Annotated in this window: 54 protein-coding genes and 1 pseudogene (2 of these 55 cut by a window edge); 26 read left to right on the top strand and 29 right to left on the bottom strand. The window is 55.9% G+C overall.

Annotated elements, in window-relative coordinates:
- Window positions 1–792: the start of a beta-D-galactosidase gene (lacZ, locus tag VW41_11395; GenBank protein AJZ89593.1), read on the bottom strand. The gene continues 2,280 nt to the left of window position 1, outside the view; only the first 792 of its 3,072 coding nucleotides appear in the window; it begins with the start codon at window positions 790–792; the stop codon falls past the left edge of the window.
- A 109-nt stretch (window positions 793–901) separates the two neighbouring features.
- Window positions 902–1,981, bottom strand: coding sequence for a lac repressor (gene lacI / locus VW41_11390; protein ID AJZ89592.1), 1,080 nt, complete (start codon window positions 1,979–1,981; stop codon window positions 902–904).
- A 71-nt stretch (window positions 1,982–2,052) separates the two neighbouring features.
- Here lacI and VW41_11385 point away from each other — a divergent pair, with 71 nt between their 5' ends.
- Both VW41_11385 and VW41_11380 read left to right on the top strand, forming a co-directional pair.
- Window positions 2,053–2,670: a hypothetical protein gene (locus VW41_11385; GenBank protein AJZ89591.1), complete on the top strand. Its 618-nt coding sequence runs from the start codon at window positions 2,053–2,055 to the stop codon at window positions 2,668–2,670.
- A gap of 75 nt (window positions 2,671–2,745) precedes the next feature.
- Complete coding sequence (locus VW41_11380) at window positions 2,746–3,558, top strand: N-hydroxyarylamine O-acetyltransferase (GenBank protein ID AJZ89590.1); 813 nt, start codon at window positions 2,746–2,748, stop codon at window positions 3,556–3,558.
- Window positions 3,559–3,975: 417 nt separating this feature from the next.
- Here VW41_11380 and VW41_11375 read toward each other — a convergent pair whose 3' ends face one another.
- The gene (locus tag VW41_11375; GenBank protein ID AJZ89589.1) at window positions 3,976–4,617 is read right to left on the bottom strand and encodes a phosphohydrolase; all 642 of its coding nucleotides are present in this window, start codon (window positions 4,615–4,617) and stop codon (window positions 3,976–3,978) included.
- A 112-nt stretch (window positions 4,618–4,729) separates the two neighbouring features.
- Here VW41_11375 and VW41_11370 point away from each other — a divergent pair, with 112 nt between their 5' ends.
- Window positions 4,730–5,683, top strand: a complete 954-nt coding sequence (locus VW41_11370) for an AraC family transcriptional regulator (protein ID AJZ89588.1) — start codon at window positions 4,730–4,732, stop codon at window positions 5,681–5,683.
- Between the two features lie 3 nt (window positions 5,684–5,686).
- Here the strand turns inward: VW41_11370 and VW41_11365 are convergent, their stop codons facing one another.
- Window positions 5,687–7,729 (bottom strand): choline transporter, encoded by a 2,043-nt coding sequence (locus VW41_11365; GenBank protein ID AJZ89587.1) that lies wholly within the window; start codon window positions 7,727–7,729, stop codon window positions 5,687–5,689.
- Between the two features lie 291 nt (window positions 7,730–8,020).
- On the opposite strand from VW41_11365, the gene VW41_11360 reads away from it, so the two are divergent.
- The 4 genes from VW41_11360 (at window position 8,021) to VW41_11345 (ending at window position 12,144) form a co-directional block, all read left to right on the top strand.
- Entirely contained in the window at window positions 8,021–8,617 is a 597-nt protein-coding gene (locus tag VW41_11360; GenBank protein ID AJZ89586.1) for a transcriptional regulator BetI, read from the top strand.
- Between the two features lie 16 nt (window positions 8,618–8,633).
- Entirely contained in the window at window positions 8,634–10,106 is a 1,473-nt protein-coding gene (locus VW41_11355; protein AJZ89585.1) for a betaine-aldehyde dehydrogenase, read from the top strand.
- A gap of 19 nt (window positions 10,107–10,125) precedes the next feature.
- Entirely contained in the window at window positions 10,126–11,811 is a 1,686-nt protein-coding gene (locus VW41_11350) for a choline dehydrogenase (GenBank protein AJZ89584.1), read from the top strand.
- Window positions 11,812–11,913: 102 nt separating this feature from the next.
- Window positions 11,914–12,144 carry a Tautomerase PptA gene (locus VW41_11345; protein ID AJZ89583.1) on the top strand — a complete coding sequence of 77 codons (231 nt, stop codon included), beginning with the start codon at window positions 11,914–11,916 and terminating at the stop codon, window positions 12,142–12,144.
- A gap of 25 nt (window positions 12,145–12,169) precedes the next feature.
- Here the strand turns inward: VW41_11345 and VW41_11340 are convergent, their stop codons facing one another.
- The 4 genes from VW41_11340 to VW41_11325 all read right to left on the bottom strand — a co-directional run bounded on the left by VW41_11340 (window position 12,170) and on the right by VW41_11325 (window position 17,415).
- Window positions 12,170–12,667 (bottom strand): cell division protein ZipA, encoded by a 498-nt coding sequence (locus VW41_11340; GenBank protein ID AJZ89582.1) that lies wholly within the window; start codon window positions 12,665–12,667, stop codon window positions 12,170–12,172.
- Window positions 12,668–12,770: 103 nt separating this feature from the next.
- Window positions 12,771–13,868, bottom strand: coding sequence for a periplasmic binding protein (locus VW41_11335; protein ID AJZ89581.1), 1,098 nt, complete (start codon window positions 13,866–13,868; stop codon window positions 12,771–12,773).
- 1 nt (window position 13,869) lies between these two features.
- Window positions 13,870–16,011 carry a ligand-gated channel gene (locus VW41_11330; protein ID AJZ89580.1) on the bottom strand — a complete coding sequence of 714 codons (2,142 nt, stop codon included), beginning with the start codon at window positions 16,009–16,011 and terminating at the stop codon, window positions 13,870–13,872.
- A 192-nt stretch (window positions 16,012–16,203) separates the two neighbouring features.
- Window positions 16,204–17,415 carry a tyrosine transporter TyrP gene (locus VW41_11325; protein AJZ89579.1) on the bottom strand — a complete coding sequence of 404 codons (1,212 nt, stop codon included), beginning with the start codon at window positions 17,413–17,415 and terminating at the stop codon, window positions 16,204–16,206.
- A 246-nt stretch (window positions 17,416–17,661) separates the two neighbouring features.
- Here VW41_11325 and VW41_11320 point away from each other — a divergent pair, with 246 nt between their 5' ends.
- On the top strand, window positions 17,662–18,771 hold the full coding sequence (locus VW41_11320; protein AJZ89578.1) for an ABC transporter substrate-binding protein: 1,110 nt from the start codon (window positions 17,662–17,664) through the stop codon (window positions 18,769–18,771).
- 51 nt (window positions 18,772–18,822) lie between these two features.
- On the opposite strand, the gene VW41_11315 is transcribed toward VW41_11320, so the two are convergent.
- Complete coding sequence (locus tag VW41_11315) at window positions 18,823–19,800, bottom strand: hypothetical protein (GenBank protein ID AJZ89577.1); 978 nt, start codon at window positions 19,798–19,800, stop codon at window positions 18,823–18,825.
- 109 nt (window positions 19,801–19,909) lie between these two features.
- On the opposite strand from VW41_11315, the gene VW41_11310 reads away from it, so the two are divergent.
- Window positions 19,910–20,797, top strand: a complete 888-nt coding sequence (locus tag VW41_11310; GenBank protein AJZ89576.1) for a LysR family transcriptional regulator — start codon at window positions 19,910–19,912, stop codon at window positions 20,795–20,797.
- A gap of 52 nt (window positions 20,798–20,849) precedes the next feature.
- On the opposite strand, the gene VW41_11305 is transcribed toward VW41_11310, so the two are convergent.
- Window positions 20,850–22,547, bottom strand: coding sequence for an NAD-dependent malic enzyme (locus tag VW41_11305; GenBank protein ID AJZ89575.1), 1,698 nt, complete (start codon window positions 22,545–22,547; stop codon window positions 20,850–20,852).
- A 221-nt stretch (window positions 22,548–22,768) separates the two neighbouring features.
- Between VW41_11305 and VW41_11300 the strand changes: the two genes are divergently transcribed.
- The 6 genes from VW41_11300 (at window position 22,769) to VW41_11275 (ending at window position 29,893) form a co-directional block, all read left to right on the top strand.
- Window positions 22,769–23,692 carry a fructokinase gene (locus VW41_11300; protein AJZ89574.1) on the top strand — a complete coding sequence of 308 codons (924 nt, stop codon included), beginning with the start codon at window positions 22,769–22,771 and terminating at the stop codon, window positions 23,690–23,692.
- Window positions 23,693–23,846: 154 nt separating this feature from the next.
- Complete coding sequence (locus VW41_11295) at window positions 23,847–25,364, top strand: porin (protein ID AJZ89573.1); 1,518 nt, start codon at window positions 23,847–23,849, stop codon at window positions 25,362–25,364.
- A gap of 63 nt (window positions 25,365–25,427) precedes the next feature.
- Entirely contained in the window at window positions 25,428–26,801 is a 1,374-nt protein-coding gene (locus tag VW41_11290; GenBank protein AJZ89572.1) for a PTS system sucrose-specific transporter subuits IIBC, read from the top strand.
- The gene (locus VW41_11285; protein AJZ89571.1) at window positions 26,798–28,207 is read left to right on the top strand and encodes a glycosyl hydrolase family 32; all 1,410 of its coding nucleotides are present in this window, start codon (window positions 26,798–26,800) and stop codon (window positions 28,205–28,207) included. Before VW41_11290 ends, VW41_11285 begins: the two co-directional genes overlap by 4 nt.
- A 29-nt stretch (window positions 28,208–28,236) precedes the next feature.
- On the top strand, window positions 28,237–29,244 hold the full coding sequence (locus tag VW41_11280; GenBank protein AJZ89570.1) for a sucrose operon repressor: 1,008 nt from the start codon (window positions 28,237–28,239) through the stop codon (window positions 29,242–29,244).
- Window positions 29,245–29,359: 115 nt separating this feature from the next.
- Window positions 29,360–29,893 (top strand): GCN5 family acetyltransferase, encoded by a 534-nt coding sequence (locus VW41_11275; GenBank protein ID AJZ91941.1) that lies wholly within the window; start codon window positions 29,360–29,362, stop codon window positions 29,891–29,893.
- Window positions 29,894–29,902: 9 nt separating this feature from the next.
- On the opposite strand, the gene VW41_11270 is transcribed toward VW41_11275, so the two are convergent.
- The 5 genes from VW41_11270 to VW41_11250 all read right to left on the bottom strand — a co-directional run bounded on the left by VW41_11270 (window position 29,903) and on the right by VW41_11250 (window position 35,109).
- Complete coding sequence (locus VW41_11270) at window positions 29,903–31,294, bottom strand: histidine kinase (GenBank protein AJZ89569.1); 1,392 nt, start codon at window positions 31,292–31,294, stop codon at window positions 29,903–29,905.
- Entirely contained in the window at window positions 31,291–31,968 is a 678-nt protein-coding gene (locus tag VW41_11265) for a transcriptional regulator (GenBank protein ID AJZ89568.1), read from the bottom strand. Before VW41_11265 ends, VW41_11270 begins: the two co-directional genes overlap by 4 nt.
- Before the next feature lie 74 nt (window positions 31,969–32,042).
- Window positions 32,043–32,822, bottom strand: a complete 780-nt coding sequence (locus VW41_11260) for a hydrolase (protein ID AJZ89567.1) — start codon at window positions 32,820–32,822, stop codon at window positions 32,043–32,045.
- Between the two features lie 172 nt (window positions 32,823–32,994).
- Window positions 32,995–33,861: a 3-hydroxyisobutyrate dehydrogenase gene (locus VW41_11255; protein ID AJZ89566.1), complete on the bottom strand. Its 867-nt coding sequence runs from the start codon at window positions 33,859–33,861 to the stop codon at window positions 32,995–32,997.
- A 33-nt stretch (window positions 33,862–33,894) separates the two neighbouring features.
- Window positions 33,895–35,109 (bottom strand): MFS transporter, encoded by a 1,215-nt coding sequence (locus VW41_11250; GenBank protein AJZ89565.1) that lies wholly within the window; start codon window positions 35,107–35,109, stop codon window positions 33,895–33,897.
- 110 nt (window positions 35,110–35,219) lie between these two features.
- Between VW41_11250 and VW41_11245 the strand changes: the two genes are divergently transcribed.
- Window positions 35,220–36,128 (top strand): LysR family transcriptional regulator, encoded by a 909-nt coding sequence (locus VW41_11245; protein ID AJZ89564.1) that lies wholly within the window; start codon window positions 35,220–35,222, stop codon window positions 36,126–36,128.
- Between the two features lie 5 nt (window positions 36,129–36,133).
- Here VW41_11245 and VW41_11240 read toward each other — a convergent pair whose 3' ends face one another.
- Complete coding sequence (locus tag VW41_11240) at window positions 36,134–36,712, bottom strand: hypothetical protein (protein ID AJZ91940.1); 579 nt, start codon at window positions 36,710–36,712, stop codon at window positions 36,134–36,136.
- Between the two features lie 264 nt (window positions 36,713–36,976).
- Here VW41_11240 and VW41_11235 point away from each other — a divergent pair.
- Window positions 36,977–37,372: pseudogene (locus VW41_11235) on the top strand (hypothetical protein).
- Between the two features lie 131 nt (window positions 37,373–37,503).
- Here the strand turns inward: VW41_11235 and VW41_11230 are convergent.
- The 3 genes from VW41_11230 to VW41_11220 are packed head-to-tail and all read right to left on the bottom strand — an operon-like array spanning window position 37,504 to window position 39,484.
- Window positions 37,504–37,764 (bottom strand): membrane protein, encoded by a 261-nt coding sequence (locus VW41_11230; GenBank protein AJZ89563.1) that lies wholly within the window; start codon window positions 37,762–37,764, stop codon window positions 37,504–37,506.
- A 60-nt stretch (window positions 37,765–37,824) separates the two neighbouring features.
- Window positions 37,825–38,721 carry an oxidoreductase gene (locus tag VW41_11225; GenBank protein ID AJZ89562.1) on the bottom strand — a complete coding sequence of 299 codons (897 nt, stop codon included), beginning with the start codon at window positions 38,719–38,721 and terminating at the stop codon, window positions 37,825–37,827.
- Between the two features lie 25 nt (window positions 38,722–38,746).
- Window positions 38,747–39,484, bottom strand: a complete 738-nt coding sequence (locus tag VW41_11220; GenBank protein ID AJZ89561.1) for a 3-ketoacyl-ACP reductase — start codon at window positions 39,482–39,484, stop codon at window positions 38,747–38,749.
- Between the two features lie 121 nt (window positions 39,485–39,605).
- On the opposite strand from VW41_11220, the gene VW41_11215 reads away from it, so the two are divergent.
- On the top strand, window positions 39,606–40,520 hold the full coding sequence (locus VW41_11215) for a transcriptional regulator (GenBank protein AJZ89560.1): 915 nt from the start codon (window positions 39,606–39,608) through the stop codon (window positions 40,518–40,520).
- Between the two features lie 109 nt (window positions 40,521–40,629).
- Window positions 40,630–41,412: a hypothetical protein gene (locus VW41_11210; protein AJZ89559.1), complete on the top strand. Its 783-nt coding sequence runs from the start codon at window positions 40,630–40,632 to the stop codon at window positions 41,410–41,412.
- Here the strand turns inward: VW41_11210 and VW41_11205 are convergent.
- The 4 genes from VW41_11205 to VW41_11190 all read right to left on the bottom strand — a co-directional run bounded on the left by VW41_11205 (window position 41,373) and on the right by VW41_11190 (window position 44,490).
- A complete protein-coding gene (locus VW41_11205; protein AJZ89558.1) occupies window positions 41,373–42,317 on the bottom strand; it encodes a dienelactone hydrolase in 945 nt (314 codons plus the stop codon). The two genes, VW41_11210 and VW41_11205, sit on opposite strands and share 40 nt — an antisense overlap.
- 111 nt (window positions 42,318–42,428) lie before the next feature.
- Window positions 42,429–43,079: a DNA-binding protein gene (locus VW41_11200; protein AJZ89557.1), complete on the bottom strand. Its 651-nt coding sequence runs from the start codon at window positions 43,077–43,079 to the stop codon at window positions 42,429–42,431.
- Window positions 43,080–43,096: 17 nt separating this feature from the next.
- Complete coding sequence (locus VW41_11195) at window positions 43,097–44,077, bottom strand: serine dehydratase (GenBank protein AJZ89556.1); 981 nt, start codon at window positions 44,075–44,077, stop codon at window positions 43,097–43,099.
- Between the two features lie 23 nt (window positions 44,078–44,100).
- Window positions 44,101–44,490 carry an endoribonuclease L-PSP gene (locus VW41_11190; protein ID AJZ89555.1) on the bottom strand — a complete coding sequence of 130 codons (390 nt, stop codon included), beginning with the start codon at window positions 44,488–44,490 and terminating at the stop codon, window positions 44,101–44,103.
- Window positions 44,491–44,699: 209 nt separating this feature from the next.
- On the opposite strand from VW41_11190, the gene VW41_11185 reads away from it, so the two are divergent.
- The gene (locus VW41_11185; protein AJZ89554.1) at window positions 44,700–45,146 is read left to right on the top strand and encodes a hypothetical protein; all 447 of its coding nucleotides are present in this window, start codon (window positions 44,700–44,702) and stop codon (window positions 45,144–45,146) included.
- A 9-nt stretch (window positions 45,147–45,155) separates the two neighbouring features.
- Window positions 45,156–45,791 (top strand): membrane protein, encoded by a 636-nt coding sequence (locus tag VW41_11180; protein AJZ89553.1) that lies wholly within the window; start codon window positions 45,156–45,158, stop codon window positions 45,789–45,791.
- A 311-nt stretch (window positions 45,792–46,102) separates the two neighbouring features.
- Here the strand turns inward: VW41_11180 and VW41_11175 are convergent, their stop codons facing one another.
- On the bottom strand, window positions 46,103–46,780 hold the full coding sequence (locus VW41_11175; protein ID AJZ89552.1) for a hypothetical protein: 678 nt from the start codon (window positions 46,778–46,780) through the stop codon (window positions 46,103–46,105).
- 97 nt (window positions 46,781–46,877) lie between these two features.
- Here VW41_11175 and VW41_11170 point away from each other — a divergent pair, with 97 nt between their 5' ends.
- Window positions 46,878–47,105: a hypothetical protein gene (locus VW41_11170; protein AJZ89551.1), complete on the top strand. Its 228-nt coding sequence runs from the start codon at window positions 46,878–46,880 to the stop codon at window positions 47,103–47,105.
- Window positions 47,106–47,240: 135 nt separating this feature from the next.
- Here VW41_11170 and VW41_11165 read toward each other — a convergent pair whose 3' ends face one another.
- From VW41_11165 to VW41_11155, 3 genes are all read right to left on the bottom strand, one after another.
- The gene (locus VW41_11165; GenBank protein ID AJZ89550.1) at window positions 47,241–47,906 is read right to left on the bottom strand and encodes a hypothetical protein; all 666 of its coding nucleotides are present in this window, start codon (window positions 47,904–47,906) and stop codon (window positions 47,241–47,243) included.
- 129 nt (window positions 47,907–48,035) lie between these two features.
- The gene (locus VW41_11160; GenBank protein ID AJZ89549.1) at window positions 48,036–48,989 is read right to left on the bottom strand and encodes an alpha/beta hydrolase; all 954 of its coding nucleotides are present in this window, start codon (window positions 48,987–48,989) and stop codon (window positions 48,036–48,038) included.
- Entirely contained in the window at window positions 48,986–49,897 is a 912-nt protein-coding gene (locus VW41_11155; protein ID AJZ89548.1) for a beta-lactamase, read from the bottom strand. Before VW41_11155 ends, VW41_11160 begins: the two co-directional genes overlap by 4 nt.
- 80 nt (window positions 49,898–49,977) lie before the next feature.
- On the opposite strand from VW41_11155, the gene VW41_11150 reads away from it, so the two are divergent.
- On the top strand, window positions 49,978–50,883 hold the full coding sequence (locus VW41_11150; protein AJZ89547.1) for a LysR family transcriptional regulator: 906 nt from the start codon (window positions 49,978–49,980) through the stop codon (window positions 50,881–50,883).
- Between the two features lie 32 nt (window positions 50,884–50,915).
- Here the strand turns inward: VW41_11150 and VW41_11145 are convergent, their stop codons facing one another.
- The gene (locus VW41_11145) at window positions 50,916–51,722 is read right to left on the bottom strand and encodes a membrane protein (GenBank protein ID AJZ89546.1); all 807 of its coding nucleotides are present in this window, start codon (window positions 51,720–51,722) and stop codon (window positions 50,916–50,918) included.
- 213 nt (window positions 51,723–51,935) lie between these two features.
- Between VW41_11145 and VW41_11140 the strand changes: the two genes are divergently transcribed.
- Window positions 51,936–52,919 (top strand): phosphatase, encoded by a 984-nt coding sequence (locus VW41_11140; protein ID AJZ91939.1) that lies wholly within the window; start codon window positions 51,936–51,938, stop codon window positions 52,917–52,919.
- A 48-nt stretch (window positions 52,920–52,967) separates the two neighbouring features.
- On the opposite strand, the gene VW41_11135 is transcribed toward VW41_11140, so the two are convergent.
- Window positions 52,968–54,179, bottom strand: a complete 1,212-nt coding sequence (locus tag VW41_11135) for an MFS transporter (GenBank protein AJZ89545.1) — start codon at window positions 54,177–54,179, stop codon at window positions 52,968–52,970.
- A 153-nt stretch (window positions 54,180–54,332) separates the two neighbouring features.
- On the opposite strand from VW41_11135, the gene VW41_11130 reads away from it, so the two are divergent.
- The gene (locus tag VW41_11130) at window positions 54,333–56,972 is read left to right on the top strand and encodes a hypothetical protein (GenBank protein ID AJZ89544.1); all 2,640 of its coding nucleotides are present in this window, start codon (window positions 54,333–54,335) and stop codon (window positions 56,970–56,972) included.
- Window positions 56,973–57,101: 129 nt separating this feature from the next.
- Window positions 57,102–57,671 carry the beginning of a sugar transporter gene (locus tag VW41_11125; protein AJZ91938.1) on the top strand. Its footprint extends 600 nt past the window's final position, so only the first 570 of its 1,170 coding nucleotides appear in the window; it begins with the start codon at window positions 57,102–57,104; its stop codon lies off the right edge, out of view.

The following is a 57,671-nucleotide window of genomic DNA, read 5'->3' as shown; positions in this document are numbered from 1 at the left end:
TCCGCGCCAGAGCTGCACCAGCACTTCGCTGGTGCTGATGTTTTGCCCCTCAATTTTAACTAAAGCCCGGAGCTCTCCGCGCGAAAAATCTGCGTTAAGATCGGTCTGCAACTGTATGTCGGCGAGGCGTGTTTCCGGTTTATGCAACAGAGATACATCCCGGAAAATACCGCTCATGCGCCACATATCCTGATCTTCGAGATAAGTGCCGTCGCTCCAGCGCAAAACCATCACCGCGAGACGGTTGCTGCCCTTTTTTAGCGCGGCGCTGAGGTCAAATTCAGAGGGCAGGCGGCTGTCCTGGGCATAGCCTATCCAGACGCCGTTACACCACAGATGAAAGGCGGATTTTACGCCGTCAAAAATAACCCGCGTTTGCCCGCTCGAGAGCCAGCCATCTTCAACCTCAAATGTGAGCGAGTAACATCCAGTAGGGTTTTCCTGCGGCACATAAGGGGGATTCACCGGGATCGGATAGGTAATATTGGTATAAATGGGCGCATCATAACCCAGCATTTGCCAGTTAGACGGCACGGGAATGGCGTCTGCGCCTGGAAGATCCTCGCTGAGCCAGCGCTCCGGAACCGCTTCGGGACGCGGGAAATAGCTAAATGCCCATTCCCCGTTAAGGGACTGCAGCGCCGGTGAGCGTTTATCATCTCTGGCATCATCTGGCGAACGCCAGCTAGCAAATGGCGGATGAGCCGCCAGCGCGTTAAGCTGGGTCACGCCGGGAGACTCCCAGTCCCGGCGGGCTAGCGTGGCCTGAAGCGAAGGTGAAGTGTAGGTCATGGAGAGGCGCCTGTCAGAAAATGTTATTCGCTCACAATTTAGCAACGGATATGCAGGAGTAAAGCCATCACGCCGTATTCGGTGATGGGCCTCACAAAGAATCCTGGTTTTATTTCAGACGCGAAATCTGGTGTGCGAGGCGAGAAAGCTCGTCGGCCAACTGCGCCGCCGTAGGCTGCACCGGGCTACCCGGCGCGGCGGTCGTTTTGCGTTCCACGAGGCTAATCGGGTGCAGCGCCGCCAGGGCGCCCCCCTGGTGGATAAGCGTCATGATGCCGTTCACGCTGGCTTCCCCGAGCAGCCTGAAATCCTGCCGGATGGTCGTCAGCGGGGGCAAAAAACAGGCGCTGTCTTCAGTGTCATCAAAGCCAATAACGGAAATATCCTGCGGCACCGTTAATCCGGCCTCCTGGATAGCGCGGAGCGCACCCAGCGCCATCTGATCGTTAGCCACAAGGAGCGCCGTGGGCTTCTGTCCGTCGCGCAAAAGCAGGCTAGTCTGGTGGTAGCCCGAAAGAGAATTCCAGTCCCCGCGCATAAAAGCCACAGGCGCAAGCTGATGCTGCGCCAGCGAATGCTGCCAGCCTTCAAGCCGCAGTCGGGCTGAGACAGAGTTTTCCGGGCCGGCGAGCAAGGCAATCTGGCGATGCCCCAAAGTGACGAGATGCTCCACCGCAAGGGCCGCGCCTGACGCGGCGTCGGTAACGATATGGTTAGCCAAAACTTCCGGAGAAACATCAAGGAACAAAACGGGAACATCGCCGCAGACTACCTGCACGGCTTCCACCTCCGCGGTTTCCAGCGGGATGTTCACAATCAGCCCGTCAACGCGCTGGGCAAGCAGGCTATTTACGGCGGCGATCGCCGCCGCTACGCCGGGCTGTTCAACCATCGAAATCATCACGTTGAACTGCATCTCACCCGCTTTGGATTTTATCGCCGCCGCTATCTGCGAAGGGGCATGCAGGGAAAGGGTGGTTGTGGCCAGCCCCAGCGTCTGGCTGAGTTTACCCGCCAACTGCTGGGCTACGCGGTTAGGCACATAGTTCAGCGCCTTCATCGCGGCCTCGACCTTTTGCCGCGTTTTCGCTGAAACGTGCGAAGCCTGATTGATCACCCGAGAAACGGTCTGATACGACACGCCTGCCGACTCGGCAACATCGTACAGTGTCACAGATTTCGCTTTCATTGCAGGCTTCCTTCTCGCAGACGCTGGTAGGGCGGCTATTCTACACATAACGCGAAAGCCGGGAGAAACTTATGTACAAACTGTATGGCGTGTCGAGTTTTGGGTCAGCCATTACTGAATTGATGCTAACGCTGGTTGAGGAACCTTACAAATTCATCGACGTGGACGGGTTTGATACGCCCGGCCCGATGCGGGATCGGCTGTTGGTGATTAACCCGCTGGCGCAGGTGCCTACTTTGGTACTGGAGAATGGGGAAGTGCTGACCGAAAGCGCGGCCATTGCGCTCTGGATCCTGGATCGCCACCCGCAGTACGCCCCGCCTGTCGGCTCGTCGGAGCGGCAGCAGTTTTTCCGCTTGCTTATCTGGATTGTGGCCAACGTTTATCCCACCTTCACCTACGGCGATTACGGCGAACGTTGGGTAGAAGAGGAGGCCACGGTATTGACGGAAAACCTTTATCGCTACCGCGAGTCGCTGTGGCTGTGGTTTGAAACCCAGCTGGGTGCAGGCCCCTATATTTTTGGGAAGCAGCTAACGCTGCTGGATTTGTATCTGCCGGCGATGACCCGCTGGCGCCCACGACAGGCCTGGTTTGACCAACATACGCCGAAGATAGCTGCTATTGCGAATCAGGTTCGTGCTCTGCCAGAGTTGAATAAAGTGTTGGGCAGAAACGGCATGCTCTAAAGCACTAACGATCACCTGCCTGTCGGGCGCCGCATTTATAGTGAGGCCATTCATTCGCAGCAGGGAATCAGCAACATGGCATTAGATCTGGGGCTTTATTTCGACCGTATTAACTATCACGGGCCGCGCAGCGTCACGGCGGAAACTTTACGCGCGCTGCATCTGGCGCATACGTGCGCAATTCCGTTTGAAAATCTGGATGTTTTGCTCGGCAGAACAATCCATATTGACGATGAGAGCATCTTTGACAAGCTGGTGCTGGCCGGGCGGGGCGGCTGGTGTTTTGAGCAAAACGGCCTGTTTAGCAACGTGCTAGCTGAGCTGGGGTTTGAGGTGGAAAATTTAGCGGCTCGCGTACTGCTGGCAAACCCACCGCAAATGCCGGCCAGAACGCACCGTCTCACAAAAGTTCGCCTCGATGGCCAGGCCTGGATTGCCGACGTTGGCTTCGGCGGTAAAACGCTGCCCGAACCTGTTCGCCTGGTGGAAGGTGAAATGCAGCCAACGACGCATGGCGTTTACAGTTTTGAAAGGGTGGAACAAGACTGGCTGCTGAAATTCCATGACGCCGACAAAGTGATTAACCTGTATCGCTTTAACCTCGAACCGCAGTACTTCTCTGATTATGAAGTCGGGAATCACTATGTGGCAACCTGGCCGCAGTCGCACTTCCGCCAGTGCCTGACGCTAAGCCTGTACAAGGCCAATGGTGAGAAAAATACGCTCTATAGCGCAGGTGAAAATGCCCCAGTGTTTACCCGGGCGCAAGAGGTCTATGACCTGCTGCAGAAAAACTTCAATCTACGTTTCGACCACCCGCGCCACGGCATCACCCTCGAAGAGTTCTCCGCGATGCTGGTACGTATTGGCGTGATACCAGCCGCCTGATTTTTTTGCCCTCAGATGCCGCCGCTCGTGCCAGCGAGCGGCGGCGATCCGCCACGATCGTAAACATCCACCCGAAAACCCAAAATAAAATAGTGAAGGTACGCGCGTAGATAGTGGATATATCTTGTTTCAAAACCGACGCAAGGGTAAAAGGCCGAATAATATGAGGAATATTCAAAAATTGACGTTACTTTGAAAATTTCCTTTATCAATTTGAGCCTTTTTCTTTTAGCATAACGGCGGTTCTCATCAGGCGGCTCAGCGGTTAACACAGGTTATGAAAAACATCTTTCTGGCAATCATCCTTTCTCTTATGGTTATTGGCGCTTTTGCTCACGATCCGCAGCCGGGTACCGGGCTGGATACTCTCGCCGCCGTACAAGGCAGGTGACAAATTTGCCACCCGCCTGACGTTGATTAGCCGGCCCAGCGGGAAGCGCGAATAATACTGCAGAAGTTCAGTGGTTCGAACCCAGGTTCTTTATCCCGAATGACATCGGCCTTCACGTTGCCAAACGTGGTGGTCGGTTTGCTTTTAATCCCGTCGTAAAACGCCTGAATAATCTCTTCTTTAAATGCCGCCGGACGAGGGTGATGCTTCACCACCTGTTCGCGCTGATCGTCGCTGAATTTATCGTAATCAATCCCCAGCACATCCATTTCAACCCCCGCCGTCACCAGCGCAATTTCCGGGGCCATAAACTCAGGAATGCCCGGGGTAGTATGCAGGGCAATCGCCGTCCACACTTTGTCTATATCGGCCTGACTGACGCCGTACTGGCGCATAAAGTCCTGCGCGGCAAACGCACCGTCCACTTCAAAACGTTTGTCGCAGCTGCAATGTTCGTGGGTTAACCCCATGTCGTGGAACATACAGCCTATGTACAGCAGCTCGCGATCAACCTTCAGTTCACGGCGCTGTCCGGCCAGCGCCGCCCAGTAGTAAACCCGGCTGGAGTGGTGGAACAATAAATCTGATTCCGTGTCGCGTACCAGCTGCGTAGCTTCACGGGCCATTTTGGTGTCCGGAATAACGATGCCGTTAATTACTAAGCTCATCTCTTTCTCCTCATGTTGGGTTGGAGTAGCATAGGCCGCATTCAAAATGTCTTAAATGATCGCATAACGACGATTTAAGACTTGTGCCGCAGTTAAGGACGTGGAGAAAAGAATGGGGCATCAAATCCTGATCCTTGCGGTGCCGGGGGTTCAACTGCTGGATGTTTCGGGGCCGCTGGACGTATTTGCCGAGGCGAATCGCGTGCTGCACCGTGAGGTTTATCAGCCTCGGATTATTGCGCTGGAAACCCAGACTATTGTCGCTTCTTCCGGGGTGAAACTGCTGGCTGACGATGTGCTTGAAGCGGCGGCGGGCGGGTGGGAAACCACCTTTCTGGTTGCCGGCGCGCCGGATGCGGCCCACAGAACGCTAAGCGCCGATCAACGCGAAAAAATGACCGCACTTTGTACCCAAAGCCGCCGCTATGGCTCCGTCTGCACGGGGGCACTTTTGCTGGCACAAACTGGCTTATTAAAGGGCAAGAAAGTCACTACCCACTGGTCTGCATCATCGCTTTTAGCGGCTCGCTATCCCGACACAGAAGTGACCGCCGACGCGCTTTACGTTATGGACGGCGCGTTACGCACGGCTGCGGGGGTGACTTCAGGGTTAGATCTGGCCCTACGGCTGGTGGAAGAGGATCTTGGCCGGGAGGTGGCGCAGGACGTCGCGGCAAATCTGGTGATGTTCTTTAAGCGGCCCGTGAACCAAAACCACTTTATCCGCGACCAAAAAACCTCTCTCAGCGGGCGCAGCGCGCTGCAGGATCTCCAGCGCTGGACAATCGCCAACATTGCGGAGGTAGCAACGGTGCAGCAAATGGCGGCACACATTCACCTTAGCGTGCGGCATTTAACGCGCCTGTTTCATCACGAACTACAGGTCACGCCGGGTGACTGGCTGGAAGCCGAGAAAGTGGCAAGGGCGAGGCAACTGCTGGAGTCCGGCGAACTGCCGGTGAAAGCCATACCCGCCGCAAGCGGGTTTTCCGGGGTGGACACGCTGCGGCGGGCGTTTGTGCGCCGAATGGGCATCACGCCCGCCGCATATAAGAAGATCTGTTAATCGTTAGACGTTCGGGAAGGTGATGCTGTTGCCCGGTGCCTCACGGTGCAGATGGATAAAGTTCAGGTGGCGTTCGTACTGATCGAGAATGTCGATAATCACCTGTTCTTTGCTGTAGTCCATCAGATCATTCCCCTGGCTGCCCTCAAGCAGGAAAGTTTCTAAGCGGTAATAGGTCGATTTACCGCTGCGGGCGCGGTAGGTAAAACCTGGCACCGAATACTTCTGCGGCCAAATCTGATAGACGAAGTTTTGCTCGTCCCCCATATGTACCCGCAGCTCAAGGTGCCCCAGTTTTTCATCCGGCAGCGGGGGCTCGATGGAAAGCTCCACCCGGGCACCGCGCAGCTCCAGCTCCTGAGAAACCTCCTCCATTGCCGGGTAGCATACGGTGTCCATCATCTTCTGCGTGTATCGCGTGCCGGGGTAGTTCATCAGGCGGGACAGACGCTTTTTCCAGCCAAGACGATCCTGGGCGGTCATCATGTACGGCGCGGTGTCACGGCTGGCGCTGACGCGGCGGTAATCTTCTATTTTCAGGGATTTATACAATCCGGCCATCACGAAGAAGATCACGAAGCTGAACGGCAGTCCCATAATCACCGTCATATTCTGCAGCGCGGAAATCCCGTTGGTCATCAGCATCCCCATGGTCAACAGGCCGATAGCAACAGACCAGAAGATACGCAGCCAGTTGGGCGCATCGCTGTTGATGTCCTTCAGCTTAGAGGTGAAGTTCCCCAGCACCAGCGCGCCGGAGTCCGCCGAAGTCACGTAGAACAGCAGGCCGGTGATCGTTGCCACCGAAGCGCTGAAGGTAAAGCCGGGATATTGCGCCAGCAGGCTGTAGAAGCCGCGTTCCGGATGCGCCATTGCCTCCTGGGCAAAGGTGCCGTCGCCGTGGATAATTTCGTACAGCGCGCTGTTGCCGAACACTGAAAGCCACAGCAGCGTAAAGGTAAACGGAATAATCAGCGTTCCCAGGACAAATTCACGAATGGTGCGGCCGCGGGAGATACGGGCCAGGAACAGGCCAACAAACGGCGACCACGCCACCCACCAGGCCCAGAAGAACAGAGTCCAGTTGTTCATCCATTCCACCGGGCGGTCGAACGCGAAGCTGTTTAACGTCATGCCCATAAAGCGATTGATGTAATCGCCGACGTTGAGCACCAGCGCGTTGAGCAGGAATTCGGTATTGCCCATAAACAGCACGAACAGGATCAGGCCCAGCGCCAGCGCCACGTTCAGTTCGGAAAGAACCCGAATACCTTTATCGACGCCAGACGTCACCGAGATGGTTGCGATTATCACCGAAAGCACGATCAGCGCAGCTTTGGCCCCCAGGCTGTCCGGGATATCAAACAGCACACTCAGCCCGTAGTTGAGCTGCACGACGCCAATCCCCAGCGTTGTGGCGATACCGAAAATCGTGCCGATCACCGCCGCAATATCCACCGTATGGCCAATCGGGCCATTAATTTTCTTGCCGAAAATAGGATACAGCGCGGAGCGAATCGTCAGCGGGAGGTTGTAGCGATAGCTGAAGTAGCCCAGGGCGATGCCCATCAGCGCATACATCGACCAGCCGGTCAGCCCGTAATGGAATAGCGTCCAGACCATTGCCTGGCGCGCGGCCTCAATGGTTTGCCCGGCACCTTCCGGGGGCTGCATGTACTGCGTCACCGGTTCGGCAACGGAAAAGAACATCAGGTCGATGCCTATCCCGGCGGCAAACAGCATTGCCGCCCAGCTGAGCACGCTAAACTCGGGCTTGGACTGCTCCGGGCCAAGCTTAATGGAGCCGAAGCGGGAGCAGGCGATAAATACGACAAAGACAATATAGAGCGTGGCGGCAAGCAGGTAGTACCAGCCGAAACGGGAGGAGACCCAGCTCAGGGTGTGGCTAATCAGATTTGCGGAGAAATCACTGTAGAAAATGGTCATCAGGGAAAAGCACAAAATCAGCCCGGCGGAAGTGTAGAACACCACCGGGTTGATTTTGTCTTTTTCGCTGGTAGCAGGCGGAGTAACGGGCTTCGTCATCGATTACCTCAGGTTAAGTAACGGTGACTACTCAGATGAGCAGTTAAGTTTTTCTTTTGAATGCAGGTGAGATTGTTTTTTAACAATTCCATAATCAATTTAAGGTCTTGATCGCGGTTTTCATATTAATGCATTGAATTTATTCAAATAAAATCCTCATTTTTATTGTCCGAAAAGCGACTATTTCGCTGTTTTCTTGCCTTTGCGTAACAATTAATACACATTTTATATTGAACGTTCAATCAATAAACGCTTAAATAGATAATAATTATTTATGAATGGAGCGAGGCCATGCCCAAAAAAGGTATGCAGCCGATACGGCGGCGGCAGCTGATTGACGCCACCTTAAACGCAATAAATGAGGTTGGAATGCATGATGCCACGGTGGCGCAAATTGCCCGCCGCGCCGGGGTCTCTACCGGCATCATCAGCCATTATTTTCAGGATAAAAATGGCCTGCTGGAAGCCACCATGCGGGACGTTACGGCCCAGCTCCGCGATGCGGTAGTGGGCCGGCTGAAGGCTTTGCCCGGCGCTTCTGCCGCGCGGCGATTGTGCGCGATTGTGGACGGGAATTTTGACGATACCCAGACCCACAGCGCGGCCATGAAAGCCTGGCTGGCGTTTTGGGCCAGCAGCATGCACCAGCCGATGTTGTACCGATTACAACAGGTGAGCAGTCGCCGTCTGCTGTCCACGCTCACCGCCGAGTTCAGGCGCGAACTGCCGCAAGAAGAAGCCAGGCTGGCGGGCTACGGCCTCGCCGCACTGATAGATGGCCTGTGGCTGCGTGCGGCCTTAAGCGGCAAACCGTTTGACCGCAAAGCAGCGAGCGTACTGACTACGCAATTTATCAACCAGCATCTTATTGCTGCGGTGAAAAAGTAATTAGTAAGGAGAAATTATGTCCCGATTTGGTGAACAACAGCTTTATATCGACGGGGGCTACGTCGCCGCGCGAAGTGGTAAAACGTTTGAAACCATCAACCCGGCCAATGGCGAAGTGCTGGCGGTCGTTCAGGCCGCAGGCCGGGAAGACGTTGACCACGCCGTTGCCGCGGCAAAGAAAGGGCAGAAGGTATGGGCTGCAAAAACGCCTGTGGAGCGAGCACGCATTCTGCGCCGCGCCGTTGAGATTCTGCGCGAGCGTAACGATGAGCTGGCCGAACTGGAAACGCTCGATACCGGCAAAGCTTTCAGCGAAACCTCCAGCGTGGATATCGTCACCGGCGCAGACGTACTGGAGTATTACGCCGGGCTGACAACCACCCTCGAAGGTCAGCAGATCCCGCTGCGGGATAGCTCATTTGTCTACACCCGTCGGGAGCCATTAGGCGTTGTCGCAGGGATTGGGGCGTGGAACTACCCGATTCAGATTGCGCTTTGGAAGTCTGCCCCTGCGCTTGCCGCTGGCAATGCGATGATCTTCAAACCGAGCGAAGTGACGCCGCTTACCGCCCTTAAGCTGGCAGAAATTTACACCGAGGCCGGCGTGCCGGACGGCGTCTTTAACGTTCTGCCTGGGCTTGGGGCGGAGACTGGCCAACGGCTAACGGAACATCCGGGCATCGCCAAAGTTTCCTTCACTGGCGGCGTTGTCAGCGGTAAGAAAGTGATGGCGAATGCTGCCGGTTCGACGCTGAAACAGGTCACGATGGAGCTGGGGGGCAAATCTCCGCTGGTTATCTTCGACGACGCAGATCTCAACCTGGCGGCGGACATCGCGATGATGGCCAACTTCTACAGCTCCGGCCAGGTCTGCACCAACGGTACCCGGGTATTTATTCCTGCGGCGTTGAAAGCGGAATTTGAGAAGAAAATTGTGGAACGCGTGGGCCGCATTCGCGCGGGCGATGTCATGGATCCGCAAACCAACTTTGGCCCGCTGGTCAGTTTCCCGCACCGCGAAAACGTCATGCGCTACATCGAGTCTGGCCGCGAAGAGGGCGCCACGCTGCTGTGCGGGGGCGACAAACTACGCGGGGAAGGCTTTGATAACGGGGCTTGGGTGGCACCAACCGTATTCACCGACTGCCGCGATGAGATGAAAATCGTCCGGGAAGAGATCTTCGGCCCGGTGATGTCGATCCTCAGCTATGACAGCGAGGAAGAAGTGATTCGCCGCGCCAACGACACGGATTACGGCCTCGCTGCCGGAGTTGTGACTAACGATCTCACTCGCGCGCACCGCGTTATCCATCAGCTTGAAGCCGGCATTTGCTGGATCAACACCTGGGGCGAGTCTGCCGCGGAGATGCCGGTCGGCGGTTACAAGCATTCCGGCATTGGCCGCGAGAATGGCCTGATGACGCTGCAAAGCTATACCCAGGTTAAGTCAATCCAACTGGAGATGGGCACCTATCAGTCAATCTTTTAACCCCACCTGAGGAGGATGAATGGAATTTGATTACATCATTATTGGAGCGGGTTCCGCAGGTAATGTTTTAGCTGCACGTTTAACGGAAGATCCCGATACCAGCGTCCTGCTGCTTGAAGCCGGTGGCCCGGATTACCGCTTTGACTTCCGTACCCAAATGCCCGCAGCACTGGCGTTTCCGCTGCAGGGCAGGCGCTACAACTGGGCTTATGAAACAGACCCAGAGCCGTTTATGAACAACCGCCGCATGGAGTGCGGGCGAGGCAAAGGGCTGGGCGGCTCATCCCTGATTAACGGTATGTGTTACATCCGCGGAAACGCGATGGACCTCGACAACTGGGCGTCGATGCCGGGCCTGGAGAACTGGAGCTATCTGGACTGCCTGCCTTACTACCGGAAAGCGGAAACCCGCGATATCGGCCCAAACGATTATCACGGCGGCGAAGGCCCGGTCTCCGTCACCACGCCTAAACAGGGTAATAATCCTCTGTTCCACGCGATGATTGAGGCGGGCGTGGAAGCGGGCTATCCGCGCACCGACGATTTGAACGGTTACCAGCAGGAAGGTTTTGGGCCGATGGACCGCACCGTGACGCCTAAAGGCCGCCGCGCAAGTACCGCTCGTGGCTACCTCGACGAGGCAAAGCAGCGTGCGAACCTGACCATCGTGACCCACGCAACCACTGACCGTATCATCTTTGATAATTTACGCGCCGTTGGGGTGGAATACCTTGTGAAAGACACTCCGGTGCATTCCGTGGCGAAAGCGCGCAAAGAAGTTCTGCTGAGCGCCGGCGCGATTGCTTCCCCGCAAATTCTGCAACGCTCTGGGGTGGGCGATGCAGAATTCCTGGCGAGCATGGAGATCCCGGTGATTCACGACCTGCCCGGCGTAGGTGAAAATCTTCAGGATCACCTGGAAATGTACCTGCAGTACGAATGCAAAGAGCCGGTGTCGCTTTACCCGGCGCTGCAATGGTACAACCAGCCAAAAATCGGCGCAGAGTGGCTGTTCAATGGTACCGGCGTTGGCGCAAGCAACCAGTTTGAAGCGGGGGGCTTTATTCGCAGCCGTGCAGAGTTTAGCTGGCCGAATATTCAGTACCATTTCCTGCCGGTGGCGATTAACTACAACGGCTCAAACGCGGTGAAAGAGCACGGCTTCCAGTGCCACGTCGGCTCTATGCGTTCCCCAAGCCGTGGCCGCGTGAAGCTCAAGTCGCGCGACCCGCACGAGCACCCAAGTATTCTGTTCAATTATATGTCTCACGAACAGGACTGGCAGGAGTTTCGTGACGCCATCCGTATCACCCGCGAGATCATGCGGCAGCCTGCGCTGGATAAATACCGTGGGCGCGAAATCAGCCCTGGCCTCGACTGCCAGACGGACGAACAGCTTGATGAGTTTGTGCGTAATCATGCGGAAACGGCTTTCCACCCGTGCGGCAGCTGTAAGATGGGGCATGATGAAATGGCCGTGGTGGATGAGCAGGGCCGGGTTCACGGCCTGCAGGGGCTGCGCGTGGTTGATGCTTCAATTATGCCGCAGATCATCACCGGTAACCTGAACGCTACCACCATTATGATTGGTGAAAAGATTGCCGATGCCATTCGCAATAAAGCGCCGCTGCCTCGCAGTACCGCCCGCTATTACAAAGCGGAACAGGCGCCGGTGAGAAAGGAACCGGTTCGAAAAATCCAGTAACGATTAAAGGCCAGTAAAAACTGGCCTTTCTTTTGCCCGGCCCTTGCCCGATCCCCTTGTGAAGCAGTAAAACAACTGTTCAACAACAAAAGGAGAATCACCGTGCCACACATCGAAATTAAATGTTTCCCTCGCGACCTTACCGATGAGCAGAAACAGGCCGTTGCCAGCGAGATGTGCGACGTGCTGAAAAAGCACTTCGGCTCGAAGGACGAGTCGCTCTCCGTGGCGCTGAAGATGGTTGAGCAGTCGAACTGGAAAGCCGAAGTATGGGATACGCAAATCGCACCCGAGATGGATTCGCTGTTGAAAAAGCCGGGTTACAGCCTTTAATCAATCATAAGGTGACAACGTCACCTTATGCATATCTGATTATCGTAAATCCTTCGCGCTCGTCGGGCGCAACGAAGTAACGGGTAATTAAGTCAAACTGTGCGTCCGTGGCGGCAAAATCGTGCGTTCCGCTGCTGTTGCGGGCGCGTAATCTCTCCCGGCAAACGTTATCCGGCACATCCAGATAATGCAGGCGGTTATCCACCCCGGCCTGGTCAATCACCGTTTTCATCCACTGCCGGTTTGCCAGCGTATTGGCTGGAAAATCCAGCACCACCGAGAGCCCACACCTCAGCAGGGAAACGAGATGCGGCGTTAGCGCGGTTTTCAACTTGCCTGAGTACGCCACGTAATCCGCCACGCTGTGCATTTGCTCGCCATAAAGCGCCGCAAGCCAGCTGTCTTCACTGACCAGAATGGTGTTGGGGGCGGCCATAAGCTTCGCGCTAAGGGTGGATTTACCGGCGGCAATTTTACCGCAGAGAAGGTGAAGGGTGGGTGTAGCGGGAGACGTGGTTGACATTAACACCTCATAGAAAGAGACAGGTTTTGACTACTGTCTACCCGAGGAGTGAAAGATACAACCAGTAAAATTGGCGGGTCAGAGAGCCTGACCCGCGTTCAGGTTATTTCAGCTTCGTCCAGTAAGTGCCCGTTTCTTTCACGGCCAGGAACTGTTGGTTCATCTCATCCAGCGTTTGCTGCGGGTCCATATCCGCGAATAACTGTGGGTGAAAGGTTTTGGCAAAGAACTCGACGTCCAGTAAATGCCACGGGGAGAGGTAGAAGTTATGCCATACCGCCCAGGCTTTTCCGTGCTGAATTGCGTTCAGATTCGAAATCACTTTCTGCTGGCCAAGCACCCCGGAAAAGCTTTCCTGTGCCTGAGCGGCCGTCACTTCCGAGCCCAGCTGCAGCCGGCCAGTTTGACCCGGCCCGGCGCTGCCGGTGGCGATGTAAATATCCGGGTTAACCGTCAACAGCGCCTCGGGGGAAATCTTGCCATAAACGCCAGGGAAGCGGCTCACGGCAATGTTATCCCCGCCGGCAAAAGCCAGCAGATCGGCCAGGTTGCCGCGCCCGACGGTAGTACAGCAGTCGCTTTTATCCCCCAAATGCAGCTGGAGCATTACCGTTGGCTTTATCGGCTTATTTCCGGCTAAGCGTTTGGCAATTTTCTCCATATGCTTTTGATAAAAGGCGATAAACTTTTCCGTTTTCGGCTGGTCGTTTAGCGCTTCGCCAAGAATACGCAGGCTTGGAACGGTGTTATTCAGCTGATCGACACGAAAATCGACGTAGATCACCGGAATATGCGCCTGCGTCAGCTGGCTAAGAAAGCTGTCGTGATTGCTCTCTTTTTTGGCGTAAATCGGCAAAATCACCAGGTCCGGATGCAGGGCGATAACCTTCTCCACGCTTATCTGCGAGAAGTTGTTATTGCCGATAATCGGGATGTCTTTGATAGCCGGGAACGCCGTGGTGTAGCGGTTCCAGGTCTGCGGGTCCAGACGCTGTAAATCCGCCGGCCAGCCCACAACGCGCTTCGCCGGGTTACCGTCCTCTACCAGCGCGAGCGTGTAGATCATCCGGCTTTCGCCAACGACAAGGCGCTGCGGATTATCCGGCACTTCAACTTTCCGCTGCAGGATATCGGTTATCGTTTTGGCCTGACTGCCGACACTGAGTGTCAGCAGGGCCGCGAGTAACAGCGATTTTTTCATCTCAGAAATCCACGCTTGCGGAAAGATAAACGGTGCGCGGCTCACCTTCGATAACGCGCAGGTTACCGGCGCTTGACTCGTAGTACTCGCGGTCAAACAGGTTTTTGACGTTCAGCTTCAGCTCGGTATTTTTGCCGACCAGCTTGCTGTCCCAGGCGACGAATGCATCCGCCACGGTGTAAGCCGGCATGGTGAAGCTGTTTTCCGGATCGCCCGCGCGGCTCCCGACATAGCGCCCGCCGCCGCCCAGGCGTAACTCACCCGGCAGCCAGGAGAAACGCAGGGTATGGCTGAGGTAAAGCCCGCCCATGGTTGTCGGCGCATTCACCAGACGGTTACCGACGTTCACCGGATTGATGTCGTCTTCAACTATCTCAGTTTTGTCATAGCTGTAGTTCGCCGTCAGGTTCCAGTCCTGCGCAATTTCGCCGTTAAGCTCTAATTCCGCACCGGTAGAGCGTGCTTTCGGGATGTTGCGGGTCACGCCGTTGATAAATACCGACATGTCTTTTTCATCAATGCGGTAGAGCGCCAGGCTGCTGGTCAGGCGAGGCGACATCTGCCATTTCGCGCCGACTTCCCAGGTGGTGCCTTTTTCGGTGGAAGCGACATTACCGTTGTCGTCCGTTTGGGTGGACGGGGTGAACGACTTGCTATAGCTGCCGTACAGCGAAACGTCAGGCACGATTTTATACACCAGCCCCAGCTGCGGCAGGAAAGCATTACCCCGGTCTTCCAGCGTGGTTTGTGGGTTCACCCAGCCGGCGCTGGAGGTTTGGGTATAGCGCTGCAGGCGGCCACCCAGCACGGCAATCCACTCGTCCGTCAGGTGAATGCTGTCTTTCGCAAACACGGAGCGGCTGTAGAGGTTTGTGCGCAGGTTACTGTTGGAGTCGCTATAGGTACTGCCGTTGGTTACCGGCGAGACGCCGTACACCGGGTTATACATGTTGAAGGTTTTCGTCACCTTCCCACGGTAGGAATACTTTTTGTAAGTTTCGTTCTGCTCGTAATCCGCCCCGAGCGTGATGTCGTGGGTCATGCCCAGCAATTCAGGGCTACCGCTGATGTCCCAGGAGGCATAATCCGTCTGGTGGTTAAAGCCACGGTTAGCATCAGCCCGGCGGGAAACCAGACCGCTGTTAGGATCCACCGCCGTGGCACGCACTTCGTTACTGTCGTAGCGGCGCTGCATCCAGGCGTAGTTCAGGTTAGTTTCCCAGGTGTCATCCAGCTTGTACGCGTAGTTGGTCGTCAGGCGCTTATTTTTGCCCCAGGCGTGGTTGGCGTAATCATCAATGCGGCGATCGTAAGGGATGTTCAGCGGTTTGCCGTTGATAAATGCCGTGCCGCGGTCATACGGAATATCAAACTTGTATTCTACATAGCTGATATTGAAAGAGGCTTTATCGCCGTACCAGCTTAGCGACGGGGCAATAAGCGTGTGTTCGTCGGTACCAAAGTTACGCCAGTAACCTTCATGCTGGCGCTCCGCGACCAGCCGGAAGGCGAAGCCGTTGCCGAGCGGGCCGGTGACGTCCACCATCCCGGAACCGCCGCCATTGCTGCTGCTGGTGCCGCTGACGTGTGTGTTCCAGGTGTACTGCGGCTTCTTGCTAACGAGGTTAATCACGCCCCCGGGATTCAGAATGCCGTAGAGCAGGGAGGCCGAGCCTTTCAGCACCTCGACACGATCGATGCTGGAGTCCATCGCCAGGCCCTGGTTGCTGCGCACGCCGTCAATGAACACGGAGCCATCGCTGTTCGAGCCAAACCCACGTTTGACAAAGCCGTCCTCGATGCCGCCGAGGGTATTACTCTGCGTGACGCCGCTGACGAACTTCATCGCATCATTGACCGAGGTGACCGCGTAGTCGTCAATCACCTGCGGCGTCACGACGCTAACGGACTGAGGGATTTCGCTGCGCGGCGTTTTGCTGCGGGAGGCGATGGTGGAGTCATCCTGGGTATAGCTGGTTGGTGAGCCATCCGGGTTCGCGTTGGCGACCACGGTTAAGGTGTCTTCCTTCGGTTTGTCGGCGGCAAAAGCCGGGGCGCCCACGATGAAGGTTGAAATGATTAATAATTTTGAATTAAGAAGTGCCTGGCGAACGAAAGTAGAACCAAAAGGAATGCGATTCATGATGTTGTTTATCTGAACTGAAGCGATTTTATAATGGGAATTGAGATGATAATAACAATAATTAGCATTTACAATATTAACTCTGCTTACATAATTACTGGTTTTATATCCAAAATCCTGATGATTTAGCGGGGAATTGACAGAAAAAAATGAAGAACGCGGGGCGAATACCCCGCGTGAACAGGATGAAAATTACCCAACTTCTGGCAGCAGGCCAACGGTAATCGAGAACTGAATAACAATCACGGCGATCCCGCAGGCAAAGACCAGCGCCAGCAGAGGTTTACCCCCCGCCACGCGCCAGGTCGTCTGGACGTGCTGTTTGCGGCTTTGCCATACCAGCATCGACGGCACCAGCAGGGCAAGCACCGCCAGCGCCACGCCCGCATAGCCCAGCGCCATCACAAACCCCTGCGGGTAGAACAGCGCAAAAACCAGCGGCGGCAGGAAGGTCATCAGCCCGGTTTGCAGGCGGCCAGAGGCTTTACGATTGCGGGCAAAGAGATCGCTCAGATAGTCGAATAAGCCCAAGGAAACCCCAAGGAACGAGGTTGCCAGCGCAAAGTCGGCGAACAGGTGGATCGCCAGCTCAACGTGAGGGGTGGCCACGACCTGACGAACCACCTGCAGGAAGCCATTCAGCCCTGAGTGTTCCGCCATCAGCCCGGTAAAGGTTGGTGAGTCGATCGCGCCCAGAGTCGCAAGCTGCCAGAAAATGTAGGCGACCAGCGGGATGGCGCTACCGACGATAAACACCCAGCGCAGTTTGCGAATATTGCCGTTCATATAGCTGACAATGCTCGGCACGCTGCCGTGAAAACCAAACGAGGTAAAGATGACCGGGATAGCAGACAGCGCCAGGCCTTTCTCAATCGGTAGCGTCAACAGGTTGGTGTGGTGGATATGTGGCATCATCAGGGCCAGCATCACCACCAGCAGAATGATTTTGGCGCTGAACAACACGCGGTTGAACATATCGACCATATGGGTGCCGATACAGACAATCCCACCCGCCACGACGGTAAAGAGCAGTACGCCGGAGGTGGCAGAGACAGTGGTGGACAGCCACTGGCTAAGGCTTGCCGCCAGCAGTTCACCGGCTCCGCTGATGTAAGCCGCCGTCAGGGCGTACATCAGGAACAGCATACTGAACCCCGTTAACCACTGCCCGGGGCGACCAAGATAGCGCCGGGCGAGGGTGCCAAGGCCGGTATCCGCCGAGACGTGCTGATACACTTCAACCAGCAGTAGCGCGGTGTAACACATCAATGCCCAAAGGCCTATCAGCATCAGCAGCGTGACGCCAAACCCTACGCCCGCAGACGCCAGCGGCATCGCCAGCATTCCTGCGCCAATTGTGGTTCCCGCCACGATAAAAACACTGCCAAGAGTCCTGTTCTTCACGCTTCCCTCTGAATTTACGAAGAGCTGTATGCAATTATGCCGCGCAGGGTAAGGGAAAAGCGCATGTGCGTCAAATGAGGGTTACGGGTGGTGTATTGATATGTTTACGATTTAACTTAAGTTAATGTGACGTTGTCACGTAATAAAATTAAACCAATCAGTACTTGCCATGTCGTGGGAAATTAAGGCTTTATTAATATAAATAGTAATAATAACTAATCTCTTTCTCATGGAGAGTATCAATCAATGAAAGCAAATTTGGTCCTGACAGGGTTACTGCTCGCTTCGGCGGGCTGCGGCGCAACCACTTATCCCATCACGGTTACCGACATGGATAACCAGCGTATTACCATCCAAAAAGAACCTCAGCATGTGATCCTGCAGGACGGGCGCGACATTCTGTCCCTCGCGCTGCTTGACCGTGAAGACCCGTTCAAACGCGTGGTGGCCTGGAATAACCTGCCGAAAAAACAGGACACCCAAACCTGGGATGTGTTGAAGCGTAAATGGCCTGAAGCCACCAAAATTATTGATATGGGCTTTAGCGATCAGGGCGAAGTCAACCTTGAGAGCGTGCTGGCGCAGCAGCCGGACATCATGATTGCGCAACTGCGGGCCAAACCTGCGCTGGAGCAAACCGGCGTTATTAACTCCCTTAAAAAGCTCAATATCCCGGTAGTATTTGTTGACTATGAACTGCACCCGGTAGAGAACACCGCCAACAGCGTGAAACTGCTGGGCACCGTGCTTAATCAGGAACAACGCGCCAAAGAGTACACCGATTATTACCAGCAACATCTGGCCCGCATCCAGCAGGTTGCCGCCGAGGTTAAAAACAAACCGACGGTGTTTATTGAGCCGATCGCCGGTAACACCGAGAACTGCTGCTTCACCCACGGGCATAACGGCTGGGGCGCGCTGGTGGAAGCGGTAGGCGGGAAGAACATTGGTTCTAAGCTGCTGCCTGGCAGCGCCGGGTTTGTGTCGATGGAGCAGATTATCGCCATGAAGCCTGACGTCTATATTATGTCCGGTTCTAAACGCCCGAACCCAAGCGTATTGCCGTTTGGCTACGGCGGCACGCCGCAGGAAGTAAACGCGACTTTCAGTAAACTACTGGCCCGTAACACCTTCCAGAACATCGAGCCGGTCAAAGAAGGCAAAGTCTACGGCGTGTATCACCACTTCTATAACCACCCGTACAACATTGTCGGGATGGAAATCTTAGCCAAAGACCTGTACCCGCAAAAACTGCAGGGTCTCGACCCGACGGCGGACTACCACCAGATAATTACGCAGTTCACCCAGATCCCTGACGACCCGATTCTGCTGAGCTACGCCTACAAAAAGCCGTGATTTAAAGAACACTGCAATATTCAAACCCGCCAAATGGCGGGTTTTGTTTTATCAGCCACGGAAAACGCCGATCCCAGCGTCTTTCATTTGCTGCAGCGCCTCGGCCATGTCCAGTAGCGTCTCAGCGGCAAGCAGGCCATCTTTTTCACTTTTCAGCATCGCTTTAATCACCGTCAGTACTCCAAAAGCGGTCATATGCGCCTGTCCGTGTGGGTCAGAGGCAACCACGCGCTTACTTACATGCTCCCCAGCATAATCCGTGCCGGTAATATCAACGTACAGATCAATAGACGGATTGCCGTGCTGGCGCATACCCATTGAAGTGCCCGCCGCGATATCCAGCCTGACAGTACTCGCGTGGGTCATAGCCGCCACCGCAGTAACATCCAGAATGCTGAACGGTACGCCCTGAATCACGTCGCCATTCTGAAGTGTTATCTCCCGGGAAGTGGATGAATATGCCCAGCTGCCTGAATCCCGAATCAGCGCGGGAGCAAGCTCGTTGCCTAATTCGCTGCTGGAAAGTTCTCCCAAGGGATCGGCCGGGTCATGAAGGGCGGAAAGCTGCACGCTATCAATCACGCTAAAATCAGCGGCAAGCAGGCTCACCAACGGTAAAAACAGGCCCGCCTCGTAATAGCCCAGCGGCACAACGGGCTGAGCCGGCTGATAGCGCTGAGTTAAGTTCAGCAGCGGCAAAATAGCGTCACCCGTTGCCTGGGTAATATTGATGAAGGCGATGTTATTTTTGATGGCAAATTCAGCCAGCAGGTTCTTAGGATCGGGGACGGCGGCAATAATAAGTTGCGCGGTAGCGGCCTGCTCAGGTACTTCCGTTCCAGTAAGATCAATACACGCCAGGCTCGCGAATCCCAACTGCTCGATAAGCTTCGCGCCTTTGGCCGGATTGCGGCCTGCAATCACCAGTTCAACCGCAGGAAAATGCTCACGAATCTGGCCGGCGATAGCCGCCCCAATCATGCCGTAGCCACCGGCGATAAAGACTTTTTCTAACTTAATGTTTTTCATCTTAAAACCTCGTTATCAGGGTTATCTATTGCGATAGCGAGACTTTATCTCCCGTCTGGTGTGTAATAAAGATCATGAATTTTCATGGGGAAGTGAGGGATATTCACTAATGAGCATCAAACTGGTGGATTTCAGCTATTTCGTGATCGTGGCGAAGTACCGCAGTTTTCGTCAGGCGGCGGAAGAGGTCGGGTTAACGCCCTCGGCCGTTAGTCATTCCATTCGCCAACTGGAGGAGCGGCTTAAAGTCAGGCTGTTCAACCGGACGACGCGCAGCGTGTCGCTTACCGAGGCGGGAAGAAAACTGTATGAGAAGGTTGCCCCGGCTTTTGACGACATCAGCCTCACGCTCGACGAACTCAACCTTTATCGCGATACGCCAATGGGTATTATTCGGCTCAATGTTGTGCGCCAGGGCGGCAGGCTTCAGCTTGCGCCGCTGATTGCCGACTTTACCCGTCAGTACCCTGATATTCAGGTTGAAGTGCAAATGGATGACCGGCTGGTCGATATCGTGAAGGCGCAGCTTGATGCTGGCGTGAGGCTGAACCGGGTCTTAGAGAAGGACATGAAAGCTATTCCTATCGGTCCGCCGGTACGCTACGCGGTTGTCGCCACGCCGGGGTATTTTGCTCTTCACGGAACCCCGACCGAGCCACAAGCGTTAACTGAACACCACTGTATTCAATTCCGTTACCCCAGCGGGAAAGCTTTTGGCTGGTATTTTGAACAAGCTGAACGCCGTGAGGAGGTCGTCGTGAAAGGGCCCGTGGTTGTGGACGACCTGGATATTGCTCTCGACATGGCGCTTAACGGTGTGGGGCTGGCCTATGTGCTGCGGGAGATGGCCGAGTCGCATCTTAAAAGCGGGAAGTTGATTTCCGTCCTGGATGACTGGCTGCCGGAGCTGCCAGGTTTTCACCTCTATTTCCCGAATCGTAAGCATCCGTCCGCCGCTTTCCGCGCTTTTCTGGACTTTCTTAAGGCGCGAAACTGAAAATAAAAAACCCGCCGAAAGGCGGGTTTGAACACGTACCACAATGGCTTCGTTAGATGGAAGTCCGGCGATAGTCGCGGTATTCCGGCAGCCAGAAGTTGTCGTCGATGGCCTGCTTCAGGGCTTCAGCGGAGGTCACCACCGCCACGCCTTGCTGCTGGGCAATCTTCGCCACGGCAAAGGCGATAGCGCGGGATACTTTCTGAATGTCTTTCAGCTCTGGCAGCACCATGCCTTCACCGTCGTTCAGCAGCGGGGAGTGCTGAGCCAGTGACTCGCTGGCGGCCATCAGCATTTCGTCGGTAATGCGCGACGCGCCGGAGGCAATCACCCCGAGGCCAATGCCTGGGAAGATGTAGGCGTTGTTGCACTGGGCGATCGGGTACGTTTTATCTTTCCAGGTCACCGGTGCGAACGGGCTGCCGGTGGCAACCAGCGCGGCACCATCGGTCCAGGTGATGATGTCCTGCGGAGTCGCTTCCACGCGGGAAGTCGGGTTAGACAGTGGCATCACGATTGGACGAGCGCAGTGCTTGTGCATTTCGCGGATGATCTCTTCGGTGAACAGGCCGGTCTGGCCGGAAACGCCGATGAGAATGTTTGGCTTCGCGTTGCGCACCACGTCCAGCAGGGAAATCGCTTCGTTTTCCAGATCCCACTCGGCCAGGCTTTCACGGCTCTGAACCAGTTTGGTCTGGAAGGAGAGCAGGTTAGGCATGTTGTCGGTGAGCAGGCCAAAGCGGTCAACCATGAACACGTTGCTGCGGGCGGCTTCTTCACTCAGCCCTTCGCGCTGCATCTGGGCAATGATTTGCTCGGCGATGCCGCAGCCCGCAGAGCCTGCGCCCAGGAAGACGATTTTCTGCTGGTTGAGTTGGCTGCCTGCCGCGCGGCTGGCGGCGATCAGCGTCCCGACGGTTACGGCGGCGGTGCCCTGAATGTCATCGTTAAACGAACAGATTTCATCCCGGTAGCGGGTCAGCAGCGGCATGGCGTTTTTCTGTGCGAAGTCTTCGAACTGCAGCAGCACATCCGGCCAGCGGTGGCGAACGGCCTGAATAAACTCGTCGACGAATTCGTAGTAATCGTCGCCGGTAATACGCGGGTGACGAGAGCCCATATACAGCGGGTCGTTCAGCAGCTGCTGGTTGTTTGTGCCGACGTCCAGCACCACCGGCAGGGTGTAAGCCGGGCTGATGCCGCCGCAGGCGGTGTACAGCGACAGCTTACCGATAGGGATCCCCATCCCGCCGATGCCCTGGTCGCCCAGGCCGAGAATACGTTCGCCGTCGGTAACCACGATCACTTTGATGTTGTGGTTAGGCACATTCTGCAGAATATCGTCCATGTGGTGACGATTTTCATAGTTGATGAACACCCCGCGGGAGCGGCGGTAAATTTCTGAGAAGCGTTCACAGGCGGAACCCACGGTCGGGGTGTAGATAACCGGCATCATCTCTTCCAGATGATTTTCAACCAGGCGGTAGAACAGCGTTTCGTTGGTGTCCTGGATGTTGCGCAGGTAGATGTGCTTGTCGATTTCGGTTTTGAAGCCCTGGTACTGAATCCAGGCGCGCTCCGCTTGTTCTTCGATGGTTTCAACCACTTCCGGCAGCAGGCCGAGAAGGTTGAAATTGCGGCGCTCTTCAATGCTGAAAGCGCTGCCTTTATTTAACAGGGGGAATTCAAGTAAAACGGGTCCGGCGTAAGGGATATAAAGCGAGCGATGTTTTTTTGGTTTGATGTCCATGTGCATACTCTTTTTTCGACGTAACGTCTTGCCAATAAGGCTCATTCGGTGAGTTGTCGCGCGATATTATGGCACAGCGGTTTTGCATTCGACACCGTCAGGCCAAGAACTTTGGTTACACAAGTCCCCAAATCAGCAGGAATTTTGTTTCAGCGCGTTCCGTGAGTGTGTTTAAATAGCTAAATCAGTTTAGCAATGTTTAGCTTGAGAATGAGGACACAATGAGCGTACAAGTATGGGTTTTGGGCGATGCCGTCGTCGATCTGCTTCCGGACGGGAATGGCCGGCTACTGCAATGCCCCGGCGGGGCACCTGCCAACGTCGCGGTCGGCATTGCCCGCCTCGGCGGCAACAGCGGTTTCATTGGCCGAGTGGGGGACGATCCCTTTGGTCGCTTTATGCAGCGCACGCTGGATGAAGAAAAAGTAAACACCGATTTTATGCATCTGGATGCCGGGCAGAGAACCTCTACCGTAGTGGTCAACCTGGATGAGCACGGCGAACGCACGTTCACCTTTATGGTTCGCCCCAGTGCGGATTTGTTCCTGCAATACGATGACATACCGTCTTTCAGCCATCACCAGTGGCTGCATGTCTGCTCGATAGCCTTAAGCGCGGAACCCAGCCGGAGCACAACGTTTTCCGCTATGGAGCAGATAAAAAAAGCCGGAGGACAGGTGAGCTTTGACCCCAATATCCGCCCCGATCTGTGGCACAACGCCGCCGAGCTTCAGGCCTGCTTGATAAGAGCCTTGCTGCTGGCGGATGTCGTTAAGCTTTCCGTCGAAGAGCTGATTTTTATCAGCGGCAAAGCTGACCTTCGGGAGGGCATCAAGGAGCTGGCCGGTCGCTATCAGATGAGCCTGCTGCTGGTGACGCAGGGTAAGGACGGCGTGCTGGTTTATTACCGGGGGGAAATCTATCACTTTGACGCCAGGCCAGTGGTCTGCGTGGACACCACCGGCGCGGGTGATGCCTTCGTCGCCGGGCTGCTCAGCGGCCTGGCAGCTCAGGGATTACCCGAAAGCGAAGCGCAGCTGGCCGAGATCGTCGCTCAGGCGCAGCTTTGCGGCGCGCTGGCGACGACAGCGAAAGGCGCGATGACCGCCTTACCGCGTCGTGAGGAAGTCGAGCGGTCGCTGTAGCCGGGTAAAATATATTCTGATTGTCGTGCCTGTCACATTTACTAAATCGGTTTAGCCAAATTCATTGCTTTAGGCATTAAGGCCTGGTTACCCTTTTTTGACTAAACCGGTTTAGCAAAATAAATGACATTAACCTCTCAGGGACACGACGAACATGTATCAGAAAAGCAAACTGGCGGTGATGATAGCGCTGCTGGTCGGAACGGCCTCCGTACAGGCCGCCACGGATTTAAGCAGCATCGAATCGCGCCTTGCGGCGATGGAGCAGCGATTACAGGATGCGGAAAGTCGCGCGCAGGCGGCCGAAAAACGTGCAACCGTTGCTGAAAACAAAGCTCAGCAGCTCGCTTCTCAGCAGCAACAAACCCAGGCAACGACTAAAGAAGTCGCTGAACGTACCGCCAGGCTGGAATCTAAAGCGGATAAACAAAATGGCTTTGAGTTCCACGGCTACGCGCGCTCCGGCCTGTTAATGAACGACTCGGCTTCCAGCAGCAAAAGCGGCCCTTATTTAACACCAGCGGGGGAAACCGGCGGCGCGGTAGGGCGCCTGGGTAACGAAGCGGACACCTATGTTGAGCTAAATCTGGAGCATCGCCAGACGCTCGACAATGGCACAACCACCCGCTTTAAGGCCATGCTGGCTGACGGGCAAAAGACCTATAACGACTGGTCGGCGGACTCGAGCGACCTGAATATTCGCCAGGCTTTCGCCGAGCTGGGCAATCTGCCCGGCTTTGATGGCCCGCTAAAAGGTAGCACCTGGTGGGCAGGCAAGCGCTTTGACCGGGACAACTTCGACATCCACTGGCTGGACTCCGACGTAGTGTTTCTCGCCGGTACCGGCGGCGGCGTGTATGACGTCAAATGGAACGACGGGCTGCGCAGTAACTTTGCGGTTTATGGCCGCAATTTTGGCAATCTCGAAGACACCGGCAACACCGTCCAGAACTATATGCTGACCATGAACCACTTTGCCGGGCCGTTCCAACTGATGGTCACCGGGCTGCGGGCGAAGTCTAACGACGACCGCAAAGATGCGTCTGGCAATCTGATTCAAAAAGAAGCCGCTAATACCGGCGCGCATACTCTGGTGGGACTGCATAATGACAGTTTCTACGGCCTGCGTGAAGGTAGCGCTAAAACCGCACTGCTCTACGGCCACGGCCTTGGCGCTGAAGTGAAAGGGATTGGTTCGGACGGTGCGCTGCTGTCGCAGGCGAATACCTGGCGCTTTGCCAGCTTTGGCGTGACGCCAATTGGCGGCGGCTGGCATATTGCTCCCGCGTTATTGGCACAAAGCAGTAAAGATCGCTACGTGAAGGGGGACAGCTACGAATGGGCCACGGTCAACGCCCGCCTGATTAAAGAAGTCACCCAGAACTTTGCCCTGGCGTTTGAGGGCAGCTATCAGTACATGGATCTGCGGCCCGAAGGCTATAAAGATCGCCATGCCGTGAACGGCAGTTTCTACAAACTTACCTTTGCACCGACATTGAAGGCCGGCAGCATCGGCGACTTCTTCAGCCGCCCGGAACTGCGCCTGTTTGCCACCTGGATGGACTGGAGCAGCAAGCTGGACAAATACGCCGGCAATGACGCCTTCGGCAGCAGCGGCTTTAACGCCGGCGGGGAATGGAACTTTGGCGTTCAGATGGAAACCTGGTTTTAACGAATTGTCCTCCCGCTGCGGCGGGAGGGTCACGACATAACAAGAAAGCGTTTAGAGGTGACTATGGATTTCAATCACATTGCCCGCGAGCTACTTCCTCTGCTGGGCGGCAAAGAAAATATCGCCAGCGCGGCACACTGCGCGACGAGATTACGGCTGGTGTTGGTGGATGATGCGCTGGCCGACCAACAGGCGATTGGCAAAGTAGACGGCGTCAAAGGGTGCTTTCGCAACGCAGGGCAGATGCAAATCATCTTTGGTACCGGGGTGGTCAACAAAGTGTATGCCGCATTTATTCAGGCCGCAGGCATTACAGAATCAAGCAAGTCCGAAGCGGCAGATCTTGCGGCGAAAAAGTTGAACCCGTTCCAGCGCATCGCCCGTTTGCTGTCGAACATTTTTGTGCCGATCATTCCGGCCATTGTGGCCTCAGGTTTACTGATGGGGTTGCTCGGCATGGTGAAAACCTATGGCTGGGTAAGCCCGGATAACGCGCTCTATATCATGCTGGATATGTGCAGCTCCGCCGCGTTTATTATTCTGCCTATCCTGATTGGTTTCACCGCCGCCCGCGAGTTCGGCGGCAACCCTTATCTGGGCGCGACGCTGGGCGGGATTTTAACCCACCCGGCGTTAACCAACGCCTGGGGCGTGGCGGCCGGGTTCCACACCATGAACTTCTTCGGGCTGGAAGTGGCGATGATTGGCTACCAGGGCACGGTTTTCCCGGTGCTGCTGGCGGTGTGGTTTATGAGTCTGGTGGAGAAACAACTGCGCCGGGTAATCCCGGATGCGCTGGATCTCATCCTGACGCCATTCCTGACGGTCATCATTTCCGGCTTTATCGCGCTGCTTATCATCGGCCCGGCAGGGCGCGCGCTGGGGGACGGTATCTCGCTGGTACTCAGCACGCTTATCACACACGCGGGCTGGCTCGCCGGGCTGCTCTTTGGCGGGCTGTATTCGGTGATTGTCATCACGGGGATCCACCACAGCTTCCACGCTATCGAAGCCGGACTGCTGGGTAACCCGGCTATTGGGGTTAACTTCCTGCTGCCTATCTGGGCAATGGCAAACGTCGCGCAGGGGGGAGCCTGCCTGGCGGTATGGTTTAAAACCCGGGATGCAAAAATCAAAGCGATTACGCTGCCTTCGGCGTTTTCGGCCATGTTGGGCATTACCGAAGCGGCAATTTTCGGGATCAACCTCAGGTTTGTTAAACCCTTTATTGCGGCGCTGATTGGCGGCGCAGCGGGCGGGGCATGGGTGGTTTCCGTACATGTGTACATGACGGCGGTAGGCTTGACCGCGCTGCCGGGGATGGCCATTGTGCAGGCCAGTTCGCTGGTGAACTACATCATCGGGATGGTTATTGCCTTTGGCGTGGCGTTCATCCTCTCCCTGCTGCTGAAATACAACGCGGAGTCTGAAGCATGACGCTTGCCTCACGTTTACCGGCCATTCTGCAGGCCGTTATGAAAGGCCAGCCCAACGCCCTGCGGGATAAGCATTATCCGCAGTGGCACCATGCCCCGGTGACCGGGTTAATGAACGATCCGAACGGATTTATCTGGTTTGCCGGGCGCTGGCACCTGTTTTATCAGTGGAACCCGCTGGCGGCGGACCATAAATACAAGTGCTGGGGACACTGGAGTTCGGCTGATTTAGTCCAGTGGCGCCACGAGCCGCTGGCGCTGATGCCGGATCGAGAGTATGACCGGAACGGCTGCTACTCCGGGAGCGCCGTGGGCGTCGAAGGCAGGCTGACGCTGTGCTATACCGGCAACGTCAAGTTCGAAGACGGCAGCCGCACCGCCTGGCAATGCCTGGCGGTGGAAAACAGCGCCGGTGGCTTTGACAAAGCTGGCCCGATTTTGCCGCTGCCCGAGGGCTACAGCGGGCATGTGCGAGACCCGAAGGTCTGGCAACACGAGGGGGTCTGGTACATGGTCCTGGGCGCACAGGACCTGCACAAACAAGGCAAGGTGCTGCTGTTTTCATCCCCCAATCTGCATGACTGGGAAAACAGAGGCGAAATCGCCGGCAGCGGCGTTCACGGGCTGACTGACGCAGGTTATATGTGGGAATGCCCCGATCTCTTCCCCCTTGACGGCAAACATGTACTGCTGTGTTGTCCGCAGGGGCTTGCCCGGCAAGATGAGCGTTTTCTTAACGTTTACCCTGCGGCGTATCTGGTCGGCGATTTTGATTACGCTTCGGTTGCATTCAGCCACGGTGAACTGACCGAGCTGGACGCAGGGTTTGAATTCTACGCCCCGCAAACGGCGCAGTCGCCGGACGGACGGCGTTTGCTCGTCGGCTGGATGGGGGTGCCGGACGGGGAGGAGATGCTGCAGCCAACCCGCGAGCAAGGCTGGATCCATCAGATGACCTGCCTGCGGGAGCTCACGCTTAAAAACGGCAAGCTTTATCAAAACCCGATAGCAGAACTGGCTTCGCTGCGCGAAGAGGAGCGGCGCTGGCAGGGCCAGGCCGGTCAGGCTCCGGCGCTGAACGGCAAACGGCTTGAACTACAGATAAACACCACGGGGGACTTCAGTATCGACTTTGGCGGTGGCCTGACGCTGGACGTGACTGACCGGGGCATTGTGCTGGAGCGGCCGAGTCTGGCATCCGGTGAACCACTTTTTCGCTACTGGCACGGTACGGTTGCCTCGCTGCAGATCCTGTGCGACAGCTCAAGCGTTGAGATCTTTATCAATCGGGGGGAAGGGGTGATGAGCAGCCGCTATTTTCCACACCCTTCGGAGCGGCTCTCTTTCAGCGGTGAGTCGGCGGTCACGTTGCGCTACTGGTCGCTACGCTCCTGCATGATAGAATAAGGGTTTCGACTACTTGCCACGGTTGAGCTGTGAAAAAAACCAAACGCGTCACGATTAAAGATATTGCCGAACTGGCGGGCGTCTCAAAGGCGACCGCCAGCCTGGTCCTCAATGGCAGAGGCAAAGAGCTGAGGGTGGCTCAGGCCACCCGCGAACGTATCATGACCATTGCGCAACAGCAGCACTACCAGCCGAGCATTCACGCTCGCTCGCTGCGGGATGACCGCAGCCATACCATTGGTCTTGTCGTGCCGGAGATAACCAACTACGGTTTCGCCGTGTTCTCCCATGAACTTGAAATGCTGTGTCGTGAAGCGGGCGTGCAGCTACTTATTTCCTGCACCGACGAAAATCCAGGCCAGGAAAACATGGTGGTCAGCAATATGATTGCGCGCCAGGTTGACGGGCTGATTGTCGCCTCAAGCATGCTGCACGCGGGGGATTATCACAAATTGAGCGAACAGGTGCCGGTGGTGCTGTTCGACCGCCACATGAACGACACCACGCTGCCGCTGGTTATCACCGACTCCGTTCAGCCCACCGCCGAACTGATAGCCCCCATTGCCCGCCAGCATGCGGATGAATTCTACTTCCTGGGCGGCCAGCCGAGGCTTTCTCCCACGCGGGATCGCCTGGAAAGGTTCAGCCAGGGGCTTGCTCAGGCGGGCGTCACGCTTCGCCCGGAGTGGATCATTCACGGTAACTATCATCCCAGTTCCGGCTATGAGTCTTTTGCTGCGCTGTGCGCGCGGCTTGGCCGCCCGCCCAAAGCACTGTTCACCGCCGCCTGTGGGCTGCTTGAAGGTGTGTTGCGCTACATGAGTCAGCACAACCTGCTGGAGAGCGGCATTCACCTCGCCAGTTTTGACGATCACTACCTCTATGACTCGCTGTCGGTGCGCATCGACACCATTCAGCAGGATAACCGCCAGCTGGCCTTTCATTGCTATGACTTGATTAGCAAGCTGATCGAAGGGCAGACGCCCGCGCCGCTGCAGCGCTACCTGCCGGCCAGAATCGTGCGGCGGCATCCATAACAGAGACCGCCTGCCACCTTCGCTATAGGGAGATATACCCATGCAAACATTTCGCTACCCGGACGGTACGCTGCTTGCCGACGAGGGCCAGGCCGGGCACGCCTCGCCGTTCAACGTGGTGATTGAAACTCCACGTCTGATACTGGCGCCACCTTCGCCGGAAGATGCGCCGGCACTGTTCAGCATTTTTTCCGATCCGCTGGTGATGAAATACTGGAACACTGCGCCCTGGAGCTCCCTGGATGACGCCCTGCGTTTTATCGACCGCAGAACGGCAGATATTCAGGAACGGTCGGCGCTGACGCTTTGCATTCGGGATAAACAGTCGAGCCGGCTGGCCGGGAAATGCATGCTTTTCAGCTTTGACGCTTATTCCCGCCGCGCCGAAATTGGCTTTGGTCTGGGGCGCGAGTTTTGGGGGAAAGGGTTAGTCAACGAGGCCGCCGGGGCGCTGATTACCTACGCCTTTAAGGTGCTGAACCTGCGGCGCATCGAAGCTGAAATTGATCCTGACAACCAGGCTTCTGCCGCCGCCCTGCAAAAGCTGGGCTTCACTCAGGAGGGGCTGCTCCGGCAGCGCTGGGAAATTGACGGCGTAATTTCAGACTCCGCGCTGTTCGGGCTGCTGGCGACTGACAAAAACGCCTGATGCATCACCTCAGGGCCGGCCTGGGAACCATAAGCCAAACCGGGTGATACCGGCCTGACTTTCCACCCAGCAGCGGCCCTGATGCAGCAGCATGATGGAATTCACGATGGATAAGCCAAGCCCGCTGGAGTGCGCCGAGTCATTGCGGGCAGGGTCCGCCCGGTAAAATCTGTCGAAAATCCTTTCCTGGTGAGCCGGGGAAATACTCTCCCCGTGGTTCATCACGACGACAGACATACCTTCCGCTTCGGGTCTTGCCTCAATGCTAATCTCACTGCCAGGCGCCGCATAGCGCACCGCGTTAGAAAGGAGGTTCGCCAGCGCACGGCGCAGAAGTAGGGCATCCGCATTGACCATGCCGCTGGCGCGGGTCTGAATTGTGATCTCCCGGTCAGCCGCCAGGTCCTCAAAATACTCGCCGATGCGGTTAATCTCTTCGGCAATGTCGATATCTCGCCGCTGGATCTCCTGGTCAGGCTGCTCCGCCTGGGCCAGAAACAGCATGTTGTCTATCATCCGCGACATACGCTGTAGTTCTTCAAAGTTCGAGCCAAGCAGGCGCTGATAATAGGCGTTGTCCCGGGCCGCACCCAGGCCAACTTCCGTCTGTCCGAGCAGGGTGGTGATGGGCGTGCGCAGGTCGTGGGCCATATCGGCGCTGACCTGCTTTAACTGCTGGAACCCGCGCTCCAGCCGCGCCAGCATCGCGTTAATTTGGTCTATCAGCGCATCGAGTTCAGTTGGCACATCCAGCTTATCCAGCCTCGATGACAGGGTTGTGGTGCCGATGGTGGCCGTGCGCTCTGCCAGGCGGCGTAAAGGCGAAATGCCACGGCGGGCAAAGATCACCGCCAGCACGACCGATATCGCCGCCATCATTGAGGCAAAGAGAATAATCTTGTTGCGATACTCTTCAAGAATATGGGTTCTGTCGCTCAGCACCCGCGCCGAAACAATCTCCAGCGGCGGTAAATTGTTTGCGGAAGGGCTAATGGCGGCCATGTAAACCATTGGCGTACCGTCCGCGTTATCGGCGTGATGCACGGCCTGAAGCGTCAGCCGCTGGTTGGCGGCCACTGGCGTAACGGCGGGAATAGCGCGCTGCATAGGGTTTACTTCCAGGAGCGTTGCGCCCCCGACATAGCGGATCACCAGCAGGGACTCCGTATTGCCCAGCATATTGGCAAACAAATGGGGTTTTTCGCGGATCAGCTGCCGCGCGTCCAGATCCCGCAGCAGGGTGCTGATCTGGTCCACGCGGGATACCAGCGCGGCATCATCCCGGATCGACAACTGCTGGCGCAGAGCGTAATAGAGCGCGCTGCCCATGACGGTAAACGCCACAAAGGAGAATGCGGCCAACAGCAAGGCCAGGCGGAAGGTCAGCGAAGTACGCTTCATGATTCTTGCTCACAGCGGTAGCCCACGCCATGCACGGTATGAATCAGGCGCACCGGGAAGGGGTCGTCCACTTTTTGCCGCAGCCTGCGCACCGCGACGTCCACCACGTTAGTGTCGCTGTCGAAATTCATGTCCCACACGCGGGAAGCCAGAAAGGTCCGCGACAGAACCTGTCCGGGGTGCTGGAGAAAGCACACCAGCAGCTTGAACTCTTTATTGGTCAGCGTGATGCGTTTACCTTCGCGCTCGCAGCGAAATTTCGCGATGTCCACCACCAGATCCGCCAGGGTCAGCACCTCTTCGGCTTCGGCCTGCGGCTGGCCACGGCGTAAAATAATGCGGATCCTTGCCAGCAGCTCAGCAAAGGAGAAGGGCTTGACCAGATATTCATCGGCACCCAGCCCGAGCCCGCGTAAACGATCTTCCAGCGTGCCGCGCGCGCTCAGAAACAGCACCGGTGTCTGGCTGTGGGCGCGTAAACGCTCCATCACCGTCCAGCCGTTCATTTCCGGGAGCATGACGTCCAGCAGAATCAGGTCATAACTCTCTTCCCGCGCCAGATGCAGGCCGTCAATGCCGTTGGCCGCCCAGTCCGCGGTATAACCCGCTTCATTCAGACCGCTCACCAGGTAGGCAGCGGTTTTCGCTTCGTCTTCGATGATGAGGATTTTCAAGCGAGGATCCTGTCAAAAGGAGAGAAAAGGGCGTGGAGACCGCCCCAGTCTCGTCATTATAAGGTGCGTGAACCTCAGTAGCCAGGTACGTGCGCAGCTTTCATGATCAGGTTAGCTACCGCTTCAGGCTGGGAAATCAGCGAAACGTGGCTGGATTTAAGCTCGATAGTTTGCGCGTGCATCCGCTTCGCCATAAACCGCTCCAGATCTGGATTAATCGTGCGGTCTTCGGTAGACACCGCGTACCAGGTCGGTTTGTCATGCCAGGCGGCAACCGTGGTCTTCGCCATGGTGATAGCTTTACCGATCGGCTGCTGTACCGCGTAATAGGCTTTGGCTTCGCTTTCAGGCAGGTCACCGGCAAAATCGTGGATAAACGCGGACTCGCTAAGGGCGCCGTAGCCGTCATCATTCCACTTCAGGCCAGCGGAAGCCGGTGCCGCAGGGTATTTTTTAGTGAGCGCCGGGTAGTCTTCACCCGCTTCTGGCGCACGGGCGGCGATGTACACCAGGCCTTTGACTTCCGGCTCATCGCCCGCCTGGCTAATTACCATCCCGCCATAGGAGTGCGCCACCAGAATTACCGGGCCGTTTTGCTGAGCCAGGGCGCGTTTCACCGCGGCAACATCGTTATCTAAAGAGGTCGTCGGATTCTGGACCGCCGTAACGTGCAGGCCTTTGGCCTGCAGTAGCGGGATGACTTTGCCCCAGCTTGAGCCATCGGCAAACAGGCCGTGTACCAGCACGATGTTTTTTACTTCCTGCGAAGCAGGGGCGGTGTCGGCACGGGCAGCCGTGGTACCAAAAGCCGCCAGCACAAGAGTGGCGAGAGCAGAGAGATGGCGTAATTTCATGATCTATCCTCAGGATTTAACAAAGGGGGTCAGGGCCAATTTAGCTCTCGGGGGCCAACAAAGTGCTGACGTGGAAATGACAAAAAAATGACAAACCTGAGAGAGCATTGTCTTTGGGGCGGGATAAACAGAGAAAGCCGGGCACAGGGCCTGGCTTTCTAGTACGAACATCTCAGATCTTGTCGTAAAGCCGAACGACGCTGGTCATATTGCTGTCGCCTAACCCCTCATCAATAGCGCGTAAAAAAGCGCCACGCGCGGCGTCAATCGTGGGTGCAAACTGCGGCGAACCCATCTCTTGTAGCGCGTAGCCCAAGTCCTTCTCGATAAGATTTACGGGGAACTGAGGCGCAAAATTCTCGCTCAGCATGCTGCCTGAAAGATAAGCGGCAACGGCAGGCCACACTGAGGTACCGGCCATTGCCGAGAGCACCCGGTTGGCATCCGCGCCGCTGCGTTTCAGAAAGCTCACAATCTCTGCCAGGCCGGTCACCTGCACAGCCATTAAAGCGTTGGTGGCAAGTTTTGCCATCGTTCCTTCCCCCAACTCACCTACGTGATGGAACGCTGAGCCCATCGACTTTAAAACGGGCAGGCAGCGTTCAACCAAAAACGGATCTCCCCCCAGCAAATAGGCCAGCTGGCCTGAGTCCACCTGCACTCGTGAGCCGGAGACGGGGGCTTCCAAAAAAGCAACGTCATGCTGCTGCATTAACGTGCCGAGTGTTTTCACCCAGCCCGGGGTCAGCGTAGAGCTTTCAATGGCTACCGAATTAGCGGGCATACAGGCCAAAGCCCCGCGGCGTTCATCCAGCCATATTCGGCGAGAGGCGTCGTCATCGCGCACCATGGAGATAACAAACTCCGCATCGGCAACGGCGTCTCCTGGTGAACCGGCCTCCGTAGCACCAAGGGTAACTAACGCTTGCGCCGCCTGTGAGGTTCGGTTCCATACCGTGACGGTATGTCCTGCGGCCAGCAGGCGGGCGGCCATTCTGGCCCCCATCGCACCCAGCCCAAGAACGGTAATTTTGCTCATATTGGCTCCTTTGAAATGATGAATAATGAGATATCAGCCAGCACGGGCTTTGTTTGCCCGGGTCGCGATCGTCGCCAGCAGCCCGGCTAAAGCAAAAACAGCGGCAACGTAAGGAATAGGGCGCGGTCCAGTCAGGTTTATCAGTACCCCGCCTATCAGGGAGCCTAAGCCAATCGCCGCGTTGAACACCGATACGTTGACCGAGGTGGCAGCATCCGCGCCGCCTTCCAGGCGAGAGGCTTCTTTAAATACCAGAGTTTGCAGCAGGACCGGCAGCGCGCCGTAGGCCGCGCCCCACAGAGCAATGGCCGTAAAGATTGCCCCATGACTGGCTGCGGCAGCGTTCAGGCTGGCAAGGCTTGCGGTGAACAACGCGGCGACGATCCCCAGACTTGTGCGCGGTGCGCGGGCGGCAAATGGTCCGACGGCGAAGTTGGTGATAACGCCCGCGGCGCCATAAACCAACAGCAACACGCTAATTTGGCCGCTGCTTTGGCCGGCGACTTGTTCGAGAAACGGCGTGACGTAGGTGTAAGCCAGGAAGTTACCGGAGACGACCAGCGCGGTGATGCCAAAAATGGCCAGCAATGCGCCGTTTTTAAATACGGCTGAAATTGCCCCGCGCCTGGCGGACCTGGCAATTCTCACCGCCGGAACGGACCAGACAATAAGCGTGAATACGCCCAGACAAAGGAGGCACAGCGCGGCAAATACCGCCCGCCAGCCGTAAAAATCACCCAGCATAGTACCCGCGGGCACGCCCAGTACCGTTGCCAGAGAAACGCCGCCAAACACAACGGACGTTGCCCGCACGGCGTTACGTGACGCCACCAGATGCACGGCGGTCACCACCGCCGTAGACCAGAACACCCCGATAGCGGCAGCCACCAGAATGCGGCCCACGAAGACAACCAGGTAGTCCGATGCCAGCCAGGTGATCAGGTTTCCCGCAAAGCAGGCGGCCAGCAGGCCAGACATTAACGCTTTGCGGTTAATATGCCCGAGCAGTCCGGTCAGCGGGGCGGCGGTGAGCGCCACCATAAAAGCAAAAATAGTGACCAGATAACCGGCCACGCCAAGAGAAACGTTCAGCCCGGCGGCCATGCCCGGCAACACGCCCACCGGCATCAGTTCGGTACTGACAAAAGTGAAACAGCCCAGGCTCAGGGCCAGCACCGCCGCGATGCTGCGTGCGCGGGAAACGTGTGCGCCATGCGGCGCAGCAATATTTGTACTGCTTGAATGCATAAAACCATCCTGAAAATGTGAACAGGTCGAGATGACGAGCAAATTGTGGCGTCGTGCAGGGCAGAATGCGATAGCATGAAAGGCATATCACTTATGACTGTGAGTCAACAATGAGAGTATTAAGTTCGCAATTGCTGGAAGGCGTGGACGTCATGGCCGCCGTGGTGGATACCCTGAGTTTCGGCGCCGCCGCCGAAATGCTCGATATGTCGCAGTCCGGCGTCAGCCGGGCCATTGCCCGCCTGGAAAAGCGGCTTGGCATCCGCGTTTTTGACCGAACAACGCGTTCAGTGCGGCTGACCGATGAGGGACGCGAGTTCTACGAGCAGGTCATGCCGCTGATTGGCGCGCTGGCCGAAGTCACCGGCGGGGCGGCGGGGGACGGGCATACCCTTCGCGGGAAGCTGAGGGTGAACGTGGATCCGCTGTTTGCCAGCCAGGTTCTGGGGCCACGCCTCGGTACTTTTATGGATAAACACCCTGAGCTTGAAATCGAGCTGCGCAGTCGGGACGAGCTGGGGGATCTTATCTCCGACGGTTTCGACCTGGCGCTACGCTTTGGTCACCCTCGGTCCTCGTCGCTGGTCGCCAGAAAGCTGTTCGACACGCGGGTGTTTGCTATGGCGTCACCCGAATATTTACAGCGCTTCGGGCAGCCGAAAACGCCGCCAGAGCTTGAAAATGAGCCGCATCGCTGCATTTTGTTCCGTGAGCCATTGACGGGGAAACCCTTTGCCTGGGAATTTCACCAGGGAAAGAAAAAGCTGACGATCCAGCCGCGTGGCCTGTTAACGGTCAACGATGCGGAAACCGCATTCAGTACCTGTCTTGCCGGACTCGGTGTTGTTCAAATATTCGAATTAGGCAGCGAAGAGTACGTGGCTTCCGGCCGCCTGGTGCCGCTGTTCCCCTCCTGGTCAGATCATCGTTTCCCGCTCTACGCCTATTACCCGTCCAGGCATCATGTGCCGGCGAAAACCCGGGCATTTCTGAACTTTGTTAGCGGGCTGGTGGCTTGAATTTTTCAGGCAAATTCGTTGGCGATAAACCAGGTGAGGGCATGGGCCACAAATGTATCAGGCAAAACGGAAAGCCGGGATGCCGCGAGATTTTCAAGCCCCAGGGCGGCAGCAATCAGCCGCCAGGCCGCCTCGTCAGCCGAACCTGATTTAAGCCGGTATTCTCCCTGGCGGGTGCCGTTCTCGATTGCCGCGACGATAAGCTTTTGCCAGTTAATAAACGCTTTTTCATAAACACTCCGCAGCGGCGCATTTTTTTCCATCAGCTTCTCTGCATCGCTCCATAGCCTTAAATAAGGGCCAATCTCCTCGCGATCGCCCGGATCAAGCAGGTAGCGCAACTGCTCGGTCACCGAAAGCCCGCCGGGCAGCGATTCCTGTAAATAGCGTTGTGTAATGGCATCAAAAACCTCGGCCTGTAGCTCAAAGAGTGAGCCGTAGTGATGGTGTACCTGCCCGGTAGATGTCCCCGCTCTGGCCGTTACGCTGCGGGCCGTCAGGGCTTCCAGCCCTTGTTCCAGGGCCAGCTCTATCGCCGTGTCCAAAATTTGTCGTTTGCGATCTTCCCGCGGAAGGTAGTGCATAGCGCCTCTTTTCATTGGTGTTGAACATCCGTTCAATATTGGCAAATGATAATCTGAACACGCGTTCAACAAAAGAAAAAAGGGAAAAATATGTTCCAGACTGCGCTGAAGACCCCGCGATTGACCTTAATACCGCTGAGTGAGGCCCATCTGAACCATCAGATTGCCATGGATGCTGATCGGGATGTCATGCGTTATTTAGGCGGCCCGCAGGATGCCAATAGCTGCCAATGGCGTACAGCCACAAAGTAAAAGAGGGTTTTTATGGCACTGAGTATTGAAGACCTGCGGCCAGGGACTGAGCATTTCCACGCGGCGGGGCACATCAACCAGCAGGCGTTTCCGGAAGGGCAAAGAATACCGCTTGAGATATTTTTACCCTTTGCTGAACAGCAGCTCCTGGACGTCAAATGCCTGTGCGAAGGCAGTCTTGTGGTGGGGTTTTATGTGTTGATCCCGGACGAGCAGATCCGCTTTCTATCGTTCCTGGCCATCGACCCGCAGCATCGCTCCCAGGGCTATGGCAGTGAGGTGTTGAGGCGGCTCAAGGTCGATGCGAAAAACCGGCCTCTGACGCTTTGCATTGAATCTCTGGATTGCCGCGCGGAAAATATTCAGCAGCGAGTAAAACGCAAAGCCTTTTACCTGCGAAACGGCTTCCACGAAACGGGCCACCACCAGTCATTTCACGGCAACCAGTATGAGGTGCTGTGCAGCAGCGAGACATACAGCCACCGGGCGTTTCTGGCCTTGATGAAGGCTATCGAGGAGTCTGACGAGTCCCCCCGGGATTAATGTTCCACCATCCACAGAAGCGGCACAACCGGCAGGGCGAAGATGGCGACAAAAATGGTCAGCTCTTCGCCCCAGCCGTAGCCCGCTTTAATAACGCCTGTCAGCATATTAACCGCCGCAATCAGACACCACAGCACCGCAAAGCCTCGGGCGATAATCGCCTGGGCCGGGGGATAGTCCGGGGTAAATAGCCGAATAAGCAGGTAACAACCGCAGGCGAGCAAGCCGCCGCTGAGTAGAAATAACAACGTGCGCATAAAATACTCCAGGAAATGGCCTGCGCCTTAGCCTTTGCAAGATAAGCCGCAGGCAGAGATTTACTGCCGGGGAGTAAGCAGGTCAGCCAACCCAATGCGCCGCAAAAACTCTGTGCGGATACGGTCAGCCACGGCACTTACCACTTCGGCACCGTCGTCAGAGGGATCAACGTGCACGCGGAACGGGCGTTGACCATACGGCGCATTCACGATATCCACCATCGCCGCCGCCACATCGGCCACGTCGGCGTCCTCCGGCTCACAGGCCGCCAGGCCTTGCAGCGCTTCGTCTTCCAGCCCAGCCGTTGGGCCGGTTTGGGTGTAGGCCAGCTCACGTTCGGTATCCGCAGGCTTGCCGGAGTGCAGGAAATGGTTGGTGCCTTTGGTAAAGGCCCCGGGCACCAGAATTGAGCTTTCAATTCCCCATCGGCTTAGCTCGGCAGCGTAGCTCACGGCCACGGCGTCCATCGCAGCCTTTGCGGCAAAATAGGGCGCCAGATAAGGCGGGGTGCCGCCTCGAGTACTGCTGCTGCCGACCCACAGCACCAGGCCTTTTCTTTGCTGACGCAGATAAGGCAGCGCCGCCCGGTTAACCCGCTGGGTTCCCAGCACGTTGATGTCGAACAGCTGGCTGAACTGTTCCGGCCGAAACGCCTCGGCGGGGCCGTAGGACATGTGCCCGGCATTGTGCACCACGACGTCCAGCCGGCCTTGCTCAGCGATAATCTGTGCGACTGCCGACTCCGCAGAGGCCTCGGACTGCACGTCCAGCTCAATAGCACGGAGATCAACGCTGTGATGCCACGCGTAATCCTTCAGGCTCTCAACCTGAGGCGCGTTACGGCCCGCGATATCCCGCATACTGGCATAAACGGTGTGCCCGGCATGGGCGAGGGCGCGCGCGGATAAGGCACCAAAGCCGCTGGATGCGCCGGTTATCAGAATAATTTGCTGCATGGTCTTCTCCTGCCCGTCGGTGAGATTATGCAAAGCCGCCGTTGACGCGGACCACCTGGGAATTCACCCAGCTGCCGTCCGGGCCGGCCAGCGTGGCGACAATACTGGCGATTTCTTCAGGTTTGCCGATGCGCCCCAGCGGAGCGAGGTTGGCGATTGTCTGAATTTGCTCTTCGGTTTTACCATTCAGGAACAGGTCGGTGCCGGTTGGCCCTGGGGCAACGGCGTTAACGGTGATATTGCGGCCCCGCAGTTCGTTGGCAAGAACGTGCACCAGGCCTTCAACCCCGGCTTTAGAGGCGATGTAAGGGCCGTAGGCCGGGAATGATTTGGCGATGACGCTGGTAGACAGGGCAATGATACGGCCACCGTCCTGCAGCGACTCGGCGGCGTTGGCCAGCACCATAAATGCCCCGCGCAAGTTTGTACTGATGATTTTGTCGAACTCCGCGAGGCCGGCCGGAGTGATTTTTACCATCGGCATAATGCCTGCGCTGTGTACCACCACATCCAGCTGGTTGTGGATGGCCTTCGCTTCGGCAAACAGGCGGGCAACATCGCTTTCGGAGGAGACATCGGCCTGAATCGCCACGGCGTCTCCGCCGTGGTTTTTAATGGCCTGCACCGTTTCATCGGCGCTGGCTTTATTTCCGGCATAGTTAACGACAACGGTGAAGCCGTCGCGAGCCAGCCTCTCGGCAATTGCCCGGCCAATACCACGGGAGGCGCCGGTTACCAGGGCTGTTTTCTTTGCTGTTGTCATGCTGTTCTCCAGATGCTGTGAGGGTATCGCCCCGAGTGGGCGTGTGGGCATTGTTAATGTTTTTGAATTCGGGATAAACGGTGCTAATTTGATTAGATAATTCCGTTTTGGTTAATAATAGATGGACAAATTCGACACCTTGCAGCTCTTCACCCGCATTGTTGAACTGGGGAGTTTCAGCCAGGCCGCCGATCAACTCGGCATCCCGAGAGCCACGGCAAGCAATGCAATTAAAGAGCTGGAGAGCCAGCTTGGCTGCCGCTTGCTGGAGCGCACCACCCGGCATGTGCGAGCCTCCCACGATGGCAAAGCCTACTACCAGCGCTGCGTATATATTCTGGCCGAACTGAATGACGCTGAAGCCGCGCTGCGCCCGGTTGTGGCCCGGCCCCGGGGGACATTGCGTATCGACCTGCAGGGAACCCATGCCTCCCACATCGTCCTGCCGCAGCTGGACGAATTTCACCGCCGCTATCCCGATATTGAGCTGATTATCAGTAGCGGTGACAGGCTGGTAGATTTGGTGCGCGAAGGGATAGATTGCGTGGTGCGTGCCGGTAAGTTACAGGACTCTTCGCTGGTCGCCCGTCACCTGGCGGATCTCCCTCAAACAGTATGCGCCAGTCCTGACTATCTGGCGGCTTTTGGCGTGCCCGCGCATCCGGACGATCTCGAGCACCACCAGTGCGTTAACTTTTTCTCGACAACCGGCGGCGTGAATTACCCCATTGAATTCATTATCGATAACGAGCGTCGGGCTTTTTCGCCCAAAGGTTGGGTGACGGTCAATGAGGCTGAGAACTATGTCATCTGCGCGCTGCGTGGCTGCGGCCTGGTTCAGCTCCCGCGCTACCACGTCGAACAGGCGCTGACTGACGGCCAGCTGGTTGAGGTGCTGGCCGACTGGCAAAGCCCGGCCATCGCAGTTTCGGCGGTGTACACCCAAAACAGACAGCTTTCGCCGCGCGTGCGGGTGTTTATCGACTGGCTGAAGGAGATTTATAGCGCGCGGTTTCCTGCCGGAGGGAAGACTTGAACATGAGCTAAACCTCACCGCGATTTTACTGGTTTTTAAAACGCTTCGGCATTCATACTGGCTCCCCCTAAATCGCTTTTCTGGTAAAGCTGACTTACAGGATGCCCGGATGAAGGTAATACAAGGTCTGAACAGGTTTTCACCCGTATTTCGCTTAGCACTCTCTGCTTTTTTATTTTCTCCATTTGCGGCGAATGCATCTGGCGGCACTCCCCTGAACATCGCCATATATCGGGGTGCTGCGGGCTGCGACGACTGCTCTGAAATGGTGGCAAAATCGCTGCAGAACACCGGAAAAAATATCGCCATTGCCTACATCGGTGAAAATGAAAAGCTAAAACTGACCCGGCAAAACCTGAGTAAATTTGATATCTACGTGCAACCCGGCGGCGGGCAGGATATCCCGGCGGCGTTTGATGCTATTGGTGAAAACGGCGCGCAGGCCATCAGAGACTTTGTTCACAGCGGGAAAGGGTATCTTGGCCTGTGCATGGGCGCCTATCTGGCTGACAAAGACTGGATAGGGCTTATCGATACCCCTCTTGAGTCTGAGGTTGGGCGTCCCGGTTCCGGCGTCGCGGATGAAGGTGACTACACGCTGAATATCAGCTGGGAGAATAAAAAAGAGCCTTTTTACTATCAGGATGGCCCTTATTTTAATCACGACGCTAAAAGCAGCGGCTTTACGCCAGTGGCCTGGTACAGCAACGGTGATGTGGCGATAGCCGCCTACCGCTATGGCAAAGGAAAAGTGGTGCTGACAGGCCCACACCCTGAGGCAGATGGCAGCTGGTTTGACAACAGCGTCACCGGGCATACCTCGCCTCAGAGTAAAATGACACGTCTGCTTAGCTATTTAAACACCGGCTCAAACGGCAGCCCCAGCGAGTGAACGAAGGTTTCTACCTGCGGGTACCAGCGTTTGACGCCAGCTTTGCTGTCGGCAAAGTCATGGGAGTTTTGTCCGAAGGTGCCGATATCAACCATTCGGGCTCGGCTGGCGGCCCCGGTGGCCTGGCTGGTGTAGGCGCTGAACATTTGCTGTGGCAGCGGCTGCGGCCAAAGCTGGTCGTTATCGCCATAGAACCAAAGCGACGGATAGCGCGCCTGTTTCCCGATGCTGCCATAGGCGTTGACCAGGTTTTGCTGCCAGCCGGCACAGGTTTTCATGCGCAATCCACCTGAAAAGTTAATCACCCCCAGTACGCCCGGGATTTGGCGAGTACTCAGCGCCATGGCCACCAGCCCCCCGTCTGACTGACCGGCAATCACAATGCGGGCGCGATCAACGTAAGGCAGTTTTACCAGCTCCTTGAGCGCCGCCGCGGAATCTTTTGCCTCGTCAAATGCGTGACGACGCACATCACACCCGTCTTTCGGATACTGGCCGCCTGAGGCCGCAAAGCCTTCCCGCATCGGGATCGCGACCGCAAACCCTCGGTGAACAAATACCGACGCGATTTCCAGGTGGCGGGAGCGCGGCTGCGTGCGGGCATTGCCCGGGTTTTTACCGTGATTCATCAACAGCAAGGGGAAAGGGCCGTTGCCCGGAGGCTTGTACAGCGTGGTTTCCAGCTCAACGGTTCTGCCTTCCGTTTGCACAGGCAGCATCACAATCTGCTCGTTGAGCCGGCTTTCCAGCCGCAGGGATGATGCAGCGTTGTGCCCGGCGGAACTGCAGCCGCTGATGCTGAGACCAAAAGCCGCAGCCGGCAGTCCAATGATGATATGAAACAAAATACCGGAGCGCTGAGGCTCCTGAGATAAAGGCGCTACCAGCCACTTCAAAGAACCCATCTGTCTGCCCTGGCAAGTAAACTGCGATTTGAATGACGCCATGTCGTCTACGGACAGCGAAGGTTTGCAGACGAAGAGGGAAAAAAGCGCAGTTTTTCCTCTCCGTGGTTGTCAGCAGCCCGTCTCGTCTACGGATGACTGTTGTTTTGCATACAAATAAACCGATGCCCGGGAAACGCCCAAATGCTGCGCCACGGTTTCCATCGATTTACGGATATCCAGTAATCCTTCTTTTTTTAACGTCTGCAACAGCTCAATTCTTTCTGAAGTTTTCAGCGCGCGTGGCGTCGTCCCTATGCCGGCGGCATAGCGATCGATTCTAAGCCTGATGGCTTCAGAACCCGCAGGCCCAATGTGTTCCACCACCGGGCCTGACGTGGTGTCGGTAAAGCGTGCCAGCGCGCTTTGCATTCCTCTGAACAAGGTCATATCCAGGTTCAGGCAGAGTGCCGCGACGTAATTCCCGGCGTCATCTTTCAGCCCAATAGACGTGCTTTTTACCGGGCGTCCGTCGGCAAACTGGTTGGCATAATTGGCGATCACCGCCGGGAAATCAGGGGAGGCGATGCGCGCCAGCCCCATTTCCGTTGCACCCTGGCCAACCTCACGGCCGGACAGGTTGTTATGGATAGAGAGGATAGAGTGATCGGGCTGTTTCAGGTCGTGCACTACCACCTCACAAAAAGGTGCGAAAGTTTCACTCAACCCCCGGGCGATGCTCTCGAGCTGGTCGAGCAGGGCACTGTTTTCTGATTTTGACACTCTATCTCTCCTTCTGATTAACGCGGTGCGGCAGCGGCCAGAAATTCAGCGTAGCGGCTGATATCGACGTTGCCGCCGCTGATGATAATCCCGATTCGCTTCCCGCGCAGACTCTCTTTCATCCCGCGCGCGGCGGCGAAGCCAAGGCAACCCGTCGGCTCGACCACCATTTTCATGCGCTCGGCAAAAAACTTCATCGATGCGATCAGCTCTTCGTCGGTGGCGGTGAAAATATCGTCCACGTTCTGGCAAATCATCTGGAAGGTGTAGTCCCCCAGGAAAGTGGTTTGCGCGCCATCGGCGATAGTTTTGGGTGTATCAATACGCACAATTTGCCGATGTCGGAACGACTGCTGGGCATCGTTCCCGGCTTCCGGCTCCACGCCGTAGACTTTACAGTTGGGGGAAAGATGACGCGCCGCCAGGGCGCAGCCGGAAATCAACCCGCCGCCGCCCAGGCAGACAAACAGCGCGTCCAGCTCGCCGACCTCGTCAAACAGCTCTTTCGCCGCGGTGCCCTGGCCTGCAATGACGTGCGGATGATCGTAAGGCGGGATCAGCGTCAGGCCATATTTATCCGCCAGATCTTTGCCTATCTGCTGCCGGTCTTCGGTGTAGCGGTTATAGAGAATGACTTTGCCGCCGTATTCCCGCGTGGCGGCTATTTTGGCCGCCGGGGCATCTTCCGGCATCACGATGGTTGCCGGAATACCCAGCAGTCCTGCGGCAAGGGCAATTGCCTGGGCGTGGTTCCCGGAGGAGAAGGCCACCACCCCAGCTTCTTTCTGCTCCGGCGTAAACTGGGCGAGGGCGTTCATGGCCCCGCGGAACTTAAACGCCCCCATTCGCTGATAGTTTTCGCATTTGAAAAAGACGTCGGCGCCAAACTCTTCATTTACGGTGCGGGATGTCATGACCGGGGTACGGTTGGCATGGCCCTCAATGCGCTGAGCCGCCGCGACCACATCTTCATAAACGGGGAGAACTAATTCACTCATTTTGCCACCTTTAAACGGTTGTCTTATTCAGAGAGCGCCACGGCTTCAATTTCGAGCGCCGCGCCGTAATGGAGTTGTGCAACGCCGGCCACCGCGCGGGAAGGGCGGTGCTCGCCGATCCACGCCGCATAGATGCGGTTAAACACCGGCCAGAGATTGATGTCCGTGATATACACCCGCACGGAGACAAGATGTTGTTTCGTCACCCCCGCGCAGGCCAGGCAAGACTCAATATTTTGCAGCACCAGCTGAGCCTGCTCCTCAAAAGGCGCTTCACATCGCGGTGTGCCGTCCGCCGCCAGGGGAAGCTGGCCGGAAATAAACACCAAACCGCCTGCAGTGGCGGTATGGGAATAGTGCCCCACGGGGGCAGGAGCCTGTTCGATATTGCGTAGCCTGATGTCCGGGGCCATGTTACCTCTCAATCGCGGTCGGATTTAGACAAATAATCTATATCTGGACTAAATGTTGATCAAGGGATTTTCAACATGAAAAGCAGCAAGGGAGATAGTGGTGAACTGGATAGAGAGGAGAGAGCCCGTAGCGCGGTCGTTAGAGCGGGAAATGGCAATGTGTTACTATAATAAAAATGGGGTCTTAAGGGGTTAGGGATTATAACTATATGAGATTTTATGGCATCGATTATCTACAAACACAGTCTAATATTAATGATTATTTAAAATACATCATTATATTTGGTGCTTTATTTATTTTGATCGTTTTTTTTAGCCTGTACATGCGTCATCGCTTACAAACTAAATATCGAGACTTGACAATTATCGTCTTCTTATTTTTACTCTTCATTTCTGGTGTTCAGTATGCAGATTATACCGACAGTCAAAATATACATTCTCAATCATCACAAATGGTAAACTTTGTTAAGTTGTTATCACAAGAAAAAGAAGTGAGCATGGATTCTATATTTTCAAACTCAATACAACTCTCGGATGGCATTATCGTTAAAATTAATGATTTTTACTATCGCGTTAATTTAAGTCCGGATCAAAAAACATATAGTTTAGTTGAGGTGTCGTTAGTAAACCCAGGCATAGAAATCATAAAAAACTGAGGAGCAGAAATGATAATTTACACGCCGATCATGATAAAATTGGGCCTGGGGATACTGTGTCTGATTATTCAAATAAATCTCATGGGGAAGGGCAACCTGGCGCCTTCATCCGCGATGGACCAGGTTCAGAACTATGTGCTCGGGGGGATTATCGGTGGCGTAATTTATAATGAATCGATAACAGTGCTACAGTTTGTTTTGGTGTTAATTATATGGACCTTTCTCGTCTTTGTCCTTAAATTTTTAAAAGAGAACAATCGGCTAGTTAAAAGAATTATTGATGGCAAGCCTATCACCCTGGTGCATAATGGCAGTGTCAATGTTAAGGAGTGTTTACGCAATGGTGTTTCTGCAAATGATTTGATGTTCAAGTTAAGGGCGAATGGTATTTATGAAATAGAACAATTGAAGCGCGTAGTTCTCGAACAGAATGGGCAGTTAACCATTATACAAAGTGGTGATGAGAATATACGTTATCCAATTATAGTTGATGGCTTAGCTAACCATGATTTGCTCGAAATCCTTAACAAGGACAACGACTGGTTAGAAAAAGAAGTTATCAAGCAGGGCTTTAATAAAATCAGCGAAGTATATTTAGGCGAGTATCTCTCGGGCAGGATTAATTTATACGGGTATGAAAGATAATATCTAAAACTAAGAGACTGACCTTTGGGGTATAGATAAAAAACGAATGCACTTGATCCCTTATATATCCCTTTCCAGGGGAGCCTCGCGGTCTCCCCTGGATTTTCGGCTTAAAGGGAGGCTTTCTCGTCGAGGAAATGCTGGACAGACGAGGATGCAGCTCACTTAGAGCACAGCTTCAGGCCAGCATAGCGGCATAAAAAACCCCACCGCGCGGGTGGGGCGAGACCATTTATTTACCAGACCAGACCAGGCGCCAGGCAGGACCGCTGTAAAACTTCCGCTCTGCGAGAGGCGCGGACGCTGTACTACTAGTAAAACTGACACGAAAAAGTCCAGAGCCCCTCTGGTGACTTGTGAAAGTAGCCGATACCATTGTCCGCCCACATCCAGTTTACCTTTTCCTCTGACCCCACCTGAAAAACAAAATCTTTAATCCCCGCCCCGTGTTGTATTTCCTTCGGATATCCTCCGACCTTGGTTCCACTGTAGCGATTGAAATCATCAAAGAAGCTGTTAGCAGCCTCTTCATCATCGTTTACCTCAGAAAGATCAATAATATCCCAGGCATCCTCCCATCCTGGAGCATCATCATTCACGCTCAGCCATCGAACCGGAAATGCACGATAAGGTGTCTCCGTTGCAGGCAATAACTCCAGCCCCTCAAGGGTGGCATATTCTCGTATTAGCCATCCTTCACCATGAGGATTATCAAACGGATAGCTTTCTATATTGTGATAGAGCACCAGGAGTGCGACATCCTTCAGTTGTTCAGGGATCACCGGAAGCTCATCGATACGAATCTGAAGAAGCGGAAACATCGGCTGTCCTTTCCAGACGGGCAGCCCTTCGCCAGGTAAAGAGACTCCTTTCAAAAACCAGGAAGTAATGGGGTCTGCTTTAGGGCGAAAACCACCGACCTGCGCCACAGATGCGGGACGTAGTTTGGATCTCAGTGCTTCTAAAACTAACGCACTCTTGGCTTTCATACTTGCATCCTTGTTAAGTTGTTCTGGAGGGTATGTAACAACACGCTATTTATGCCAGAATGATGAAAATTCAGCGAATAATGAAGACTGACTGATAATGACTATTGTATTTATCCCGGCATTGATTGCATTACTTGAAGTAAAAGAGAAGGCAATTGGCCGTGAACTACTCCAGCATGAAGTTGAGGCAATACGAGATAATGCGACCGCTATTGAATTACCGACTGAGATTGCCATAGACATGACTAAAAGCCGAGGCTATCAAGATATTGATGCGGAAAATGTTTGGCATGAATGGTTAATGCTCAAAAACAATAAATCATAAAAGATGTTGAAGAGTGACAAACGGAAACCCTCAAAATCAGTGAACAGAGGAGAGGTGGGGGAAAGACCGATCATTCTTCCTTCACCCCTGACAGACCTGAATGGGCGGCAAGGAAGCGCAACAAACTTACAGAAATTATTCGTGCTTAAATTGAGCGATCAAATCCACGCATAACGCCCAGTGTTCAACAACAGGCACAGTAATCCGCGAACGCTGATCTATAGATAACTGGGGGGCGCTCCAGAGGTATGGATAAAAGGAGTACACCAGATCGCCATTCATTGAAGTTGTATCTTCTCGCCAATCTGTCCAACGCACATTTTTGTAGAATAAGTTCAAATCACCGCAAAGCGCCCAATGCAGAAAACCTGAATAGCTAGTATCGAGGCTTTCCCATTCAAGAGTATCAGGTGGGAGGTAATACACACCGCAACGATCTTCACCGAATTCTCCCCCGTTAAGTGCAAAAAAGCCTCCCGATGCATCATCCGCAATCAATAATGCCTTAAATGGCCGGGTGGCTATCACCTCTTGTGTCCAGGAAGCCAGCCTTCGTGTCAGTCTGTTATGGCCGGAGCCTAAAATACGCAACCAACCATTATCAACAACTATACCTCCCGTTTCGTATGCTACAGCACCGAGCGGAGAGGATGTGGTTACCTGAAGCTGGTGTAAATCGAAGCTTGCTTGTTCTGGGTCACAGGGAAGAATTTCATAGTTATTGGTTGCTACGTTCAACGATTGTTGGACTGTAAGCCAGCCAGACTTATGCTCATCAACTAATTCAGCTAGATCCCTCATCATTTTCCTTATCCGCATTACGCAGCGTTATCTCTTTAATCGGACGCTCAATCGATAACATTAGTATGAATCGCATATATTTCTTAAAACATTTTGGGGGATCTTTCTGACATCCCCCAGATTTGCGCCTTAAACAGGGGCTTTCTCGTCGAGGAAATGCTGGACAGCGGTAAACACCTGCCAGCGGTTTTTCTCCATAAAGACCGAATGCGTCCCTTCACCAATTTCAACCCAACGGCGATAAGGAGCCTGGGTTAGCTGCGAAAATAGCGTTTTTGACAACTCAAGCGGGCAGTCTCTGTCCCAGTCGGCATGAACGATAAGCACCGGAACACGGATCTGCGCGGCATCATACAGCGCACGACCTGCCGACCAGATTTCGCGGCTATCCTGCACCGTGCCATTAGGGGCTTTGATAGCCGCATCTTCGGCGGGCCCAAACGTCGCATCCGCCCAGGCGTCAAACCAGGCTTGCGGCAGCACACTTTCCCGCTCACTTTCAGGTACACCATTCAGCCAGCGGGCTTTGGCCGAACTGCGTTTGACCACCCGATAGGCGCCAAGCTCTCCGCCGGTATCCGAAGCGCTGGGGGTATCGCGGATCCACTGCGGAGCAAGCAGCACCAGCTTATTCACTGCGCCATTGTGCGCGGTAGTGTAGGTTGCCATCAGCGCCGCTCCCCAGGACCAGCCAATCAGATTGATCGCTGCATGCCCAGTCTGCCGTCGAATAAAGTCCACTGCTGAAGCCACATCGCTAACGGCCACCGGTGTTCGCACCACGGGCGCATTTTGCTCCGGCGGCTCGGCCATTTCTGCAGGTTTTGATGACTGGCCATAACCACGCACATCCACCAGCCAGGCGTCGTAACCCGCGTGAGCCAGATTATCCATCCACGAAGTGCCGTCCAGGGCTAAATCAAACGAGGTCGACGCCGGGTAGGTCGATCCGGCGACAAACAGTACCGTGCGGGCACCGGGGATCGCGGTGAGATCGCCACGTCTCTTGTTACGGACATAAAGCTCAATGCCTGGCGTTGTAGTGGGAATATAAAAGTCGTTACGTAGAATCTCAGGTGTCATTTCACGTCCTCCAGGTGAATAAAATGCCAGTCAAAGCTGTCCCCACGGCGCGTGACGCGCCCGGCTGAGGTGCTGGCAAAATGGGCGGTAAAAAGGGTGCTCTGATGCTCGGCAGCATGCTCAAGAAGCCAGCGGCGAGACTCACGAGCCTGCTGCTGGTCAGCGCAAAACCGACTGTTCCAGGCCGGCCGATAAACCTGTAGCGGCTGGTGCATGATGTCACCGCAGAAAAGTCCGCCCCGCTGGCGATGCCCGTTATTCAGCAATTCAAAAGTGATGTGCCCTGGGCTGTGCCCCGGTGTCGGGTGAATAAGAAGCGCATCGGCAATGGCCGTGGTGCCTTCCACAATAATGGCCTGGTTGCGCTCAAGAATCGGCCTGACGCTGTCGTTGAAGACGTTGGCGTTGAACCCCTCATCGTCCTGATGCGTCAGCCAGTAATCGTATTCTTTGCGAGAAAACACGTAGCGGGCGTTGGGGAAGGTCGGTTCCCAGCGGCCATCAATGAGCTGCGTATTCCAGCCACAGTGATCGGCGTGCAGATGAGTGCACATCACGTAATCCACGCTCTCTGGCGTCACGCCAGCCTCCGACAGCCGGTTCAGAAACGGCAAATCAAGCTGGTGGAAGCGGGGCAGTGAAGGGCGCTCTTTGTGGTTGCCTGCACAGGTATCAATCAGAATAGTGTGATGCCGGGTGCGCACCACCCAGCTATGAATGCTGGCGATAAATCGCCGCGAGACCACGTCGAAGCACTCGGGCACCATCAGCTCGCGATGCTCCTCCAACAAAGCTGGGTCCCAGTCAGGGTAAAGAAAATCAGGGGCAAATCCCGGCCCGCGTTGTTCAACCACGCGGGTAACGGAAACATCATGAAGCTGGAATTTCAACACGGCAGGTAACCTCATCAGGTTTTAACTTGCGGTTGATGCTAATGAGATAAGTCAGTACCGTGAAATCGATAATCAGGATGCCAGGTATAAGCTACATGAATCTCTCCGGTCACAATCTTGCATTGCTTGCCTCATTGAATACTCTGCTGGAGGAGTGCAACGTCACCCGCGCGGCGGAAAAGTTGAATATCAGCCAACCTGCACTGTCTGCTCAACTGGCGAGGCTACGGGATCTGTTTGAGGATCAGCTTCTGATCCCCGCACAGTCGGGCAGAGGAATGGTGCGGACGTCATTGGGGTCGCATCTGCGTGAACCTTTGCGCCGGGCGCTGCAAACGCTTGAAGAAGTGGTGGCACAGCAGCCGGAATTCGATCCCGCCCGCGCGCACCGCACGTTTACTCTGGGAGCAAACGACAATGCCGCCGCGATTATTGCCCCTCGCTTGATTAAACTCACCCGCGACGCCGGCTGGCATCATATTCGCTTTGCGTTTATTGCCCCGCAGACGAACCGGCTTCAGAGCCAGTTAGAAACGGGTGAAATCGATATAGCTTTAACCTCACGGGATGCCGTGCCGGGTGCGCAGCAACTGCCGCTGGTCGATGAGGCGTTCCAACTGGCGCAGAGAAAAGGCCATCCGAGAGGAAATGAGCCGCTGACGCTGGAAAGTTATGCCAGTCTTGAGCACATTTTAGTGTCCGGCCAGGGAGGCGGGTTTCGGGGATTTATTGACGATTTGCTGGCTGACCAGGGCCTGGCCCGCCGGGTGGGCGTTTCCGTGCAGTTTTACAGTCTGGTGCCGCTGATTTTGCAGAACAGCGACCTGGTCTGCACGCTACCGGCCCGTTTTCTGTCTCGCTATCACGAAGTGCTTGATTCATTCCCGTTGCCGTTTGATGTCCGCCATTTCAGCCTGTATGCCACCTGGCACCGTCGGTTTGACGATGATGCCGCCCACCGCTGGCTTAGAGCGCAGCTTCAGGCCAGCGTGGCGGCATAAAAAACCCCACCGCACGGGTGGGGTGAGACAACTTATTTCCCGGACCAGGTACGCAGCGCATTTTCACGCGCTTCGGCCTGCTGGGCGGCATTCAGCTTGAAGTAGTTTGGCGCTAAAGCACCTTCCCAGTCGCCGTACATTGGGTTCGGCAGAACAATAAACTGGGTGCCAAATTTGCTGCGGTTATCGCTGGCAAACTGCTGACGCTGCGGCTGATCCTTGTGGTAAGTCGCTTTGCCAAAGTCATTCAGGTTGTCGCCGATGTACATCACCACATCATAACCTTCGGCTTTTATAGCATCGAAACGGGCCTGCTTGTTGGAGCTGTCGGTTTTCAGGCGCACGGTTTTGTCGCTCACGCCGGTAAAGCCCAGGGCTTTCATGTTGGCCACAGTAGCGTCGAAGTCTTTGCTGTCACGGTTAGAGACGTAGAACATCGTGCCGCCGTGGCTGTTCACGTAGTTAGCAAAATCCACCGCGCCTGGCACGGCCAGCGCCTGGCGAGCCTGAGTCCACTGGGACCAGGTTTTGTCGTCAAACGGCTTGTTGTTTTTGGCCTGCCACGCGCTGTAAGCGCTGTTGTCGAGCATGGTTTCATCCAGATCCACGATAACGGCCCGCTTAGCGTGCCCCTGTTTTGCGGATTGATCCCACGCGGCACGAGCGCTGTTAAATGACTGGTATGCCAGGGCACGGTATTCACCGGACTGCTGGAACCAGTCTACCGCCATCACCGTCTGGCTGGCCAGTTTCTGGTCCGCCGCCTGCTGCTGATTGGCGCACCCTGTCAGGCTGACCAGTACCAGCGCCACCGCGCCACACACTAAACTTTTCTTCATTATTTTGTCCTTACCCTTGCTTTTATCATTAACGCCATTGATACCTGCCAGCCCCCGCACTGAACAATGCGGTGACTTTTTCTAACAAAATCAGCAGGTATTGTTAAAAAGTGTTTTACCGAATATTAAAGCTACGTTATCAATAGCTTTTTAATGGATTGACACTGGATACTCAATATGACAAAAATATTTCGACGCAATTTTTTTCCCCTGATGGTGATGGCGGCCTTACCCGGCGTGAGCTTTGCGGCCCACGCCGCTGGCTGTGAAGAGACGCGAGCGGGCATCGATATGGGCTCTGGCACCACCAAGCTGGTGGTCGCCAAAGTGGATACCTGCAAGCAGCGCATCAACAAAGTGCTGTTCGAGGATCAGCGTCCGATCGGTTTTAACGAAGATCTGTCCAAATCCGCGGACAACACCCTCAGCCCGGCGATTCAACAGCAAGGGCAGGCGGCGCTGCGTGAGCTAACGGCAGAAGCCGCCCGCTATCATCCCGCCCGCTTTAACGGCGTGGCTACCGCCGTTTTCCGCAGTGCTTCTAACGCCCAGCAGGTGATTGATGCCTTCAACCGTGCTGCCCCGGTGAATTTAAAAATTATTACTCAGGAACAAGAGGCCGAGCTGGGGTTCCTGTCCGCCAAAGCGTCGATGCCGGTGCCGCTGGCAGACGACCAGATGGTGGTCTGGGACATCGGCGGCGGCTCGATGCAGATGACGACCTGGCTGCAAAAACACGACAAATGGCAGCCGGAGATTTACCAGGGCAAGCTGGCCTCCGTCACGCTCAAGAACTACATCATCGACGTGGGGAAAAACAAAGACCTGCATGATGTCAGCTCGCCAAATCCGATTGGCTCCCTGCGCGACGGCGTACTGCGGTTTGTTCGCTTCTATGCCACAACCCACGTCAGCCCGGAGATGAAACAGGCGCTGGCGAAGCGTACCGTCGTGGGTATCGGCGGGGTGCATGACTTCTCCGTCAGCAAGCAGCTTAACGAAAAGGTCTACACCCTCGCCGATCTGCAAAAAGTCTCCGGCAGCCAGGTCTGGAAAGGGGACTCAGAGCTGCGCGGTGATTACCGGGCCACGGATGTCAGCAACCTGCTGCTGGTTCAGGGCTATATGGAAGCACTGAAAATCCCTGAGGTGACCGTGGTGAAGGCCAATCTTGTTCAGGGCGTGCTGATTCAGTAACGTCGTTTGATTCCGGCGGCGGCCATTTTCGTGCCGCCGCCTGCGGCATTAGCTGCGCTTCCGCTGCCCGACAAGATGGATGAGAAGTCCGAGCAGGCTAAGCCCACCGCCCAGCATCGAAGCCAGTTCCCAGCCTCCCAGCCGCCACATCAGGCTCGCGCCCCAGGATCCCAGCGCGCCACCGATAAACATTCCGCTCATAAAGACCGTATTAATCCTGCTGCGGGCTTCCGGCCTTAGGGCATAAATCACATGCTGGTTAGAGATCAGCGCCGACTGCTCGCCAAGATCCATCAGGATAATGCCAATCACCAGCCCGGTGAGCGAAGTCCACAGCCCCAGCACCGCAAAAGAGATAACCATGACCAGCGCCCCAAGCCCGATAACCGTATACGGCCCCCGGCGGTCGGCAATCCGCCCGGCAAACGGCGCAATCAGGATGCCCACGGCGCCCACAATGCCCATCATACCGGCGACGTCAGCGCCGAGGTGAAAGGCGGCGTGCAGCTGCAAGGCCAGAATGGTCCACAGGCCGATAAACGAGCCAAACAGCGCGGCCTGAATCCAGGTTGCCCGCCGCAGCAGAGGTTCTTCACGCCATAGAGAAACCAGCGAACGCATCAGGCTCATGTAGCTCTGTTTATTGCCTGACCTGTGGTGTGGCAGGGTAAAGAACAGCATTAACCAGCCGAAGGCGGTCGCCACGGAGCCCAGCCAGAAGGTGGCCCGCCATCCCCAGTGATCGCCGCTAAAACCGCCCACTGCCCGGCCAAGCAATATGCCGCACAGCACGCCGCTCATTACCGTGCCGACCACCTGCCCACGGCGCTCCGGTTTAGCCAGCTCGGCGGCGAACGGCACAATTTGCTGGGCAACGGAGCCCGTTACGCCCACCGCGGCGGAGGCAATCACAATCGTGACGACATTGGGCGCTAAGGCGAGGCACGCCAGCGCTACCGCCAGCCCCGCGGCCTGGCAAAGGATCAGGGTACGGCGGTTAATCTTGTCGCCCAGCGGCACAAGTAAGAACAAGCCAAAGGCAAACCCAAGCTGCGTTGCCGTCGGCGCTAGGCTGACAAGCGCGAGCTGCCCCGGAAACGCCTGCTGAAGCAGTTCCAGCAGCGGCTGGTTGTAGTAGACATTGGCGACAAACACGCCGCAGGCCAGCGCCATAATCAGCAGTAGGGTGGAGGTTAAAGGCGAGTTTTTTTCCGCCTCGGGTGGGCGATTCAGGGTGACGCTCAGGGGATTGTCCGACATGATTTTTCTCTCCAGGGATGACGAGCCCTGATGCTGAACGATTGTTCGCCCGCAATCTTTGCCCTAGAATTTCAGACTTCTGAAATCACCTGAAAAGCGACCGTGCTTATGCCTGCCGACGAGACTCAACCCCGTTCAGAGAGAGATGACGATATGGTGGTCTTTGGCCGCTATCAGCTGTTTCCCGATTTGGGTCTGCTGCTGAGGGAAGGCGTCCGGCTGGAGCCGGGCGAGCGGGCGATGGCGGTGCTCAGGCTGCTGGTCAGCGAAGCCGGGCAGGTGGTGGCCAAAGAGACGCTGCTGGCCACCGTCTGGCCGAAAGAAGTCGTCGAAGAGAATAACCTGCAGGCGCAAATCTCCGCTTTACGTAAAATTTTTGGCCCCGACAGAAACCTCATCACCACCGTGTTTGGCCGGGGCTACTGCTTTACCGCCACGGTGAATAAACTTCAGGCGGCGACGTCAGCGCTGCCCGTGGCCGCCCCCTCAACGGCACTGCCTCGCCCCCGCTCACCGCTGATAGGGCGAGAAACAGAGCTGGGTGAAATCAGGAAAAGGCTGATCGAGCATACTATTTGCACCCTGGCTGGCCCGGCGGGCATCGGCAAAACCCGCCTGTTGCTGGAAGTGGCGCGCGAGTCGGCCAGCCTTTATCCCGATGGTGTTTTCTTTGCTGATTTGTCCAGCCTGAATGCCGGGTCAGATCCGGTACCTGTTTTACGCGCCGCGCTGGTCGGTATTCGCGGAGCGGGGCAGTTACAACCTCGCCCCGCGCTGCTGGTGATTGATAACTGTGAACACCTATCGGCCGCCTGCGCCCGGGAAATTGAACATCTGCTGCAGAGAAACGAATTACTGAGCATTTTGCTGACCAGTCAGTCTCCGCTAGGGCTTGAAGGGGAGCAGGTGTATCGCGTCGGGCCGCTGACTTTGCCCCCAGCGCAACTGGCCGCCAGCGAAGCGCAAAGTTTTAGCTCGGTTGAGTTTCTGGTACAGCGCATTCAGGCGGTGGATTATGCGTTCCGCCTGAGCGAAGAGAATATCCAGCCGATCCTGGGGCTTTGTCGGTTACTCGATGCCGTACCGCTGGCGCTGGAAATTGTTGCTGCTCGCGTTGCAAGCCTGGGCCCGGATGTCGTGCTGGCCGATCTGAGCGGGCGCGAGACATTGCCCGAGACGCCGGGGCTTACAGCATCCAGGCACAGAACGCTTACCGAGGCGCTGGACTGGAGCTACCGATTGCTCACGGCTGAAGAACAGCGAGTGTTTCATGCCCTGGCGGTATTTCCCGGTGAATTTGACCTTGCCGCCGCGAAAGGATTGTTAAACCAGGAAGAGATCAGCGACGCGGTGGCCAGCATGGTGGCGAAATCACTGCTGGTATTGCAGGCCGGCACGCGCCCGGCAAGGTATCGCTATCTCAACATTGTGCGCACTTATGCTCGCCGGATGCAGGCCGAAAATAGTGACCGACTTTTTCTCCGCCATGCGCACCTAGTGGCCGACAGTATGGTGCAGGCCAGAGAGGCCTGGGCCGAAGAGTCCAGCCCTCAGTGGCGCCGTCGGTATGGATATTTAATTGACGATCTTCGGGCGGCGGCGGACTGGTGTTTTGGCGCGGGCCAAAACGCCCCGCTGGGGCGAAGTATTCTCGCTAACGCCACGCCGTTCTGGATCCAGCTTTCACTGCACGGCGAGTGCCGCCAGCGGATCACCGCCGCTATTAACGACCGGCACAATGGCCAGGCCACGCCGCGCGAAGAGATGCTAATGCAGGCGGCATTAGGGTCGGCACTTGGCTGGGCGCAGGGGCCGATTGAAGAGAATGGCCTTGCCTGGCGGCGAGCAGGGGAGCTTGCCAGCGCGCTGGGTGACGGGGAAATGCAATTACAGGCAGAGTACGGGCTGTGGCTGTATCACCTGCGCAGTGGCCGTTACGTTCAGGCCGAAGAGAACGGCAAAAAAATGGCTGAACTTGCCACCCAAACCGGTGACTACGGCGCGCTATTAACCGCCCGCCGCCTGGTCGGTACCGCGCTGCATTTTTCCGGCGAGCAGCAGGCCGCGCTCGGCGAAATTCAGGCCTTGCTGGACCGCGCCGTGGACAATGACAGCCAGAGAGCGCCTTTCCGCTTTGGGCTGGATCAGCGCGTGGCGGGCTGGGCTTTTCTGGTGCGGGCGCTGTGGGTGACTGGCGATGTGGCAAAAGCCAGAAGAGCGGCACAGCTGGCAGTGGAGGAAGCCCGGGCGCTGGACCATGCCTGTTCACTGTGTGCCGCACTCGCGGAAGGAACCTGCACCCTGGCGGCCTTAACCGGAGATAGCGCTGGAGTGCTGCAAATTGCCGCAGAGATTGACGCTATCGCCGTTGAACACGGCCTGGGCTTCTGGCGGCTTTATGCGGCCGCCTTCACCTTCTGGGGCAGGCTACGCCAGCAGCCTGAAACAGTGCTTCCCCAGCAGATCCTCGCCATGCTTACCCGGCTGAAGGACAATGGTTTCGATGCTGCTTATTCGCTTTTCCTGTCTGATTTCGCCGCCGCGCTGGCGCAAAAAGGCCAGCCAGAGATAGCCGAGACGCTGATCGCGGAGCGGTTGTCCGCGCTTGGCGTCAACCAGTCGCTCTGGAACCTGCCCGAGCTAATGCGGGTTCAGGCGATAATTCGCTATGCCGGAAAACCACAATATGCCCTGGAATTCAGCACGGCCCTTCAGGCGGCGCTGCTTTTGGCACAAACTCAGATGGCCAAAGGCTGGATGCAACGCATAGAAACCGATCTGCGTCACCTCTGATCTTCCCCATTCAATGGCAGGCGGCAGAGAAGCCGCTTGCCTGTTGACTTCGTCGATATTAATCTCAAAATAAGATTTTCATAAAAATATAATTCACATTTTAAGATTAAAAGGGTGAGAGTCATGACAATGCATTTCAGGCCAGAAATTCGCGCGCTGTTGCTGGCGCTTGCGGGCGCGGTGGTGCTGGCGATTGGTATGGGCTACGGGCGTTTTTCCTATACCGGCATTCTGCCGGTGATGCTGAAAGAAGGGCGGCTGTCGCTGCATCAGGGTAATCTGGCCGCATCGGCGAATTATGCAGGCTATCTGATTGGCGCCCTGTTGTTGGCGAGAGCGAAACCTGCCGACGCCCGGCGATTAAACATGGCCTCCGTCGGGCTAACGATTGGCTGCCTGCTCCTGCTGGCCTGGACGACATCGCCGTGGGCGGTGGTGGCTGTACGTGGTATTGCCGGACTTTTAAGCGCGGTGTCGTTGATTGCGGCTTCATTATGGCTGCTGCAGCACATGAAGCACCATACCGGCGCGCCGGTGCTGTATGCCGGCGTGGGGCTGGGGATCTTTTTATCCGCCGAGTTTATCGCGCTCGGCAAAGCTTATGGCTATTCCAGCCAGCAAATCTGGTTGCTGTGCGGGGTCACTGCGCTGCTACTGTTTGCGCTGATTTTCAAACTGCTGATTAGCCCCCCGGACTAT

It is taken from the genome of Klebsiella michiganensis (assembly GCA_000963575.1).
Taxonomy (GTDB): Bacteria; Pseudomonadota; Gammaproteobacteria; order Enterobacterales; family Enterobacteriaceae; genus Cedecea; species Cedecea michiganensis_A.
This window is presented reverse-complemented; position numbering and strand designations above follow the sequence as displayed.

Coding starts and splice junctions, on each gene's coding strand:
- lacI (AJZ89592.1), bottom strand. CDS start 1,981: ATGAAAGCGAAATCTGTGACACTGTACGATGTTGCCGAGTCGGCAGGC.
- VW41_11385 (AJZ89591.1), top strand. CDS start 2,053: ATGTACAAACTGTATGGCGTGTCGAGTTTTGGGTCAGCCATTACTGAA.
- VW41_11380 (AJZ89590.1), top strand. CDS start 2,746: ATGGCATTAGATCTGGGGCTTTATTTCGACCGTATTAACTATCACGGG.
- VW41_11375 (AJZ89589.1), bottom strand. CDS start 4,617: ATGAGCTTAGTAATTAACGGCATCGTTATTCCGGACACCAAAATGGCC.
- VW41_11370 (AJZ89588.1), top strand. CDS start 4,730: ATGGGGCATCAAATCCTGATCCTTGCGGTGCCGGGGGTTCAACTGCTG.
- VW41_11365 (AJZ89587.1), bottom strand. CDS start 7,729: ATGACGAAGCCCGTTACTCCGCCTGCTACCAGCGAAAAAGACAAAATC.
- VW41_11360 (AJZ89586.1), top strand. CDS start 8,021: ATGCCCAAAAAAGGTATGCAGCCGATACGGCGGCGGCAGCTGATTGAC.
- VW41_11355 (AJZ89585.1), top strand. CDS start 8,634: ATGTCCCGATTTGGTGAACAACAGCTTTATATCGACGGGGGCTACGTC.
- VW41_11350 (AJZ89584.1), top strand. CDS start 10,126: ATGGAATTTGATTACATCATTATTGGAGCGGGTTCCGCAGGTAATGTT.
- VW41_11340 (AJZ89582.1), bottom strand. CDS start 12,667: ATGTCAACCACGTCTCCCGCTACACCCACCCTTCACCTTCTCTGCGGT.
- VW41_11335 (AJZ89581.1), bottom strand. CDS start 13,868: ATGAAAAAATCGCTGTTACTCGCGGCCCTGCTGACACTCAGTGTCGGC.
- VW41_11330 (AJZ89580.1), bottom strand. CDS start 16,011: ATGAATCGCATTCCTTTTGGTTCTACTTTCGTTCGCCAGGCACTTCTT.
- VW41_11320 (AJZ89578.1), top strand. CDS start 17,662: ATGAAAGCAAATTTGGTCCTGACAGGGTTACTGCTCGCTTCGGCGGGC.
- VW41_11315 (AJZ89577.1), bottom strand. CDS start 19,800: ATGAAAAACATTAAGTTAGAAAAAGTCTTTATCGCCGGTGGCTACGGC.
- VW41_11310 (AJZ89576.1), top strand. CDS start 19,910: ATGAGCATCAAACTGGTGGATTTCAGCTATTTCGTGATCGTGGCGAAG.
- VW41_11305 (AJZ89575.1), bottom strand. CDS start 22,547: ATGGACATCAAACCAAAAAAACATCGCTCGCTTTATATCCCTTACGCC.
- VW41_11300 (AJZ89574.1), top strand. CDS start 22,769: ATGAGCGTACAAGTATGGGTTTTGGGCGATGCCGTCGTCGATCTGCTT.
- VW41_11295 (AJZ89573.1), top strand. CDS start 23,847: ATGTATCAGAAAAGCAAACTGGCGGTGATGATAGCGCTGCTGGTCGGA.
- VW41_11290 (AJZ89572.1), top strand. CDS start 25,428: ATGGATTTCAATCACATTGCCCGCGAGCTACTTCCTCTGCTGGGCGGC.
- VW41_11285 (AJZ89571.1), top strand. CDS start 26,798: ATGACGCTTGCCTCACGTTTACCGGCCATTCTGCAGGCCGTTATGAAA.
- VW41_11270 (AJZ89569.1), bottom strand. CDS start 31,294: ATGAAGCGTACTTCGCTGACCTTCCGCCTGGCCTTGCTGTTGGCCGCA.
- VW41_11260 (AJZ89567.1), bottom strand. CDS start 32,822: ATGAAATTACGCCATCTCTCTGCTCTCGCCACTCTTGTGCTGGCGGCT.
- VW41_11255 (AJZ89566.1), bottom strand. CDS start 33,861: ATGAGCAAAATTACCGTTCTTGGGCTGGGTGCGATGGGGGCCAGAATG.
- VW41_11250 (AJZ89565.1), bottom strand. CDS start 35,109: ATGCATTCAAGCAGTACAAATATTGCTGCGCCGCATGGCGCACACGTT.
- VW41_11245 (AJZ89564.1), top strand. CDS start 35,220: ATGAGAGTATTAAGTTCGCAATTGCTGGAAGGCGTGGACGTCATGGCC.
- VW41_11240 (AJZ91940.1), bottom strand. CDS start 36,712: ATGCACTACCTTCCGCGGGAAGATCGCAAACGACAAATTTTGGACACG.
- VW41_11230 (AJZ89563.1), bottom strand. CDS start 37,764: ATGCGCACGTTGTTATTTCTACTCAGCGGCGGCTTGCTCGCCTGCGGT.
- VW41_11225 (AJZ89562.1), bottom strand. CDS start 38,721: ATGCAGCAAATTATTCTGATAACCGGCGCATCCAGCGGCTTTGGTGCC.
- VW41_11220 (AJZ89561.1), bottom strand. CDS start 39,484: ATGACAACAGCAAAGAAAACAGCCCTGGTAACCGGCGCCTCCCGTGGT.
- VW41_11215 (AJZ89560.1), top strand. CDS start 39,606: ATGGACAAATTCGACACCTTGCAGCTCTTCACCCGCATTGTTGAACTG.
- VW41_11210 (AJZ89559.1), top strand. CDS start 40,630: ATGAAGGTAATACAAGGTCTGAACAGGTTTTCACCCGTATTTCGCTTA.
- VW41_11205 (AJZ89558.1), bottom strand. CDS start 42,317: ATGGGTTCTTTGAAGTGGCTGGTAGCGCCTTTATCTCAGGAGCCTCAG.
- VW41_11195 (AJZ89556.1), bottom strand. CDS start 44,077: ATGAGTGAATTAGTTCTCCCCGTTTATGAAGATGTGGTCGCGGCGGCT.
- VW41_11190 (AJZ89555.1), bottom strand. CDS start 44,490: ATGGCCCCGGACATCAGGCTACGCAATATCGAACAGGCTCCTGCCCCC.
- VW41_11185 (AJZ89554.1), top strand. CDS start 44,700: ATGAGATTTTATGGCATCGATTATCTACAAACACAGTCTAATATTAAT.
- VW41_11180 (AJZ89553.1), top strand. CDS start 45,156: ATGATAATTTACACGCCGATCATGATAAAATTGGGCCTGGGGATACTG.
- VW41_11175 (AJZ89552.1), bottom strand. CDS start 46,780: ATGAAAGCCAAGAGTGCGTTAGTTTTAGAAGCACTGAGATCCAAACTA.
- VW41_11170 (AJZ89551.1), top strand. CDS start 46,878: ATGACTATTGTATTTATCCCGGCATTGATTGCATTACTTGAAGTAAAA.
- VW41_11165 (AJZ89550.1), bottom strand. CDS start 47,906: ATGAGGGATCTAGCTGAATTAGTTGATGAGCATAAGTCTGGCTGGCTT.
- VW41_11160 (AJZ89549.1), bottom strand. CDS start 48,989: ATGACACCTGAGATTCTACGTAACGACTTTTATATTCCCACTACAACG.
- VW41_11155 (AJZ89548.1), bottom strand. CDS start 49,897: ATGAGGTTACCTGCCGTGTTGAAATTCCAGCTTCATGATGTTTCCGTT.
- VW41_11150 (AJZ89547.1), top strand. CDS start 49,978: ATGAATCTCTCCGGTCACAATCTTGCATTGCTTGCCTCATTGAATACT.
- VW41_11145 (AJZ89546.1), bottom strand. CDS start 51,722: ATGAAGAAAAGTTTAGTGTGTGGCGCGGTGGCGCTGGTACTGGTCAGC.
- VW41_11140 (AJZ91939.1), top strand. CDS start 51,936: ATGGTGATGGCGGCCTTACCCGGCGTGAGCTTTGCGGCCCACGCCGCT.
- VW41_11135 (AJZ89545.1), bottom strand. CDS start 54,179: ATGTCGGACAATCCCCTGAGCGTCACCCTGAATCGCCCACCCGAGGCG.
- VW41_11130 (AJZ89544.1), top strand. CDS start 54,333: ATGGTGGTCTTTGGCCGCTATCAGCTGTTTCCCGATTTGGGTCTGCTG.